Below are 57,671 nucleotides of genomic sequence, written 5' to 3' on the forward strand. Positions count from 1 at the left end.
GATATCCGCCACACCGGATTGACCAGCAACCCGATCATGCGTCACCATCACCACACGGCCCGCGACCAGACAACACGGTCCCATACCCGTGGCAAACCGGTGGTCCCATCACCCTGGCAAGCGACAGTAACACGATCCTGCGAGGTCACGAAATGCTGAACAGGACAAGCCTGTGTTGCGCCATGCGGGGTGAGTCTGCGGCGTTCAGGTCTCATCGCAGGGAATGATGTGCCCGCAGCCGGGCATCACAGGATGGACGAGATCGTCGGTGGTCGGAGCCAGTTGCCGGGCCAGCGTCGGCGCGTCACCCACTGGATGGGCACCGACGGCCATGGTCGGCACGGTCAGCCGGGTGGTCGCCACCGTTGTCTCGGATCTGTTTGGCGCGGGTAGGCGTGCACGGTGGTAGGACAACGCACATCGAAGCGCCGCTGGGTCGGCGTAGGCATCGAGGGTCGACCCACGCCGCAGTCGGCTCACCGAGCGCGTCCGACAACCCTTCGTCGTCTGCAGCCTGAATCGTGTCATGGGCGGATTCGCTGCGTCATGGCCATCGATGGCTCACGCGCTGGCTGGAGGATACGCGGGTCATGTGCACTCCCGTGGCCTGCGGATCTTTATGTTTTTCGGTGCTGGTGCGTGTACTGGTCATGACCGTGCTTTCCGGGATCCACGCCCTATGGAGCGAAACCCCGCTATCGTTCGTCCTCGTCGCGGAGCCGGGCATCTGGTTGAGTGCTGTCGGTTGCGTGCAGCACATCGAGATTCCAACGACCTTGCCGGAAGCGCCTATCGGGGGCTGCGTGGTCCTTGTTGCCCGCCGAGTTGCCTCGATGTCGGGGTGCATCGTTGAGGTGGGCGCTGCAGCGGGTGCGCTGCGCTGCTCACCAGCATTGCCATCAGTGTTGTCACCAGTGGGGGAGCTGTCCTCGGTATGACGAATGACCGGCTGACGAAACCGAATCGTGAGCGCTTCGAGGCACTGTATCGACTTCACCGCGGCTCGGTACGGCGGCATCTGCTGATCGCGTTGTGCGGGGACGGTGCCCGCGCCGACGACTTTGAGCATGAGGTGTTCTTGCGGGTGTTCAAGACCTACGGCCCGGCTCTGGAACGCAAGACCGAGGATCAGCAGAGGGCCCTCCTGATCAAGGTCGCCAAGAACTGCGTGGTCGAGATGTGGCGCAAGGACAGCAAATTGGTCTTCCGCGACGCCTATATCGAATCCGATGTCCCACTGGGGAAGCTGCCGGCCAGCGACAGCGAGGAATTCGACCAGGTACTCGACCGGGACCTGGTGCAGCGCTTCATCGCGGTGGCGTCCAGGAAGCTCACGGTGGGGGAGTTCCGGGTGGCGTTTTTGGGCTGGTTCATGGACGAATCCGACGCGGCGATCGCGAAGGCGTTGGGTACGTCGGTGAAAACCGTGCGGGCACACAGGTGTTCGGCGCGCACGAAGATCAGGACCTTCGCCAACCGCGACGGGCATGAGATCACCTTCGCCGATGCTGAGGCGGCGGAGCAGAAGAACACCACCCCCGGTGTAGGAGAAGTGACGGTATGAACGACGGCCGGGAGAACGTGAACACGGTCGAGTCGATCACCATCGGCGACGCTTTCGAAGAATTGGGGGACTTCTTCGTCGAGGCAGCCGGTGACGGCGACGGCGATGCCGGGTGGGCGCGGCTGCAGCGCGCCTTGGACGCAGACGAGGACCGACCCACAGACGAGTCCATCGAGCGGATCGCCGCGATGGTCGAGGCCATCTCCAGGATCATGCGCACGCTCTCGATTCGGGCGAATGCTTTGGGCTGGGGTGTGATACTGGCCGATGCCTTGCTGTTCGCGATGAACCCATACGTTGCGGCGGTAGCGCTCGGCCTGGAGGCCGGCGGGTGGGCAGTCCTGTCCGCGTGGCAGCGGGCGCGGTTGCGGGCCCAAGCGGGGGCGCGCGCAGCCGACTGTGAACAGAAGTCTGCCCCGCCGTTGGACCGGAAGACTCCTCTCGGCCAGACCTTGCCGGTGCTGCGGGTGAACGGGCTATTGAACGATGCCGCCGCCGACACTGAGCAGCCGCACACCGACGCAGCCCACGCGAAGCGATGTGGTGTGCCCGGTGGCGTGGTCGACCTCAGCGGCGCCGACCTGCGGGATGTGGACCTGGCGGGGGTGAACCTGATCGGCGCGCAACTGGCCTGCTGCAACCTCGAGGGCATGCCGCTGCGCGGGGCGAACTTCTTCGGCACCAACCTCATGCGGGCGCAACTGTTCAGCACAGACCTCTCCCGCGCCGAACTCACCGACGCCGACCTGACCGCCGCGGACCTGACCAACGCCGCGTTGATCGGCGCCCGCCTGTCTGGTGCGCACCTGCCGTACACGCGGATGATCGGTGCGAACCTCACGGGCGCGAACCTCTCGGGCGCGGACCTGTCGCGCGCGGACCTGTCCGGTGCTGTCCTGTCTGGGGCGGACCTGTCCTGGGCGCATCTGCCGAAGGCGAATCTGTCCGGTGCGATCCTGTCGAAGGTGGTGTTCTACGGTGCGGAACTGTCCGGCGCCCGGTTACCGGACGCCAATCTGCGTGGTGCCTATCTTTCTCGTGCCCACCTCGCGCGCGCGGACCTGTCTGGAGCGAATCTGTGCGGCGCCAACCTCAACTACTCGATCCTCGTCGACGCCGACCTCACCGGCGCACGCCTACCCGACCTGACCGAGATCATCGAAGTCACGTGGTCGGTGAAGACACAGTGGGGCGCCTACCAGCACGACGTCTTCCAACGATCGATCCCCCTCGGAGGAGGCCGCTACCAGCTCAACCCCTCCAGCGGCACCCACGACGACATAGTCATGCCAACCGCCATGGTGTAGGGCTGGCCGCGGCAGCCAACGGTGACCGATCCACGGCATCGCTTCGCAACCGACGAGTTGTGGGCCAATCGCGTCACCGATCACCACGCACCAATGGCCCAATCACACAGTGCCTCAATGGGTTCGGTAGATTCCGGCGCCTCGACCGTGAACCGGTCAGTGGTGTGCAGCGCCGGTGCACGCGGCTTCAGCTCCGCATGAGTGAGGTAGCGGTGAAGGCGTCGGTCCGCCACCGTGGCACGAGGAGCCCGGGCGAGGCGAGGACAGGATCGAGTCGGATCACCAGTCTGTGTCCAGGATGTCGCCAGTCGTTTCGAACCAGCCACTACGTCCCGACACCGGCAACGCCGACCAGCTCGACCGCGGCAACGGCCATCCGGCTGGGCGGCGATGAGCGGCAAACCCATCGACATCTTTCAGTTCTGCTCCACCGCCGCCGTGTTCGGCGGTCCGACTCATCGACATCAACGTCGTCTCAGGCCGAAGAGACCGGTTCACGGTCTGTTCAGGAAGGAACCCGACATGCAGCTCAGCGACATCATCATCAACAAGGACGGCGACCTCGTCACCATCGCCGACCTGCTGGCCTCCATCGACATGCACGACGGCTGGCGCGTCGACCAGCCCGCCGGGCCCGACTCCCACCACCTCCGCAGTGACGGCATTGCCCCCACGGGCGAGCCCCAGCTCGACGAATCTGCCGTCGGCTCTGTCAACCACGACAAGATCAACGCCATCACCGCGACATTGGGCCAAGTGCAGGAGAAGATTCAGACTGTCCTCGAGCACCTAGACACAGACCCCTACGCGGGCCGCCACCGCAAGCCCTAGCCGATGGAATGACTCGACCTTGACCTCGTTGAGGCTATCGCGGTGGCGATCGCGACCGTGATCGGTGCGGTGGGTGGCAGGAGCGTTCTTCGACCCAACGTCAGTCGGTGCTGGGTACGCCGCGGACCTGCCTGAATCTGGTAGGGGTCCGCTGATCTGGTGGCTGCCTGTGCTTGCCCAGCGATCTACGCTGTCCTGGCCAGGATGTCGAATCGTGTTCGGAAGTGGTCGGCGTCGTCGCCGCGGGTCTGTTGTGCGGCGATGTATACGGGCCGCAGTTCATTGACCAGTCGCGGTGATGTCACCGGGCCGTCGAGCATGGTGAGCGCGGCGAGTCCTTCGTTGATGGCGGTGGTGGTATCGCCGAGGCGCGCGAGGGAGGCGGCGTAGTAGGCGCGGTAGGAAGCTTCGTCGCGGGGTGGGTGGGTGCCGCGTGTGACGCTGTCGTGGTAGATGGTGACGGCCTTGTCATGCTGGCCGAGGTAGCGGCGGGCGTGGGCTTCGATGGTGCGGATCTCGGCTTCGGTGATGTAGTACAGCCGGACGGGGTCGTTGGAGTCGTCGAGACCGCGGTCGACTTGGCGCCAGGCGGCGGCGAGAGCCCGTTCGCATTGGCTGCGGTCGCCGACGGCAGCGTAGGCGACGCCTTCGCGGGCGGCGAGCAGGGCTTGCAGGCGGGCGGAGGGGTCGTGGCGGCTGCGGGCGCTGGCGCGCAGGCTCAGTTGGAGGGCTTCACGCATCCGGCCACCAGTCCATGCCTGCTGCCGCAGGGCGTCGATGATATCGGCGGCCAATGAGTCGTCGCCGCCGCGTTCTGCGAGGATCAGCGCGTCCTTATAGCAGTCGCTGGCGGTGGTCTGGTCGCCGCCGTCGTAGGCGAGCCAACCGCTGACCAAGCCGAGATTGCCTGCGACAGCGGCTAGTTCGGTGCCGGTGCGAGGATCGTAGTCGGCGTGGTCGAGCAGCCGTTTGGCGATGGTGAACTGGTCGAGCGCGGTCTGGACGAGTCCGCCGCTGCCGAAGTCGTTGTCGTGTGCCCACAGCCGATCGGCGATTGCGGCGAAATAGTGCACGTGGTCGGATCCCACGAGCTGGCCGGTGGCAGCGTGGGAGGTCGCTGCGGCCGGGGTGGTGGTGAGGGCGGCGGCGAGGATGAATGCGCTGGCCTGCCCGAACTGCCTACGGTCCACGTCGGCTCCTTCGCTGTCGGTGAATTCGATGTTCCCAACGTCGGGCGTTTCGAGCAAGGCGGGCAGTAACGCGAGCCGCGGGATGCCCAGGGCATCGGCGGTGCGGCCCATCTGGTAGATGTCGCAGATGGTAGCGACTTCGTCGCGTTCGACCCGCCCGGCGTGGGTGCGGTCCCAGTGCATGAGCTCGCCGAACCCGGCCTGGGTCATACCCGCCGCCTTGCGCACGAGCATGAACGCGCGCCCGGGACGCCGAGCGGCCAGGTGGGCGCGGAACTGTGGTGTGTTCCACGCGAAGGTCGAATCCTCGGCCATGTCTACCCCTTGACCTGCGCCGATTTGCGTCAATACGGACACACTGTAGGCCGCCGGGTGTGGTGTCGACCGCAGATTCTGCACATCCGGTGGTCCGATCGACGCTGTCGCCCAACAGCATTCGCCGCGTCAGGCTGAATCCAGCACCAGGCGCCGGGCATGTGCCCTGAACCTCACTCCTGTCTCACCGGATCAATGAGGCTGCGGCGAAGCAGGCGCCCGGTCGGTGAGCCCCCGGCGCCTGGTGCCTTCCAACCAGGAATGGAAGGTGGTCGGAGATGACACGCACGGTCGGATGCGTCGTTGTGGGCGGCGGGATCGCGGGGCTGATGACCTCTGTTCGGCTGGCTGCTGCGGGCTGGCAGGTGGTGTTGCTGGAACGTGGCTTGCTCGGCTCCGGAGCGACGACGAGCAATCACGGCATGATCCACTCCGGCGCGCTCTACGCGCGCTGGCATCCGGAGATCGTCACCGCCTGCCAACAGGCGCAAGCCGCCTACCGGTCGTCGTTCCCCGAATGCCTGATCACCACCGAATCCTGTTGGTATGTCGCGACCTCGGAGACCCTGCGCGCCTACGAATCCCTGTGGCGACACCACGACATCGTCTACCACGGCGTGGATGCTCGACAGCTGCGCGAGCTCATCGGTGAGCAGGGTCGCGATGTGCGGGGATGCGCGGTCGGGGAGCTGATCATCGACACCCGCGCTTTGCTGGCAGAGCTCACTGCACGGTGTGCAGCCCTGGGCGTGGAGATCGCGGTGGACACGGGCGCGCAGCGCATCGAGATCGAGGACGGCGGCGTCCGGGCCGTTGACACCGCGCAGGGACGCATCAGCACATCGAATGTCGTGGTGTGCGCGGGGATCGGCACCAAACAACTGCTGGAAGGGTCCGGGTCGGTGATCGGTGGGCAGTTGAGTTCGCGGCTGGAGATGATGATGGCCTATCCGGGGCAGCTGCCGCGCCCGATCATCGGACTAGAGTTCGGCTGGCCAGCGCTGGCCCCCGCCGCGGCGGCAGGGACCGTGCTCGCCTCTCGATACGGCGCAGTGCAGCGATGGGTGGACCGACCCGGTCGATGGCCCGTTCCGGCCGGGGAGGCCGCCGCCTTGAACAGTGAACTATCGGGGTGGCTGGTCCCCGGTGTGATCGACCACGACGGCGGCGTGGCCTGGGTGTGCTCGAAGACCGAACACGCTGGCGCACAACAGGATCAGTGGGGCACGGCACCGAACTACGCCGTCATCGACCACTCGGCAGCCGAAGGCATCACCGGGTTGTGGACAGTCCTGCCCGGCAAGATGACCCTGGCGCTGCACGCCTCCCGCGAGCTGGTGGCCAGGATGACCGGCAGATCACAGCCTTTGGCGTTTCCCACGCGGCACCCGGCAGCCGATGACGTGGCCGCCGAGTTGGTCGCGGCATCTCCATGGGCCGCACACGGGGAGGTGCAGCTGCGATGATCCCTCCCTTCACCGCAGCCGTGCCGTACGGGGAAATCGCACATGTGCTGGCGGCGGTCGAGCAGATCCTGCGCTCAGGCAGGCTGGTCCTCGGCGAGCACACCGAAGCGTTCGAAGCCGCGGTCGCCGAAATGGCTGACGCCCGATATGCGGTCGCGGTCAACTCCGGGTCCACCGCGTTAGAGATCATCTTCCGCGCCTTGGAGGTCCGCAACCGCGTCGTGCTGGTCCCGGCGAACACGAACTACGCCACCGCCGCCGCCGCGATACACGCTGGAGCGCAGCTACAGCTGTACGACTCGGGTTTGTACCCAGACATCGCCGACATCCAGCAGCGGCTCACCCCAGACACCGCGGCGGTGGTGGTCGTCCACATCGGCGGCTACATGTCCCCGGACCTGCCGCGTCTGGCTCGGATGTGCGAGCGGGCCGGGGTGGCGTTGATCGAGGACGCCGCGCACGCACACGGCTCGAATCTGGCCGGGACACCGGCGGGTGGTTTCGGCTATGCGGCCGCGTGGTCGTTTTTCGCAACCAAGGTGGTCAGTACCGGTGGTGAGGGAGGCGCGATCACCACCGACGACCCGGACCTCAACCGGGTTGCCCGCATGTGCCGCAACCAGGGCAAGAACCGCGACGGCCAGCATGTCATGGCGGGCAACAGTTGGCGGATGACCGAGATCGGCGCCGCGATCGGTTCAGCACAGCTCGCTCACCTGCACCGCGACACCATCGGCCGCCGCACCGTCATCGACCGCTACACCACAGGTTTGGGCGGCCATGGGCTCACGTTTCCTGCCATCAGCGGCCGCTCTCAGGTCAGTGGCCACAAATGTGTGGCCGTGCTCGACTCCGGAGTCCACCGGGCCGCGCTGCGCGGCGTGGTCGCTGAACACGGGGTGGAGCTGGCGCGCGGGGTGTACGAGGCACCGCTGCACCGCCAGCCGATATTGGCCGGCCTGAACGTCGGCGACGGATTTCCGGCCGCTGATGATTTCGCCGGCCGCCACATCTGCCTGCCGCTGTGGCGGGCCATGGACCACGCCACGGTCGAACAGATCATCGGCGCCGTCGCCACCAGTATCGACACCATCTGCAAGAGGTGAAAACCATTGGCCAACATCGTCATAGCGGGAGCGTCCGGGTTCATCGGCGTCAACTTGCTGCGCCGCATCCACCACGACCCCGCGTTCGAGCACTTCGAGCAGCTGGTGCTGGTGGATCCGCTGCAGTATGGGGTGCAGAAGATCCCGTCGCGGATCCTCGCCGATGAACGCGTGCGCTTCGAGCGGATCTCCATCTACGCACCCGGGGTGGCAGCCCGGCTCATCGGTGCCGGGGATCTGGTGATCCATTCGGCCGCGGAGGTCAATACCGCCGACAGCCCGCAAGACGGCGTCGGGGACGACCCGATCGGCTACCTGCGGGCACTGTCCGACGCCGGGATCGGACGGCTGCTTTTCATGTCCAGCGCCGACGTCTACGGCATCAACGACTCCGACGATCTGCGCGAAACCGACCCGGTGAGCCCCACCACCATCTACGCCGCCGCCAAAGCCGCGTTCGAGGCATACCTGTCGGCATTCCATGCCAGCGAGGGACTTCCGGTGGTCGTGTTCCGACCGGTCACGATCTACGGTCCCGACCAATACCCGGGCTGGCTGGTGCCGGTCGTGATCACCCGCGCCCTGGCTGGACGGCGGGTAACCCTTCTCGGCGACGGCAGCGCGCGCCGCGACTGGATCCACGTCGACGACGTCTGCGAACTCCTGGCCGCCGCATCCCTCACCGACCGCGACAACGTGCACGGCGAAGTCTTCAATATCGGCACCGGCACCGAGGACACCGTGCTCGGCCTGACCCGCTACATCCTCGACACGATCGACCATCCCGACTGCGGCCTCGACCTCGCCCCGGCGCGCCCCGCTGATCCGCGCCGGCAGGTCACTACCGCGGCCAAGGCCCGCGACACCTTCGGCTGGGCGCCCAGGATCGGGTTGCGCGAGGGCCTGGACCGCACCATCGCCGCCTACCGGCAGCCCGCCTCAAGTGAGGTGTGAGTCCGATGTATGTACTCGGCATTCACGGAACCTTCGGCCGCGCCGATCACGACGCCGCCGCCGTACTCGTCCACGACGACCGAATCATCGCCGCGGCCGAGGAAGAACGATTCATCCGCTACAAGCACGCCGTCGGACTCATGCCCGACCACGCGATCCGGTACGTGTTGGGCGAGGCGGGGATCGGCATGCACGAGGTGGATGTGATCGCATTCCCGCGCGCCACCTGGCGCGACTTCGGTCCTCGGTTCGAGGCGTATCTGTGGTACCAGTTCGGGCACGTTCCCGTCATCGAGTACGTCGATCATCACCTGGCGCATGCGGCCTCGGCGTATCTGGTGTCGGGTTTCGACGATTCCCTGGTGGTCACGGCCGACCAGGCCGGTGACGGTATCTGCGCGGCGGTGTTCCGCGGCAGTGCCGGCACACTCACCCCGGTCGAGTCGGTGGCGTTTCCCGACTCGATCGGCCTGTTCGCTGCCGCCCTCACGCAGTACCTCGGGTATCGCAGTCAGCACGACGAGTACAAGGTGATGGGCCTGGCCGCCCACGGCGTCCCGTATCGTCGGCAGCCGCTGCTTGCGATTGATGCCGGGCGCCCGCACCTGAACACCACGCTGCTGCACCGCGAGGTCTTCCACCGGCATCCGCTGTTCCACACCGACCAGCTGCCCATGATCGCCGAGGACACCCTGCCCGGCTTCCCGCCCCGGCGACTGCCCGGCGGCCCGCTGCACCGCGAGCACGCCAACGTCGCTGCCACCGCCCAAGCCGCCATTGAAGCCGCAGTGCGGGGGCTGGTCGAACGCCACCGCCAACCCGGCGACACGCGCTTGTGCGTGGCCGGCGGGGTCATGGAAAACTCCGTCGCCGTCGGCAAACTCCTCACTCACGGCGGGTTCATCGACGTCTATGCCGCTCCCGCGTGCGGAGACGCCGGAACCGCCCTGGGTGCGGCGCTGGTCGTCGCCGTCGCCCACGGCTACCGTCCGGCCCGCCTGGACGACACACGTCTCGGTCCGGCCTACAGCGATGACGCGATCGAGTCGGTGCTGCGCGAATGCGGGATCACCTACCAGGTGACCGAGGACCCCGCTGCCAGCGCGGCGGAGTTGCTGGCCGCGGGGCGGATCGTCGCGTGGTTCTGCGGCCGCATGGAATTCGGGCCCCGCGCGCTCGGTGCCCGGTCACTGCTGGCCGACCCGTCGTCGGCGGCGATGCGGGAACGGGTCAACCGCATCAAGCGACGCGAAGAGTTCCGGCCTTTCGGGCCATCGGTTCTCGCCGAGCATATTCCGGACCTTTTCGGCCGCACCGATATTCGGGCACCGTTCATGTCATTCACGCTGCCAACCGCCAACGGTGACCCGATCGTGGCGGCCATGCACGTCGACGGCACCAGCCGACCCCAGACCGTGCCGCCAGGCCCCGGTGCATATCGGCGGCTGATCGAACAATTTCATCAACTCACCGGGGTACCCGCAGTGCTGAACACCAGCCTGAACTCCGGATGGGAGCCGATCGTCGCCGACCCCGCCCACGCCCTGGCCTTCTTCGGTTCCTCTCCGGCCGATGCCCTGGTGATCGGCACACACGTCGTCACCAAGAGCGGCCGCTGAGCGCATGGACGACTCGCTCGCCCTGCTGGACGACCAGATCGCCATCCACAAGCGTTATTCGCAGCACCCCTACGACCTGGACGCCGATGTGGCCGGCGCGCTCGCGCTCACCGGAGACGAGCAGATCCTCGACGTGGGTTGCGGGACCGGAGAATTCCTGCGCCACCTGCTCCACCACGGCCATCGAGGACCGCTCATAGGCATCGACCTCCGGCCCGCGGCGGTCGAAGCCACCAACCGCACTCCCGGGTTGCGCGCCTGCAGAGCCAACGTGGACCAGTTGCCGTTCACTGCGTCGATGTTCGACCGCGCCACCGCCAAGCATGTCCTCTACTACCTGCCCGACCCGGCCCGCTCGCTGCGCGAACTGCGCAGGGTGACCCGGCCTGGTGGGCGGGTCTGCGTGAGCATCAACCACACCCAGACCGCACCCCGAATCCACGCGCTCGTCGCCGCTCACGCGGCCCGGTCCGGATTTGCCCCACAGCCGGCTTCAGCGGTGTGGGCCGCGCAGCCGGGCATGCCGGATTCGGTCACCGTGGCCACCGTCGCGCCACTGATGCGGGCCACGTTCGGCAATGTGACCATCCGCCGCCGCGACAACGCCCTGCTGTTTCCGAGCGTGGCGTCGCTGCTGCGGTATGCCGAAGTGATCGTGCGGTTCTCCTGCGGCGTGCCGCCGCAGAATTCGCACCACGACGCGATCCTCGCCCAGGTACGCGACGAGGTCCGGGCGTGGTTCGCCGCCAACAACAGCCGACCGTGGCGCGACGCGAAGGGCTACACCGTCTTCACCAGCACCCGATAGCCAACGCTCAGGGGCTTTCTCAGCTTCGTGGCGAATCCGCACCCACTCGACTCCAGTCGAACCCGAGTTCGCCCTTGTCCGCGATGATCCGCTCCCACCAGTCGCGGTTGTCGCGATACCAGCCGACGGTCTCGGCGATCTCCGGTTCGAACCGCCGCACTGGCCGCCACCCCAGCTCGGCTTCGAGCTTCTCCGGATTGATCACGTAGCGGCGGTCGTGATTCGGGCGATCCTCGATGTGCTGGATCCATTCGGCTGGGTCCAGCCCCAGCTCGGTCACCACCATGCGGGCGATATCGAGGTTGGTCACCTCGTGACGCGCCGAGATATCGAAGATCGGCAGCAGCCCGGGATCGGTCGCTGCCGTCTTCGGGATCGGCCCGAGCTCCGCGTGCAGCACCCGGTGCACCGCATCGCAGTGGTCCAGGACATGCAACCAGTCACGGCTCTGCAATCCGTCGCCGTAGACGGGGATCTTGCGGCCCCGCAGCACGTTCGTCACGGCCAGCGGGATCAGTTTCTCCGGCAGCTGATAGGGGCCGAAGTTGTTGGCGCAGTGGGTCAAGCGGATGTTCATCTCGGGGTAGGTCGCCATGTAGGCGCGCACCATCTGATCCCCGGCGGCCTTGGCCGCCGAGTACGGTGTCTTCGCATTCAGCGGGCTGCGCTCGGTGAACCACTTCTCACCCGGCGGCAGCTCCCCGTACACCTCGATCGTCGACACGTGCACGTGCGAACGGACCGGGACCAGGCGGCTGGCTTCGGCCATCACCTGCGCACCCAGCGCGTTGGACCGCATGAACGCCGATGGGCCCAGGATCGCGCGGTCGTTGTGGGACTCGGCAGCGAAGTTGACCACATAGTCCGGCCGATACCGCCGATAGATCGCCTCCATCACCTCCAGGTCGGCGATGTCGGCTTTCTCGAAGGTGATGCGGTCGATCACCGGGTCCAGGTTGGCCATGTTCCCGGCGAACCCGATGTAGTCCACCGCCACCACCTGCGCATCCGGTTCCCGCTCCAGTAGGAAATGCACGTAGTTCGCGCCGATGAAACCCGCGGCGCCGGTCACGAGGTAGACGGCCATGACTGGCGAGCCTAGCCGACCCCGCGCACACGCGGAGCCTTCCCTCGTCAGGCAACGGCCGCACTCCGGCGCTGACCTCAGGTGGCTTCCGACACAGCATGAGAGAAGTCCGCGCCAGTGCTCGTCTGCGTGGTGGGTGGAACGCACCATGCTGGAGAAGGTGACCGTGCCGAACGACGCCCCTTCGCATGCACTGGAAGCGAGGGCGATATCCATGCTGCGGCGAGATGCTCACCACGTGCGTGGTACGAACAGGGGCGTTGTCACTTGCGCGCGCGCCGAGCGCGCTGCGCGCGAACTCTGGCATGAGGGCGGCGCGGAGCTTCGAGCAGACATAGACGACCACAGCGCGGCGGCCGATTCGATTTCGCCCAGCTGGCGGCTATGGCCACAGTCCTATGCTGGCCGCCAACGCTCTGCAGCCTGCACTGAGCGAGGCAACCGCGAAACACAGCTTGATCTACCGCCAGCGGCAGACGCTCGATGAATACCTCGACGCCGAGCGCGCGTCCTGCTTGTGCGCGTATCGGACGGCCCGCGCGGCGCGCCCGCCATGTTTGGTCGCAAGTCCGGATCCCGCTGGCTGCTGAGCCGAGGCACGCGACGGAAGGTAGTAGAGGTCCCCAATCGCGACAGGCACAGTTGAAGCGAAGCGCGCCATGGATGTGTGCGCGAGCGGGGGAACTGGCCCCCGCCTCGTGCGCGCCGCCGCGCACACTGCGCATGCCAGGCACCCATGGTGCGCGCGACGCGCGCGACCACCGAGCCCGACTGCTGAATCGTGCTGCTCTTCCAACGTGAGCAGGGCGTCCTACATCGAAGGCTGCGCTGGGTAGCCCCCGCAGGAACTACAGAACCGCGCACCGCGAGAGAAACTGGACGACTGTCAGTCGGCGATCAAACCAGCCAGCGCGCCAACGACTTGGCGCATGGTCGGCTCCGTCACGACACCCAGGCGTTCGGTGAACCACGGGACATACAGCGGAGTGATGCGGTAGACGACCGCGGACAAGCCGGAAAGCGGGTCGTCGTCGGACAGCTCCACCGCCAAACCGGGCATGCGAGGCGCGGCCTCGATCGGCACCGCCAGCACGGTCGGCAGCACCGAGTTGATTCCGGTGCGCTGCACCACCAGCACCCGATCACCACTGAGCGCCGAGGGCTTCTCACGGCCAGAGATCGTCGGCAGATAGCGCCACAGCTCCCCGCGGGCGGGCGGGGCTGCGGTCACCAGGAGGACCCGCTGGCGCGGATCGCGTCGTTCATCGCCGCGCGCTCAGCCTCGGCCTCGGCGAAATACTCGACGGTGGCGCGCCCCTGGCTGTGTTCGTAGTTGGCCGCGATACGGGCCGAGTTGCGCATCACTTTATCCAGCAGCGCGGACTCCGCCCACGCGGACAACGTCATCCCATCGGCGGCAGCGGCCTGCTTGGCCTGCTCCAGCACCGCAGAGTCCAAGCTCAGGGACGTATTAGACTTCATAATAGGAATCGTAACAGTCCCGGCCGGTCTGGGATAGGCGCTGTCGCGGCCGTCGTCGGCGCTTCCGGAGGCTGCCGAACGCAACAAGGAACTGCTGATCAGCGTAGGACCACCGCGTTGCCCGTAGTGGGGCCACCGACAGCAACGCGGAAGTGGAAACAGGTTATTCGCGTTGTCGATTGGCCGACGCCGCGTTTCCGAACGACTGATATGCGGCATGTCAGTGCCTTGCTTGCCGCTACGGGACGTCGTACGGCTTGGTTCCTTTTGCCCACCGACGTGCTGCGCCAGGCCGGATTTGAACACGTACGCCGTATGACTTGCCAGCGCTACCACCCAGGAGGGTACTGTCGGGTCCACCTACGAGAAGCGCGGAGGCGACGAGGGACTGACCGGTGGTCGCCAGGCGATCGACGAGCGGCCGGACCTGCCGAACTGCATCAGCGTGCAGGTAGCTGACCATCATTCCGTCAATCAGAACTTGGACGGCGTCGTCCCGGTCAGACCGCACAACCGCTGGTATGTGCTTGTCGAAAGGATGACGCCACGGTCGGGGTGTGCGCGCGACCCGGGCAAGAACAGTCTGATACCTGCTTGTACCTGCTATCGGATAGATCGTGGCCGAACCCCTGCCGACGTTCATGTACCCGTGATTCCAGGTGCCTGCGCAATACGCAGCGAGGGCGTCTTCGAGTTCAACGTGCGACAATTCAACCCGTAATAGTTCGTGAGGCCCCGCCTCGGCCAACGTCTGTGTGGCTGTGATCTCGAGTTCCTTGATCTTGCCGTCGGCCAATGCGAAATTGAAGCGGGTAGGACCGTTGAACCCGCACCCACCGACGTTGGCCACGATGCTGATGCGCTCGCCCTCGCCATCGACGCGGGTCGGGGTCCAAGTTTGCTCAACCCCTATTACCTCGCACTCAAGCCAATTGCGGAGCGTGCAGCGAGAGCCCAAGTCGTCGACCACACCGTCGGCGACGAACTGGGCAAGAAATGCGTCAGCGTCTCCGGAGTTGACGGCGGCGACAGCCTTGTCGATGGGGGATGGCAGCACGACTGCGGACATGACTCAAGTCTCGCAATAGCTCATGGCCTCCACACCATCAACACCACCGGTTGGTCCCACAATGAGGCGGCAAGCGACAACCGACAATGTACGCAACCGCCAAGAACAGCTGGGAACTACCGCCAACGACACCTGGGAACGGCACAGAGCTGATCACTCGCCCGCCAGCCGCCACCACAGCTGGGAGCCGCACGGGGAGGCGATACCAGATGGCAGTTCGGCTTTCGTTGGAAGAGGCGGCACTGAGCACGGCGACCACACAGTGGCGCGGTCCGGTCGCGCACCGGAGCCGGTCGCTGAGGCCGCCCGCGCCACTGAGGCCGACGTCCCGAATCAGGTGGTTCCTGCATTGGTCGGGCTGGACGCAATGGCAACAACGGTGGCCACACTCGGCGCGACACCCACCGCTGCCGGTGCCCGGAGTAGCGAGGGTATCAGGTGTAACGGCGAAGGCGTGGTTCTGGCGCAGATGCTCGGGGTTCGAGGTGGTCTATTCGCTGAATGGTGCCGATTGGACCATGAGGTCGAACATTCCGAACCGATGCAGTAGAGCGGTGCGGCCGTCGGGGACAGCGGCTGCCTCGCGGGCGACCACGTCAATGACAAGACGCTTGAAGTCCAGGCGCGGGTGGTGAGCGATGACTTCGGTGACCCACTGCGGGTCGAGTTCGTGTAGGCGGTTGCCGAACAGATCCACTCCCGCGCCAGCAGACAGCGCGCCGGCGAGGTCGGAAAGGTCGGAGTCGACGCCGAGGGTCATGTGTGAGGCGATGCCGTCGCGGATGAGGGCGACGCGATCGGCGGGCTCGCCGAGTGCGCTGAGGATGCGGGTGGCGTGCTCGGCGCCGCGGACTGCGAAGCAGCGGTTGGGTTGTGGGTGTTCCAGTTCGATGTCGTGCAGCATCGCCGCGGTGAAGAACAGTTCGTCATCCAGTTGTGCACCGTGTGCGTGGGCTAGGGCCTTGCCGAAAGCCCACACGCGGTAGGAGTGTTCGATCATGGTCGGGCTCAGCACACCGTGGGCTTCTCGTTGGGCGGCTAACGCCATCGCCGTATCAGGCGGCCGCAGCGCCGCCTCATCGAGCCGGGCTTTTGCTGCTCCGGTGCCGAAGAACGCCGCGACGCGCCCGCCCAGCACTGTCGGCATCGCGAACAGCAGCAGCCCGAGCAATTGATTCATTTGCCGCCGGGTCAAGTTTCCGCCGCTGGTGGCTGCCCAGTGCCAGTCGAATCCCTGTGGTGGTGCCATCGCACACCTCGATTTCCTTGCAGCAGCGGGACCAGAAATTCGCACGGACAAGCGGTGCGTCACCAAGTCGCTGAAATGTAACTTTCCTCTGTAACCAGGATTAATAGGTGTGCAGCTGTCGTCAATAGCAGCAGCCGCCCCATTTTGTATGTGCGTAAGTGCGCAGACACCCACACTGGGTGCATCATTACGCCCAAGATGCGAGCCGGGATAGCCGCAGGATGGCGACCGCGGGAGAACCTTCAGCGCGTCCCCATCTGCGGCGTCACGTCATTTTTCGGCCACAGCATGTCATCGCACCGGGTGTAGCACTCCATTTCTTCATCCAATACGGTCGGTAACAGCAGTCATAGACGAAACGCTTCGAGCGTACACAGTTGCAGTGGAGTAAAAATATTGGATTCCGGGTAGTTCGGCGCGGCGACGGCCGTCCTGCGGTCGCGGCGGGCGCAGTCATTCAGCCGGAGCGCTTCATTCGGTTATCATTTGGAATTCCGAAATTCTATCCTCGGTTAGTGCCCGTTGCCCGCACGCGGTTGGGCACTAATGGTATTAAGTGGCGAATTGTCGGAGGCTGGTGCGATCCTCGACAGAACAGATTTGTATCGGGAGGTGAGCATGAGCAGCGCTGTCACCACGGTGGCGCAGGAAGCCTCGACCCGAGTGTCAGTGCCGCGGTCGCTGTGGGCGCGTGAAGAGCTGGCACGCTTCGACGCATATCTGGCAGGTCGAGACGACCTGTCACAGCGCTCCCGGGAGACCTACCGCGAGCGTGTCGCGGATCTGCTGACGTGGCTGGAGACTCGCAGCGAGCGCCAGGAGGCATTGTGTGATCCGACCGTTCGGGATCGAGTGGTGCTGGCGTATCAGGATCATCTGATAGGCGAGCGGCGGGTGAAGCCGTCGACGGTCAACCTGGCCCATGCAGCGATCAACACGTTCTACCGGTGGCGCGGCGTGGGACCGACCACGCTCGCACGGATCAAACACCCACCGCGCACACCACATACGCTCACCGCGGCACAGCTGAGCACTCTCCTGCGTGCTGCTGCCGCACACAGCCACCGCGATCACGCCATCATCGGACTTCTACTCAACAACGGCCTGTCGATGTCCGAAATTCGCTTGCTGAACGTGGAATGGTTGACACTGCGCGCGGACACCGGGCATCTCAAGGTACGTGGCCCTTCGGGGAACTCTCGCACCGTCGTCTTAGGGGCCAGTACCCGACGGCTGCTCGAGCTGTGGCTTGTCGAACGGCGCGCATTACTCGGTGCACTACGCCCGCGCGCGATGTCGCGCACCGTGCGCGCACCGGAACCCGGCAGGCACCGAGCCCGACGCCGCTGTCCTTCGCGCAGGATGTGCTTCAATGCCTGCGTGAAGATGCGCGGCGCTGACACCGTGCCCGCTGGTTCGGCGGGCTATGACGCAGGCAAGAAGATCAAGGGCCGCAAACGCCACATCGCCACCGACACCTGCGGGCTGCTGCTGGCGGTCGTGGTGATTGCCGCGTCGATCCAGGACCGCGACGCCGCCCACCGACTGTTGGCCGCCGTGCGGGCCTGCCTCGCCACCGTTTCGCTGGTCTTCGCTGACGGCGGCCGCTCAGTGAGATCGGTGGTGTTCGCGACCCGCGCCGAGGGCACGTTGTTGTCGGCACGGCGCCAACCGCACGAGCCGCGGCGCAGTCGGGGTAGTAGACCGAGGACGTCGACGGCGGCTGCGATGGTGCCGGTGCGCTGCGCCGTGGGAGTGTCGATGCCTCCGGGATCGCCGCGGTGGTCGTGGTCGCGGAGAGGGGTGGGGAGGGAGGCGGGTCGATGTCGGTGCCGCAAGCCACGGTCGGGAGCGTGATTGCTGCGAGAGCGGCGATGGTCAGGACGGGTCGCCGTGGGATGGTCATTGTTGCCTGATTTCGAAATGGGGGAGTGGTCGCACGCCGCGGTCAGTGGGGCGGTGCGGTGTGCTCGGTCCAGCTCGACCCGTTCCACCAGCGCAGCATGGCTGGCTCGGCGGGGTCGGGATACCAGTTCGCGGGCGGGGCCGGTGGTGGCGAAGCCGCCGCGCTGACCGCGGGATCGACGTTGAGCGTCTTGCGTGCCGCAGTGGCTTCGGCAGGCGGGCAGGCGTTCGGCTCACCGGCGAGCGCTTGAGCCAGCGCAGCGCGCAGCGGCGCGAAGCGCGCGGCCTGCTGTTTGGTCACCACGACGGTGTTGGCATCCGCCGCGGCGGCGGTGACACCGCGGGCCGGTTGCTCTTCGCTGGTGACGACGAACCGCAGATACCCGTTGACCAACGTGGAGGGCTGCTTCCATTCGACGTGCTCGACCCGATCGAGCGGGATCCGTTTCGACTCGTAGGCGTTGACTGTGGCCGCCAGCCGCGCGAGCGCGCCGCTGCGTTCGATGTCGATCCACCATCCATCGAAGGTCACCGTGCCGTTGTGGCCCTTGGCGCTGATCGGCTGCGTCAGCGCCACCGGCTGGAGTCGGCGAGGCGCGATCGGTGGCTGTTCCAGCCGAACCTCCGGCTTCGATGTCACCGGGCTCTGCGGGCGTGCGGTTTTGTCGGCTGCTGCGACGACCTTGGTGTCGTAGATGCCCGTGCCGGGCAGACGAAGCGTGCGCCGAACTTTGCCGTCCGCCCCGAGACCTACCCGTACCGGACCGGCGCCGGCGCTGACACCGAGGCCCTTCTTCGACGCGGTGATCCGCACCGGGCCGAACTTCTTGGACTTGCGGAACTGCACCATACTGGCTTATCGGTGCAGGTGAAGAGGCTGATACGCCCGAGGTGCAAAAGCATCGTGCCGGTCCGGTTGGTGAGCCGGATTCGGGTCTGGGCCGACCCCCTATCACCACGATCTCAGGCGTTGCAGAGCCAGCCCGCCTCACACCGCACGGGATTCGTGTCGTGCGGCTGCCGCGCTCGATCAGACCCTGTCCCCCTGGTGGGGACTCACCTGGGTGACAGGTGCTTCCACGGTCACCCACTGCCGGCGTTCGGTGTCCCAGCCCAAGACCTTTCCGTGCAGCCCTGGCTCGGTGGGGTCGAGGTCCAGCAGCGCCAGGCGCGCCTCGTCGGGAAGGTCGGCGGTGACCAGGATCGCGGCCGTGTCCACGTTCTCGAGGTCGAGCACGGTGACCACCTCCAGGTCGCCGTGGGATCGTCGTGCCCGCCGAAACCAGCGTTGGCGCAGCTGGGCCGGAAGTGCTGCCGCGCCGTCGGCGGCGCGCTGAGCGAGTGCTTCGAGGAATGCCTTACCGAACACTGTCGCCGCGGGCGCCACCGCGCCGAACGTAGCAGCTGAGAATTGCAGCAGATCATGCGTGATTGAGCCGGGTTCGACCGGCGGCAGGCCACCACCCCGCGACGGTTAGAACAGGCCGACCGGCAATGTCCAGTCCTCGGTCAGGCCGATCTCCGGGGCCACCCGACCGTGACGCTGTTCTTCGCCGCGGGCGATCATGACCGCGGTGGCAGCTGTCATTCGACGGGTGCCGCTCAACGCTGGGCATCCCGACCAACCCAGTGTCAGCGGTCTGACTGTGCTCGCAGTCGGGGCTGGTTGGCCTGCGCTCGGTGCTGTGCGCCTGATTCCAGGAGTCCGACGCGCGCTCCGGTGATGTGGGCGTCGCGGCGGATTGCGGTGAGCAGATGATGGCCCAGGGGTACCGGTAGTGCGGTGCCGTGCAGGATCGCGCCCAGCAGCCGGTGCTGGACGGCGGGTTGAACGCCGCCGCGGAGAGGCTGATACTTGCGGCGCTGGTGGTCCCAGTCGCCGTGGACGCCGATCTGGCCGGGCAGGGTGTGAAGGCCACGTCGTCGGCCCACGAGCTGGATGTTCGGCGGATCCAGGTGTGGATGCGGTCGCGGATGGTGGTGAGGTCCTCGTCGACCCAGTCGCGGATCATCAGGCGTCCGCTGGAGGAGACGGTGATGGCGTGGAAGCGTCCGGGCGGGTAGTCGGCCGGGTCGTGGTTGAGGTGCGCGGCGACTTGCTCGCGGGGTGTGCTGATCAGCAGTGTCATCGGGTCGTCGTTTTGGCCGAGGTCGTGCGAGAGCGGGCCGGGCAGGACACCGACACTCCGTGCCGTCAGTACTTCGTCGGCGCATCGAGACGTGAGATTTCCACTCGGTATGCTGCAGGTTTCAACTGCAGGTCGCCGCCAGACCCCTGTGTCGGACCGATCGCGCCGGCGGGGGCTTCGATTGTGAACGGCTGCTGATTAACATACTCCGGCCATGCTCGACCGGATTCGAAGAAATTCGGTGATTGGGTCGCCGGCAGCTCCTGAATAATTTCATCACAGAAGGATCGATATGATCCTCGGAACTCGCCACGGCGCCAGCGATCCAGTAAAGCTGCAGTGAACACGCCGTGCCCATCGTTTTCCAGCGAAACCTGATTGTCTTGACAGGCGGCCATCAAGATGATGCTCGCATTGACCGCAATTTCGTTGCTTCTGGGCGTTGAGGACCGAATACGATGGTAGAGGTCGCGATGCTCCTTGAGCACGTCAGCTTGCAAAGCTGGGGGAGCTTGGCGTGCCTTCAGCTTCCGTTGTTGACGATAAGTAGCTCGATCCCTCGAACCTAGGCGCGCAGCGACCTTCGTGTACGCGTCGGCAGCAAAGCCGGACTCGGTGAGAACCGACTTATAGTATTCACGCGCAACTGTACCGCTGTGGCAGCTGTCCGAGATTAAAAGGACCCGCACCCCGTTTCGGAAATCCGAGAACGCCATATTTAGCTCGTCATCGAGAATTTCTCGATCGTAGAGCAGCCAAGTCTCATCCAGTTGGTCGGCCTCGTCTCCGGTTATGTCCTCAAATTGACCACCGTGGCCCGCGTATGTCAGCACGAAGATGTCGCCGGGTTCCAAGGTCTGTGCAGCCCCTGCGATCGCGTCGAATATCGCGGAGGTGGTTGCCTCCGCCGAGAGCAGGGTGCGACTCCGATAACCGAGATCAGCAGTCAGGTCAGCCATTGTGTTGGCGTCGTTTTCAGCAGCGTACAACCTTCCATTCCAGCCCGCATACGCCGACGGATCCAGAAGGTCCAATCCGATGTGGAGCGCAAAGGCACTACTCATGGTTTATTCTCCATTTGTTCTACGGCTGGTCTCCATACCCGCGAGCAATGGCAGTACCCGGTGTATATTCTTCTTGATGGGGGGGCAAGCATGATCCCCATTGAGTCGCATTCTTTCGGCCGGACACGCATTTCCTTGACACGCCGGGCGGAATGAGCAGGAATAGCAGGTTCGATCGGATTCTGCGCCAGTCTTCGTCCACAACGACATCCGCTCTTGGTTGAGCGCTATGTCGCCATGCTCGGACAGTGCTCCGACAAGGTTTCGGGGGTCCTTTAAAGCGACGGTACATTTGTATACCGACCCGTCCGAGCCTATTACGAATGATTTCGGGTCTGCAGCATAACAAACGCTACCAAAAGGCTGCATCGCCTGCCGCCATGCCTCCATTTGAAATCCATTTTCAGCAGCAGTCTGCATGAATTCCAATTCGAAGTTCTCTGCCGCCCGCTTATCGCAGATTTCGATCTCGTCATCATGAGGGCCGCCCCAACGGCCTACCGGATGAAACCATATGGTAAAGCGCCTATCGTTACCGAACCGCTCGCCCATGTAGCGGAGAAACTGAGGAATATGGGCCACGAGAGCAGGAGTGAAGTTCACCCGAATGCGAACGGAAAAGTCATCCTTCCGCTCAGATAAGTGCATGAGGTTTTCCACGATAGTATCAAATGTTGGACGGCCGTTCTGGAGCACTCTCAACTTATTGTGCGTTTCCGCTGTTCCGTCCAAAGTTATCTGGTATCGCCTGATGTTCAGTCCCAAACATAAGTCCGCAGTTTCCCTGGTTAGAAGAAATCCATTAGTGGTCATGGTAGCGGAATAGTTGATGCCGTTATCAGAGCAAACTTCAATTATTTCCTTGGAGATGCGCTCTACAACTGGAAGTGCGCTCAGCGGCTCGCCGCCGAACCAGTCGATACGAAGACGTTGAAGCTGTGCAGCTCGCTTCGCCACCAGCCCGACTACGCCTCGCATGACAACATCGGACATTCGCCCTTTCGCGAAATCCTCATAGCAGTACAAGCACCGAAAGATGCATTTTTCTGTGGGCATCAGTATGAGGTTCAGCGAGTGCTCGGTGAGCTGGTATTGTTCTTGCAGCTGCTCGACAGCGGCCAACTCGTCGATCGCCGCATCGATGAGAATTCCAAGACCCGCGAGTTCCCTTGCGCCGGGGGTACCTTGAGGCACAGAACTGCGCGAAAGCATATCCTCCACAATTCCCGCAGCCGGTTGCGTCAGCCGGACGAAACCGCTACTGAAACTGTTGTAGATCAAAATATCGCCCATTCCCGGGTCCGATCCGGACCAAGCCACGATATTGTATCGGGAAGGCTTGTATTCGAAAGAGGGTATCGCCGTATTCATATGAACCTCCGGCAGGCGATTTCATTAGCTTCTGCAACGGTAATTAATCCAATTTTGGGCTTCTCGTTAAGTGAGTTGATATCCACTCCCTGTCCATCTTTCCGCCGCGCCACCGCCGCCGCAGTTACAGTTGTCCATGAATCCTGAGGAGCTAGCTTCATCGATCGCTTCGCGGATCAATGCGTCGCTGCCCGTGGCAATCGCCATATCTAGTTTGGCTTCTTCCCAGTTGAGTGAGTTGATATCCACTCCCTGTCCATCTTTCCGCCGCCGCCGCCACCGCCGCCGCAGTTACAGTTGTCCATGAATCCTGAGGAGCTAGCTTCATCGATCGCTTCGCGGATCAATGCGTCGCTGCCCGTGGCAATCGCCATATCTAGTTTGGCTTCCCAAAGGATCGCCATCTGGCGGGCGATTTCTATTTTTGCGTCCCGGACTGTGGCCGCCTGCCCGCGTAGCGCTCGTGCCGTCGCCTCACGAGCAGTTGTATCTCGGGTGCCGCCGCCATCGCGGGTAGGCTGTTGGTTGCGATCACCGTCATCGTCCCATATGGCGCTACCGGTATTGGGCATCCGTGAGTTCCCTCCTGCCGATTTCGATGACTGCGATTTCTGGAACTTGCATTCTTTTGACTATCTCGGTTCGGCAACGATCACGTGCGCGCCGCCGCCGCGTCCGCCGCCTCCGCCGTCGCCGTCGTCGCCGTCGGCATCAAGAAGTTGTCGCATTATTGGGCGGAAGGCGAGTTCGTTTCCACGCAAATCAATAGTTGCAACCTCGACTAGCGCAGCTTGTTGGAGTACCCTATCGATTCGGTCCACTGTTTCCGCCGGCAATTCGATTCCCTCGACAACTATCTGAAAAGTTGTACGCGACACTTCGCTCATTTCCTTTCTCGATTCACCTGTTGGCGCCGGAGTCTTTAGTGGATGGCGGGGTGGTAGTTGAATAGTGATGGGCAAACTGCACAAGCCTCGCGGCCCCTCTGCGAGAACCATTGGCATGTGGGACGAATCGCGCAGTGGGGCAGGCTAGCTATGTCCGCATTTGTGCCTTCTGTGTCTTGCGCGGATAGAGCCAGTTCGACGACCTGACATTTCGACTGAGACCAGTACTTGCAGATTGATCTTGCACACGTGTGCGCAAATCGGAATCGCTCTTCTGCGGTGCGTCCGCAGGATGCAAGCTCTAGGAACCGTTGATCCACTGGCAGGGCCGGATTCAGATAGCCCACACGACCACTGCGGTCGATAATGCCGATCAGTGTCGCCCCAACGGCGGCCGTATAACTCGGACAATTCTTTGGACCAGAGTCCGCACGCTCGGTCGTCATTGTCACCGACCTTTCTTGTCTAGTACATGACATGAGAAACGGAGGGCCGGGTCCGTGGGCCGCTGGGTCAGCCAACGGCCCACGTGGAGCCGGGAGGCACCCTATGGGGATTTTTGGATGCCGAACACAACCTCGATATTGCCGATCCGTGATCGCGTTGATCGGCTCTCGACCGCATTCAACGCAGCGCGCGTGATAATTTCGGCGCACCGTTCCAGCTGGACCGCGCCGCCGCCGCCACCGCCACCCCCGCCGCCTCCGCCGCCTCCTCCGCCTCCTCCGCCTCCTCCGCCTCCACCGCCGCCTCCACCACCACCACCGCGTCCTTCGTCGTCTCGACCGCGTGTCGGAGACATCAGATTCGCCTTAATCCAAAATCCGGCCATGAGGGCTCCTCCGCCTCCTCCGCCTCCTCCGCCTCCTCCGCCGCCTCCGCCGCCTCCGCCACCACCGCCACCACCGCCACCACCGTCGTCGACACCGCGGGATAGGGCCGATGTAAGGGAGAATATAAAGTCATTGAGTGTGATGTCATTCTCATTACCTCTCCGGTCATCATCGTCGTCGTATGTCATCGTCCGTCTCCGTTCTATACGTTGGGTTTGTCATTTACTTCTATTATCAGACGCGCAGCACCGACGTGAGCACCAAGTCTGCTAGCTTGCCCTTCCACCGTCGTTTCAACAGATTCGACAGTCTCTCCCAAGACCTCGCTCGCCCAATCGCGATCAGGCTTGTTAGGATCTGCTGCCCTTATCGCATCTTTGAGGCGCGATAGTTCGGTGCCGACCTGCCGACTGGGCATGTCCGGAATGTCTGGAAATACGCGGATCTGCGGCTGAGTCGTCCCTAGGCGGATGTCCAGATGAATCCCGATTTGAAGATTATCTACTCGGTCAATCTCGCGCACCGCGCATACAAGAAGGCTGATTAGGTCGGTAAGATCCATGGATTCTCCCACGTGGCACCTGCACCGCCCCTATGAGTTCGACAATCTGTGGACGAGGTTCTTCGAAATGGCGAATCTAGTGTGCTTCACGCGACCGGCTAAAAGGGCCGGACTCGACCCCTCTGATGGAGCAGCGGGCCGTCGGGTAATGGATCTGTGTTCGGGTTCTCGATAGGTTGGAGAGTTACCTACACAACCTCTATCTTAGCGCTCTACGCTCGGGTCGTCGCGAGTAGTGGAGTACTCGAATCGGACCGCGGGTACTACTCGAAGTCGGATGCACCCCCTAGCTTGTCTGGCGTTAACGCCGGGCAGCTTTCAGCAGGATCAGCGGGTTGCAGACGGCAGTGAGCAAATTATGCCACCAGCTCGGTGCCGTCGTCCGCGGATTCAGGAACAATGGCACAAATAGTCACTCCGGGCCTGGCGCCGGTTTGGAAGCGGTTCTCCATACCGTGGTGTTGCTCCAGGGCGCTTTAGACCCATCCGAAGGAGCGATATGGACACAATTTCTGGTCCCCCGGATGTCAGACGATACCGAGTCGAATGTGTCCGTCGGTGCTCGACTCTGAGAGCGATGGTGCTCGAAATGGTCACGTCCCTGGCGCGGCGCACTCGACGCCGGTTCAGCCCAGCTTCGTGCTTCTGCCGCCTCAATCCACCCGCGGAACGTTGTCGGTGGCCGATCAGCTGGGAATTAGCCGGAGGCTCCGCTGTCGGCGGTGGTCCAGATGGTGCTCCAGATGTGGTTGTCATCGCTGATGACGAACAGTCCAGGTTGCCTAGCGCTCGTGAGACCACGGCGAACTGTTGGTTCCCGCGGTCGAACACCGCGTGTCCGGAAAGCGGGCACCAGTCAGAGTTCCAGCTCATCGTTCCGACTCCCTAGCTGCTCTAGTTCCACTAACCCTTTGGTGACAATCCCGCTCGGGAAGGTATGGCATCGCCGATTGAGTATTGCCGCCCAATCGCTGCGGACTGGTAGCCACGCCGATCGACGCACGTATTTGCGTCCACAAAATGGACGCTCCGATTGATGCATGACCATCAACCCGGCGGACGACTTGATTCCTATGCGTCAACCATGTCTTGACGCCTAGGCATCACTGCCGCCGGGCCCCTTCGTTGTGGTCGCTCTTATACTGCAACGGCAGTCAGGTGAGTGAGCGGCGGTAGTCGCCGCAGTGGCGGCCGCGCAAGCTCCGAATACGGTGCGCGCCTACGTTCGGACTGGCATCGCTTCGAAATTCTGCGGCGCACGAGGTTTCGCGGCACTTCCCGTGGAGCCGGTGCACCTGGCGGTGTATCTGGCCGTCACCGCCGCCACCCGCACCGAGCGTGGGGAGCGGGCCTACGCGCTGTGGCGACATTGCGCTGGGTGGCCGCGATCAATCGCCGCCACGCCGAGGCCGGGTACCCGCACCCCGGGTCGCCGCTGCTGGTCCGCCAGACGATCACCGGGATCGATAAGCCGACTACGCAAAGGTGGGCGCGCGCCCGCCGCGCCAGGCCGCGCCGCTGGTCCTTGAGGACATGCTCGCTGTGATCACCCACTTGCACACCAGCCCGGGCACCTTGCACGCGCGGGTGCCCGCGCTGCGGGACTCCGCGCTGCTGTTGCTGGGCTACGCCGGCGCGTTCCGCCGCGGCGAGCTGGCCGAGCTGCGGGTGTCGGACGTGCGCCGCCGCCACGGACCCGGCCGCTGCCCCGGCAGCTCGCCGCTGACCTGCCCGCCGTGCGCGCACCTGCGCTGGCTGCGGGTACTCGCCGCCCACGACGACGGCGGGCGCCCGGCGATCATCCGGATGCTGCGCGAGCCCGACCCCGCCCTCGAGCACGTATGCGACGGACGCTGGCCGGTCGTCGAGGACCGGGAGGTGCCGCTGTTCCGGTGGGTGCGCGGCACCGGGCTACTCGCCGAGACGCACCTGTCCGGGGGACGCGATCAACCTCATGGTGCGCCGCCGCGCCGCCGAGGCCGGGCTGGTCGCCGACATCGGCGTCTACGGCGGGCACTCCACTCGCGCCGGGCACGTGACCGAAGGATTCCGGCGCGGGCTGGACGCGAGCACCGTCATGCGCGGCACCAGGCACAAGAGCACACGCACCCTCGAGGGCTACCGCCGCGAGGCCGACCCGCTGGCCGGGAACTCGGTCACCCGGATCGGGCTGTAAATGAGCGCGGCGAAGCAACGCCCGTTCCGGCGTGCGCGCGATCTGGCGCTGTTCACCGACTGGTGCGCTGGGGTCGAAGTCCCCGCTCGGCCCGCCGACCCAGCTACCCTCGCCCAGTTCCTCGCCGAACACTCCGATGCCGTCTCGACCCAACGCCGCCGCATCGCCGCGATTAACCATGACCACCGCACCACCGGCGATCCCGAACCCGGACGGGCTGCGGCGGTGCGCGCCGCGCTCGACGCTGCCCGCGCCGCCCGCTCGGCGCAACTGCGGGCAGTCGTCGACGACCTGCTGCCCGCCCTGCCGAGGTGGGGGTGGACGGCCGCGCTGCTCGGGCGCGCGACGCGCTGCTGCTCACCCTCGCTGCCGGCGGGTTGCCGTTCGCCGCGATCGGACGCCTCACCCAAGCCGACCTCGACGTCACCGACGACGGGTACGTATCGGCGGCGCCCCGGTGCTCGAGTTGCCCGCCGCCGGCGACCCCGCGCGCTGCCCGGTCGCGGTCACGCGGCGGTGGATCAGCGTTCTGGTGGTCGCCGAAACCGCTGCGGGAAAACCGAAACTGCAACACCATCTCACCCACGAGACGCTGCCCGAGGCCGACCTGCATCCCGACCACGGGCACCACCCGCTGCTCCTGCCGTTCGACCGGCACGGCTACACCCCACTCGCGCTGACCCGACTGTCCGCGGAGTCCGCGCGCGCACTCGTTCTCGCCCACCTCACCGGCCGCGCCCCGGTGCACCGGCCGCCCCGTGTCCGGCGCGCACCACTGACACCGGCCGCCCCGGCGCCGGTCGATCATCGCGAGATCGTCTTATCCGACGACTACTACGATCACGGGATCGCCGCCCGCGCCCGCGGGCAGCAGCTCCTCGACGACATCCCCGACCTGCTGGACGATGTCATGACACGCACCGACCAGATCCTCGCTGACCTCCTCGACCTGTTCGGGCCCGAAACGCACTGAAACCGAACGCAATCGAGGTACCGATCGAGGTACAGGCCACGAACTGTCACGTGACGCTCACTGGGTACAGGGCGTGTCGTTGTAGCGCGAACTGCGGATTGGGCGTAGTGCACATTTTTACCCGAGCCGTGTTCGACGGCGGCAGCTCACACACGCAGTAGCAGGTTGTCCGGATGGCTTTCGAGGATCTCGACGTCATCTACCTCGGGTCCGGTCACTGCTCAAGTATCGGGTCGCATGATCGTCCGGACATGCGCACCTGCGCCACGCCGCGATCCACGCGGTCGCTGGGGGCCTCGCCTCCGCACCGATCAGTCGGCGTAGACGGTGATCGAATGGGCAGGGCCGCCAATTTGGGTCCAGGTGGTGCCGTGCCCGGTCCACCGGTCAACGGCGTCCTTGCCCGGCCTCAGTCCGTAGATCCCGTCGTCGCCGACCACGAACTGGGCGCCGGGACCGCCGAGCTGTGTCCACTCACCAGGGCTACGGTCGTATCGGTAGACGCCTGTGGGATTTGTTGCCAGAAGCCTCCTGCTGAAACCGCTGCTAATAAGCCGGTCTGCAAGAGCGCCGATCTTGAACCAGTCGTCGGTGTCGTAGTTCTGGTACACGGCATCCTTGTGCGGCGTGAGGCCGTAGATATCGAAGCCGTACACGAATTGGGCGCCGGGGCCGCCGATGCGCGTCCATTCCTCAGGTGTTCCTCGGTATCGGTACACATCGCCCGCGGGGTCGATACCCAGCAGCCCCCAGCCGCCGCCATACAGCTGGCGTGCTGGGCCGCCAACTTTGGTCCAAGCAGTGCCGGATCCGGTGTATTCGTACACGGCCGTCCGGTCCGGATTCAGTCCATAGACACCACCCCCGGTGACAACGAACTGCGCGGCGGGCCCGCCGATACGCTCCCACTCGTTGGGTGTACCGGTGTATCGGTAGAGGTCACCGGCGGAGTCCGTTCCTACCAGGCCAAAGCTGCCGCCGTAGAGCTTGCTCTTGGCGTCGCCGATCTCGAACCAGTTGTCCCCGCCGCTGTACTGGTACACGGCTTTCCTATCCGGCGTAAGTGCGCACAGAGGCATGGCTTGCCCTCCTTCTGGGCGGATCGCGGAACAGTTACGAACTCGCACCTATTGGGATCTGCATAGGGGGTATTCGTGTGGACGTGCCCGCCGGATCGGTCGCGCCCTTCCAGCACGAGAGATGGCTCTGTCACCACCTGGCTCTGTCAGTAGGTCGACGCATACTTCCCTGATAGCCACCGCTGCACAACTACGCGCCGCAGCCGCTGCGCTCGGCGTCACCCTCTACCGCCCGGTGCCGGGAGGCTCGCCTACTGGGCGTTCCGAGCGCCGGAGCGGATCCTTTCCGCGGCCGCCGACCATCTCTACGCCGCTGGCCTCAGCGACGAGATCGACATCGCGGTGTCGGCACCCTGCTATGCCGGGTCGTCGCGCGCGGTCGTGGAGATCTGGGGCAGTATCCAAAGACATCCGTTCACCTTCAGCGACCGGTCCGGATCGATCGACGTGCCAGCCAGCAAGTGCGCACCCCGAGGATAGGAGCCAGCCCATGAGTTCGGATACGACAGCGTCGCGGCAACTGCGCGACGACATCCAGGCCCTCAGCGAAAAAGTCGCCGTGACGGTGGGTTCGGATCATCCGGCAGTCTCGACACTGATGCGAGCAGCCGATGAGCTGGCAGTCACAGCGCTGGACAACCAGCCACGCACCTACGGTGATCTGACCGACCGGGAGTGAGCAAACGGCGCGCACGTAGCGCGACGGTGAGCGGGTATCGGAACAGGCCGACCGGCAATGTCCAGTCCTCGGTCGGTCCTATCTCCCGGAGCAACCACGCTGCGCCGCGCGCAACGAACGCGCCGCACCAGACCGATGATGACGGCCGCGGACCTGATCCAGAACGCATTGGTCACCCACACCGCGTGGCAGGCAGCCACAAGTCACTGCGCGAAATCGACCGAGCCACATCGCTGTCCACCTCAGCGGCAACCATCAGCACTAGCCGGTTCTATCCGGCCCAGGGTCGTCGCCGGGCAGGCCCGGCGCGCCAGGCCCAGGCCGAAGGCGCTGGTACCAGTGGGTTTTGGTTGGATGCTGCCGGAGTCCGCTCGTGAGTACCTGGAGATCAGCCTATTGTGGTTCGATGAATTGAACTTCTTTTCCGTAGAAGTATCTGGAATGTGTTTCCTTGACGCTCTCCAGTGAATCGGCAGAAAGAACTGCAATCTCGAATTTATCTTCGGCGAATTTGCCTTCCGACTCGAGGAGTAGGCGATGGTCCAGGGCCGCCCGGTCGCCCTCGCTTCCGTCGTATTCGACGATCTGATACTCACCCGACTGCCTCTTGTAGAGGACGAGAAATCCTGACATTTCGTTTATGCTTCCTTTCGCCGTCTGTTGGCGATAAATTCTTCCATCAACTTCATCTGTTGGATTAAATGCTGGTCATTCTTATCATTGGCTGCGTCGTCAATCTGTCGATTTTGAGTCTCCGCTTGTCGGTCAACTCGGCATTTCTCCAGCTTTGCAGTATATGTATTCCACTGAACGACATCGCCTTCGGGTAGCTGCTCCAAGACGTTCATCAACGCAACTTCGAGTTGTTCGGTAGCGCGGTCCTGCGCCATGCGAGACCTTCTGAGCACTCGCTTGCGTTCTTCGATGGTCCGGAACGATGCGGACAGCCTCAATGCGCCTTCGACTTCACTTCGCTCCTCGGAGTTGGCCGGAAGCGTTCCGTATCGTATCTCTCTACCAAGGTTGTCGGCGAGAGTTTCATAGAGGTTGGCCCAGGAACTCTGAAGTGCAGTGCGGATCTGTATCTCGACCCTGCCAGCAGGAAATCTAGCGCGCAGGTGTAGCGCCCTATACCCGGAACGCGGAGAAGTTCGGGTGTCACTGACCACTGCGTCGAAGCCTTGATTCAATTCACGGGCAATAATAGCCGCCAAATCATCTTGGTCATCCAAGTCCATCGCCGCCTCGACACGAACCCCGGCCAAGTCGACAATACTAGGGAGCTGCAAGTGTGGGCTCGCTATAAGCTTCTGACGTAGTGTGTGGATTGTTTTTGGACGTGAATTAACCTTCGCGATTTGGTCACCGAGGACAGAGGAGAGATCAATTTGCTTGATGAGTTCTCGAACGGAGCTAGCTAGGTCGCCATACCACCTAACTACTTCATTGTAGGACACATCAGAATCGACTTGCTCACGCTGGTCCCGGATCGCATTTCCGAATTTCTTTAGCTTGCTGGATGTCCACGGAGGCTTGTCAGTGATCTTCACGCGGAAACTGTAGCCTTCTGGGTGCTTGCACAGCTTCTGAGAGGGCCCGCCGCGCGAGTGTGAGCCCTGGACGCACCTCACAGGATTGGATCGCCGCGCCGGACTGTCGGGCACCGCTCACGCTATGACCGGGTGCGCTGATGGGCGGCCATCTATCGGCGCACCACGGCCAAGGCGTGGTGTAGACGGTGTCGAACCGCCGGAACCGCTGGCCGCCGAGGCTGCGGGCGTCCGCGCGGAACTGGTCGAACTCCGACCGCGGCATGCCGACAGATCCGAGGCATTCGCCTCGACCGACGCCAGCTGCGCCGCGGGCTCGGCCACTGCGGCGAGCAACCCGCTCAGATCGGTGGCTACACACAAGCCGCAGTGCCCTGTGAGGTCTTCAGGGTCGGGGTGCGGCAGCTCCCCACGATCATCGGCGGCTCCAGGATCGCGGGGCGCCTGGACGATCCGCTATCGGCCCTGGGAGCCCCCGGATGCGGGCAACAGCTAGCTGTTGCGGGTCGGCTTCCTTTTGGGCTTGACGAGCTCGGCCCCGGCTCACCGGGCAGGCCGTGAAGCACCTGCCCCGGGGGCGCTGCCGCCGGGCAGGGGGAATCATGTGCTTGGTTCGGCGGCAGCGCGCGTATCCAACGTCGGGGTACCGGCCACCGGAGTGGTAACCAAAACATCTGCACCCAATTGGTATTCGTCGCCGCAGGCCCGACCGTTACATTCCGACACACCGAAAACACTGTGGGCTTTTCGGCTCCGTGGGACTTCGCCTCGGCTCATCACCCGCCACCAGCCGGTGTCGGAAACGCGCGTCCACGACGGTGAGTTCCGAAGGAGGGCTGCCGGAACGGTGGATGCCACCTTCACCCCGGTGGGACGCTCGTAGATGACGATCGAGTCTGCTTCGATCAGCCAGCGCCCACCAGCGATCGGCACGTTGGATGTCTCCACGTAGATCTCGGATGCGACGCTGGGGCAGATGGCGTCGGATGTCGTGTGCGCGGGTTTGCCGAGGGTGCTGGCCGAGGATCGTGCCCACTGCGCGGACGGCGATCCGGTGTGTTCATGGCTGCCGGTCTCGGGCACGACGCGCACACCGCGCGCGGATTTGCCCGGAGCGGTGGGCGCCACCGCGACGGCACTGGGTGTGGTCACGGTGGGCGGGCATTTTGCCCTGCGGGCGCTCTCGCGTCGGGGTCCGCTGGACGCCGCAGTGTCTGTGCAGGGGTCGGGGTGCCTTCCTATCTCGGCTCGGTGAAGCACAGTGGCTGCGCCGGTCGCCCGCGGCTGCCCGGCCGCGATGCGGAGTTGAGGGTGAGCACGTTCGCGTCCGGTGTGCTGGTGGAGCCAGTGCCTCCAAGTTGCGCGGTGTTGGTGATGGCGAGCGAGGCGTTCGATGCGCCGGTGGTGGAGGCCATGCGCGTGGGCGATGTCATCGAGGCTGGTTGTTCCAGGTTGTAGCCGCCCGTGGGTATGGGTGATCAGTCCGGCGGTGGTGAGGAGGGCCAAGGCGTTGTATCCGGCGCTCGAGCTGATGCAAGCCGCGGCGAACACATCGGCTGGAGTGGTAAGCCCCTCGCGGGTGGCGAGTTCATACACATGTCGGCAGTGCAGGCCGAGGACCGACCAAGCGGGATGGACGGGTTCAACCCAAGTGCGGCCGATTTGGCCGTCGTTGGGGCGAATGGGGCGGCCGCCGTGGTGCGGCGTGACCAAGGCGTAGCGGTCGGCGAGCAGTCCTTGGCCTGGGCGGATACGGAAGATTGGTGCGCCGGGTAGTTCGCGCAGTTCCCGCAGGACGCCCCAGACGGTGGATTCGGGTAGATGACCCGCCGCCACCGACAGAGACCGGCCACCGAACTCGACGACGGGCACACTACGCGCGACCTGGCCCCCCACCGCCGACGCCCACGCCAATGCCTGCAACACCGCCAGCACCGCCCACCGCCGCCGGGACCGCGGCCACTGCGTGTGCGCCCACAAGGTAGCCGCCGCCAGCCACCGCTGATGCGGGTGGGCCGACGGCCGGGGCCCGGGTGACCCCCCTGTGTCTTTTGTCTTGTGCGCTATAGACAGGAATTCGGGGACAGTGCGCTCGGCCCACCGACAAGCCGAGACCCAGTCGCGGCGCATCGCGGCGTCCGCGCCACGTCCGTAGCGGCGGTAGGCGTCGGCGAACCCGCGCCAGCTGCCGCCAGCGGCAGGTAGTTGCGCGCGCACATCGAGGTAGCAGTAACCGCGCACAAGGGCGGCGGCGAGCACGGATTGGCGTGCTGCGGAGCGATCCAACCGGCCCGCGCGCGTCATCCAGCGGCCATCAGCGGGCGCGACGCCGTCACGCGCGAAGGCTTCGACGGTCGCGGAAATCGGACCCTGGCGGTGGTATTCCGCGCGCAACCGCGCTCGCTCGCCGTCGCCCTCCCACAGCTGCACACCGCGCGCGATTGCGTCGGCTGTGCGCGGCGCGCGCGGTGTCGTGCATGCTGTGCGCGCGGTGGTCGTGGCGTGCGCGGTCCCGGCCACCAGTTGTTGCAAGTGGGGGAGGAAGCCGGGCGCGGATCTGGTAGCGAGGGTGTCGAGGGCGTCGTCGATGCTGCCGTCGAGGCGGCGGTATCCGCCTTGTTTGCAGCGTGATCCGGGAGGGGTGATGCAGCCGCTGTCCGCGTTGAGCATCGGTGTGATGTCCAGGGCGGGCAGCCGCTCGGCCAGCAGGCGGACGACGGATTCGGCCTCGGCGAGATCGAGGGTGACCCCGAGCGGCAGCGGGATGAGAATGTGACGGCCGCCGCTGGTGGAGCGGTCGGTGATCGCTCGGCCGCCGGCTTCCCGAATCCAAGCCAGGCACCGGTGGACGTCGCGGTCAACCGCGGCGATGCGGTCGCGGGTGCTGTCGAAATCGAGCGCCAGCAGGCGGGTCCGGCCGTCGCGATAGATCGGAATCGCTGCGGGCTGGTCGGGCAGTTTCCGGGTCAGTGTTTGGGCGCAGTCGTTGTAGCCGTCCAGGCTCGGGTTCCATAGGCGCATCGAGCGACGCGCGGCCAGCAGCGGCGCCAGCCGCAGGAACACCGCACGCGCCATCGCGTCATCCGCATGATCCTGACCTGTTGCGTGCGAACACGTTTGAGGAAGAGAGGGAAGCTCGACCCTGGCGTGACGTGCGTGGTCGCCGCGGCGGTCGGCAGCGGTTGATGACGCACGCAGGTGTGAGCTACCCTTGGCAGTGCTTAGCATCAGCAGCCTTCAGGGTTGTCTTGTTGGTAGTGCCCTCAGCCGCTAACTGAGGGCACTACGCGTTTTCGGGGGCTGTGGACCGAGCGGCGAAGCCAGCCCACAGCGGCACGTCTCTGTAGTGGCGTCCTTTCTGACCGGAACTAGTGCGTCTGCAGGCGGGGTGCGACACCAGCAGTGTCCGCAGGCACCACGCAAGCAAACAATGGGCTAGGCGGCCACCCCCTGGTCGGCGGTGGTGGGGTCGAAGCCCAGGGATTCGGCACGGGCGATGATGCGGTCGACTGTGGAGCGCGCCCACGGCGTCGAGGTGATTGCGCTCATCTCGGTGGCGATCCGGTTGGCATTGAACCCTTGCGCGGCCAACTGCAGAATGGCCACGATCTGCGGGGCAGGCTTCTGCACGAGTTTGCGCAGCACCAGCTGCTCGGCGATCTCACCGCACGGGTCGACCACCACCGTGGTCATAGTGTCGCCATCAGCTCTCGCTGTGGCTTCAGCGGGCGGGTGAGATTTTGCCTGCGCATCGAGATCGTCTCGCGTGGCAACAGCGGTTTCCACGGTCCGGGGTAACGGTGCGGAAACCGCCGATGTGGACGCAGCGGCCGCGATGGTGGTCGCCGAGGTGTCATACACCGGACGCGGCGTCACCGGCGACAGCACCGGCCGACCCGTCGATGCAATCGCGCGCTGCGCAGAGCTTGCGCCGCTGGCGTCCGATGCAGGAGATTCGTGCGCGGCGGTTTCGGTGCGGCGGGCGGCGATCGCGGAGATCATTTCGGCGTTGCGGGCAGTGAGCCAGGCGTGCAACCACATCAACACCACCACCATGATCGGGGCGACAGAATATTCCGCGGCGCGGCCGAGATCACCGGCGGCCAGGTGCGGGCCACTGTTGAGCCCGACCGTGGACGTCAACAGCACGGCCTCGAACAGCAGGATCTTGGTGCGTTGCACCGTGATGCCCAGCCGCGCGGCGGTGGCGGCCTGAGCCATGATCTCAAGGATCGGCACCGAGATCATCGCCTCGATACCGAAACTCAGCGCCCACAGCAGCCACCAGCTCACCTCCCCGCTCGCGCCGTCAGGGGTCAGGTTGCGGCCGACGTTGACCGCCGACCACAGCAACCCGATGGCCATGACCGCCCGCAGCCGCCACGACGAGCGGGTCGCACGGCGGTGCAGCATCCCCTCCAACGCATCAGGATTGGTTTCGCGGCGCCGCTGCGCGCGAGCGCGCCGGTGCCAGCGTTGCTCGGCGGCGTCCTCACGCTCGATCGCAGCCGAGGTGCGGCGGTCACGCGCTGCATCGGCCAGCTCGGCACGGAATACGCGTTTGCGCTGGCGGCGCTGCTTGGCACGCATCCACACATGCAGTCGGCGTTCGGCGGCGATCTCCCGTTCACTGTGCACGTCATACAGCGCGCTGTGCCCCTGCCACGGCAACTGCTTCTCGGCCAGGGCGACACGCTGCGCCAGATCCGTTGCCACCATCCGGCCGCTACGACGCGACCACCACCGTCCGGATTCGACCATGAATTCGCCCGGCTGCCTTGGTGATTCCTCGGATGTGGGGACTGGGGTGTGAAGGCTGTTGGTCATCGTGCACCCTCCAGGGCAGGGATGTTCGCCGCGCCGATCCCGGCCTTGTCCAGGCTCGATGGTGTGGTGGCCAAGGGGTGGGGTTCGCCGGTGAGGTGGGCCACAGCGGCGGCGACTTCGTTGATGGTGGCGGTGGTGTAGATGCCGGTGGTCCCGCTGCCGTTGTGGCTGTGGCGGGCGAACTCGCTCGCTACCGCCGGGCCGTAGTGGCGTTCGACCCACGTCGTGGTGGTGTGGCGCAGCCAGTGAATGGAGATGCCGTGCGCGTGGACCCACGGCAGGTGGCGGCCGAGGCGTTCGAACAGGCCGTTGTAGCGGCGGCGGGTGATGGGCTTGCCGTTGCGTGCGCGCAGCAACTGCTCGTTCGGTGCCGCGCCGCGCTGTTCGCCGTGGCGGCACAACGCGCGCATCAGGGTCGGGGAGACCGGCTGCCACAGCTGGGTGCCGCCCTTCTCCCGCAGCAGGATCAGCGACTGCACGGGGTCAAGGTCCTGCGGCCGCAACCCCAGCGCGCCGCCGCGGCGGCATCCGGTTTCGGTGTGCAGCCGCAGCAACAAGCTGTCCAGCTCGGGGTCGTTGCCCGTGGTCGCCGCGACATGCACGATTTGCGCGAGCAGGTCGCTGTGCAACGCACGCCGGTTCGAGCGGGTGCGTGTGGGTTTCTTCAGCCGGGCGGCGGGGTTGTCGCGCGGGTCGATGACCCGGTTGTCCTCGGCATGCGTGTACAGCCGCCGCAAGGCGTCGATGACATGACGCACCACATCGCGGCCGCCGCGGTCGCTGCGGCGGAGCACCCGCTGCGCGCGGATCGCCTCGCACAATCCCTGTAGATCCGCGGTGGTCGGCTCGTCCAAGCGCCGCTGCGCCCATCCGGGCTGCGCGAGGATCTTGTTCCAATACGTTCGGTAGTGCGCCCGGGTGCGCCCGTCCGGCATCGCCGCCAGCACTGTGGCGATGTATTCGGCGAATGTCGGTACCGCCCGGAAACAACCGGTCCCCGCTGACAGGTCGGCGACGGTGAGCCCGAGACGTTCCATCATCATCTGGACCGTGGCGATGTCGGCCGCGGAGCGCGCGCTCATGCGCCCGCTCCCTCGGCGAAGCGGCGCGCGAGTATCTCATCGAGCACACGCGCCGGGTACACCACCAGCAGAGCCTGCTCGGTGTCGGCGGCCAGCAGGACCCGGTCGTGGATGCGGATGCCCGCCCCGCGACGGACCGGCGCCGGCAGCGACAGGTGCCCGTACTTGGTCACACCGCGGCGACCGTAGCCGGGGCGGGTGATCACGATCAGCCCGCCGCTGATGCGCCACGACAGCAGGTCCCCGGGCCGCCAATCCAACGCCGTCAACACGGCCTTGTCGACCACGCGACCGTTGGAATCGACCGGGCGGATGCTGTGCACCGCCGTGCGCTGCGGGGGTTGCTCGACATTGCCCAGAGGCAAGCCCGGCACACCGGACACTGCTCGATCGCCCACGGCGCGGTCGAGCGCGGAGAAGGACGGAAGCAGCGGCAGAAGTGTGCTCTCGGTCACATTCTCACCCCCGCTCGGGGGTGAAACCGCAGTTCACGGATGCTTCCGCGGGATGAGTGTCCGGGCAGCGCCCGGACACGTTTTCTGTCGCAGAAATGAGTCGTTTTCTGTGTCCGGAGGGGGACTTGAACCCCCACGCCCGATAAAGGGCACTAGCACCTCAAGCTAGCGCGTCTGCCATTCCGCCACCCGGACCGGTGTGCTCAGCAAGATTATCGGATCACCGGGCGTGGACCAAATCGCGGCCTGACCTGGGGATTGTTGGAGGGTTGCCGAGGGGTGGATCGGCGCGGGCCGAGCCGGGTTTCGCCTGGCGCGGCCCGCGTGGTGGATCAGTGGAGTTCTTCGAATGTGCGTTCGAAGGCCAGGGGGCCGTGGCCGTCGGCTACCTGGCGGTCCAGGAGGTTCTTCAGAGGGGCGACGAAGTCGAGGGTGACGCCCGCGTCGCGGCTGGCGCGGTTGATCGCGTCGAGGGCCGCCTTGTGGAAGGCGATGGGCTGGATGAAGACGCCGGTGTAGTCGGCGGCGTCGATGGCTTGGCCCTGCAGGGGGAGTGTCTGGGTCATCGCGGTGAGCCATGCGGCGGCTCGTTGGGCGAATTCGGCGGCGGGCACGCCGACCGAACGCATCATGGCCGCGCCGTGCAGGAAGCCGCCGAACATGGCGTACATGGCGGCGAGCAGGGCGAAGTCGTAGGTCGACGCGAAGCCGGCGTCGTCGCCGAAGTACTCGGCAGAAGCGAGCAATTCGAGGGTCTCGCGGTGAGTGTCGAAGACGGTCTGCGAGCCGCTGTAGAGGATGGAGGCGCCAGGCTGGCCGATCATGGGCGGCACCGCCATGATTCCGCCGTCGAGGTAGGCGATGTCGTGCTCGGCTGCCCAGCGGGCGAGTTCACGGGCCTCTTCCGGCGCGGTGGTGGTCAGGTTGATCAGCTGCCGGCCTGCCAGTTGGTCGGCCACCGGGTCGAGGGTGGCGTGTACCGAAGCGTGGTCGAACAGGACGGTGATGATCGGGCCGCCCACGCTGATTGCGTCTGAGACAGTCGCGGCGCCGAGAGCTCCGGCGGCGACGAGGTCGGCGTCCTTGCCGGGGGTGCGGTTCCAGACCGACGTCGTGCGGCCGGCCTTCAGCAAAGTCGCGGCGAGGGCCTGCCCCATCGCACCCAGTCCCAGGATGGCTACCGGGGTGTTCGTGGTTTCCGCCATTGCGGGTTTCAACTCCTTGGGTTCGAGAACGTCCTGGTCAGCGCGCCGCAACCAAGACTGCTCGATACCCGGTGACTCGACAAGTACCTACTATTTTGTCTGGTACTTACTAATTGGTGTGTGAACAGGTAGAGAGGATGCGCGATGGGCGCGAAGCGATCGGGACCGTACTTCTGCGGCATCGATGCCGCGATGGATGTGATCGGCGGCAAGTGGAAGGCGTTGATCCTGTGGGAGCTGGAGAACTTCGGTGTCCGGCGTTTCGGCGAACTGCGCAAGGGGCTGCCGGGGGTCTCGGAGAAGATGCTGATCCAGCAGCTGCGTGAGCTGGAGGAAGACGGCATCGTCGAAAGGACCGTGTACCGCGAGGTCCCGCCGCGTGTCGAGTACCGGCTGACCGGCCTCGGCGTCGCACTGAACGCGGCGCTCGAGCCGCTGGGCGCGTGGGGCCGCGACCGGATCGATCGGATCGGTGCGGAGCGGGTGCATCAGGCGCTCTGAAGTGAATCCTTCAAAAGTGAATGTTTCATCTTGGCAACATCATCCAGCGAAAGATCAAGCTACTAGTTGGTAACTTTAGTTAATTTTGTGCACACAGCCCGTAATTGACGGTTAACCGGGGCCGTCGTATGTTCCACGTCACAACTTTGCTCGATGTGGGTGGCGTGGCTGATGGCGGATGATGGGTACGACCTTCGGGTCTTGCTGACACGGGCATTTCGCCGGATTCAGGAGTTGGAGGCAGGGCCGGGGCGCGAACCGATCGCTGTCATCGGTATGGGCTGCCGCTTCCCCGGCGGTGCCGAAAGCCCGCAGCAGTACTGGGAACTGCTCTCCTCGGGGCGCGGCGCGATTGTCGAAGTGCCGGAAAACCGTTGGCCGGTAGCGGATTCGGCGCCGCGGAGGGCGCGGCGGCGGGCCGGTTTGCTCGCCGGGCCGATCGATGCCATGGACACGGAGTTCCTGGGTATCGCGCCGCGGGAAGCGGCATCGATGGATCCGCAGCAGCGCCTGGTCCTCGAAGTCGCTTGGGAGGCAATGGAAGACGCCGCGTTGGTGCCGGACGGGCCCGCGGCGGCACGCACCGGCGTCTTCCTCGGTGTGAGCTGGCAGGAGTACCAGCGCACGATCACGCCGGACTGGGTGAGCTCGGTGGACGCGCACACGCTGACGGGAACGATGTCGAGCATCGCGGCCGGGCGGGTGTCCTATGTGCTCGGGTTGCGTGGACCCGCGGTGGCGATCGACACCGCATGCTCGTCGTCGCTGGTGGCCGTGCACCAGGCGTGTCGCAGTCTGCGCGCGGGGGAGTGCGAGGTCGCGCTGGCGGGCGGGGTGAATCTGCTGCAGTCCGAACTCACCTCCGAGGCGCTGGCCCGGATGGGCGCGCTCTCACCGGACGGGCACTGTCGTCCCTTCGACGCGCGGGCGAACGGGTATGTGCGTGGCGAAGGCGCGGGTGTCGTTGTCCTGAAACCGCTGTCCAGGGCACTCGCCGACGGTGATCCCATCCGGGCGCTGATCCGAGGCTCTAGCGCGAACCACGACGGTCGTTCCATGGGACTGACCGCGCCGAACCCGACCGCGCAACGCGAGCTGCTGCGTGATGCGCTGGCCGACGCCGGATGCGAAGCCGACCAGGTCGGCTACGTCGAAACGCACGGTACCGGTACGCCGCTGGGCGATCCGATCGAGATCGAGGCGTTGTCCCAGGTCCTCGGCGCGCCGAGGGCGGACGGGTCGGTCTGCCTGCTTGGTTCGGTCAAGTCTCAGATCGGTCATCTGGAAGCCGCAGCGGGCATCGCCGGGCTGATCAAGGCGGTGCTGCAACTGGAGCACGAACGCATCCCGCGCCAGCACGATTTCGCCACGATGAACCCCAAGATCGCGCTCGACGGCACGGCGCTGGCGGTGCCGACCGACGATGTCGCGTGGCCACGCACCGACCGGCCGCGGCTGGCGGGAGTGAGCTCGTTCGGGTTCGCGGGCACCAATGCGCATGTGCTCTTGGAGCAGGCACCCGAACCGGCGCCGACCGTGGACCCGCAAGAGCCTGCGCTGCTTGCGATTTCAGCGCGGACCGCCTCCGCGCTCGACGCGCTCTCACGGCGCTACGTCGAGCATTTGGACACGACGCAGTCCTCGCTCGCCGACATCGCCGCCACTGCGACGCTCGGGCGCTCGCATTTTGTTCACCGACACGCGATCGTTGCACGGACGACCGCGAACGCGGCCCGGAAACTCGCAGGACCGTCTGGTCGGTCGACCGACCTCGAGCCGGGGAAGCCGCGGGTCGCGATGCTGTTCACGGGGCAGGGAGCGCAGTACGCGGGGATGGGTGCCGCGCTTGATCGCAGGTATCCGGCTTTCCGCGCGGCGTTGGACCGCTGTGACGACATCCTGGGACCGCTTCCTGGCGGGATGCGTTTGCGGTCGGTGCTGTTCGACGCGAACGACGAGATGCTGATCCGCACCGAGTACGCGCAGCCAGCGCTGTTCGCCATCGAATGGGCGTGTGCCGAACTGTGGGCAGCGTGCGGCGTTCGTCCCGATATCGTGCTCGGGCACAGTCTCGGTGAGCTGGTGGCGGCGACCGTGGCGGGGGTTCTCGATGTGGAGGCCGGGCTGCGGCTGGCAGCGGAGCGCGGTCGGCTGATGCAGAAGGTCGCGCAGCAGGGGGCGATGGCGGCGGTCTTCGGGAAACCCGAGGAGTTCGAAGCGCTGCTGGGCGAGCTGGCGGCGGAGGCGGCCGTGGCGGCGATCAACAGCCCGGGACAGTTCGTCGTCTCCGGAACGGCGGAGGCGGTGCGCCGGATCCTGGAAGACGCTGACCAGCGGTCGATACGCTCGGTGATGTTGCCCGGCGGCACGGCATTCCACTCGCCGCTGCTGGATCCGATGCTGGACGAGTTCGAAGCGCGGGTCGCCGAGCTGGTTCGCGTGCCGCGAGCAGCGGCGATTCCGCTGGTGTCGAACGTGACCGGCACGCGGATCGACTCCAGGTTGGACGCCGCGTACTGGCGTGCGCATGCCCGCGGGACGGTACGGTTCGCCGACGGCGTGCGGACGGTCGCCGACTTCGGCGTGAACGCGTATCTCGAAGTGGGACCGCATCCGGTGCTGCTGGACTTCGGCCGGCAGGCCGACCCGGACGCTCTGTGGGTGCCGAGTATGCGCCGGACGTCCACCGACGACGAGGTGTTGCTCACCGGGATCGGTCAAATGTATTGCTCGGGTGCGGACATCGCCTGGACGTCGGTGATTCCGCCGCAAGCGCGGCGGCGCAACGGGCTGCCCACCTACCCCTTCGAACGAGAGCGGGTGACTGTGCCGATCGCGGGCGCATCCTCGAACACCGGATATCTCGCCGAGCATCGGTTCCAGGACCGGGCCGTGGTGCCCGCCGCGTATCTCGCCCTGCGAGCGTTGCGCGCGGTCGGTGGCGTGGAGGGTGAACTCGTCGACTTCGTCGCGGCCCGGCCGGTGCCGCTGGAGGAATTGACCGACCCCGTCGTGTCCGGTGCGGATGGCCGCGCCGATGTTCGGTTCCAGGTCGACAACGGCGCTCGCACAGCGGCTTCCGGATCGGTGCAGGCCGCCACCTCGAATCGACCACGTGACTCCAGCGAACTTGCTGTGGCACGCCGCGCGGCGTCCACCGACTGGGAGGTCGCGGATTTCTATCGCCGCTGCGCGGACGCGGGGTTGAGCTTCGGTCCGCGGTTCCGCTGGATCACCCGGCTGCAAGTCACCGACAACAGCGTGCTCGCCGAACTGACCCGCCCAGCGGAATTGGCCGGCGAACCGGACGCCGCGCTGGCGTGCCTGCTCGACGCCGCGGTGCAGACCGGTCTCGCGCTGACCGCCCGGCAGACTCATGCGGCGCAGTTGCCGGTCGGCATCGGCAGATTGCGTTTGCCCGGCCGGGAAGCGGCGGCGAAAGCGTGGGCACTGGCCGAACGCACCGACCGCACAGTCCGCGTCACCGTTTTCGATACCGCGGGCGCGGTGGTTTGCGAGATCGACGACGTGTGGTTCGCCGATTCCGGCGCGGCAGAATGGCCGGATCGAGACCTCGTGTCCGGCCTGGCGCACCGTCCGGTCTGGGAGCCTGCCGCGACCTCGGCGAGTGGCCGCGGCCCCGGTGCGGCGCTGGTGATCGGCGTCGGGCGGCAGGCGGACCGGCTCGCCGCCGCGTTGCGCGTAGCGGGCGCCGACGCGGTGGCGGTGGAGCGCACGACCGATCCCGCCGCCTGGCCCGACGGCGACCGGGCGGTGATCTACCTCGCCGACACCGAGGCCGACGACAGCGCGGAGGCCGCTCGAACGGAGACCGATTTCGTCCTCGGCGTGGTCCAGGCGATGGCGCGGACGGCCTCCGCCGGTCCGTTGTACTTGGTGACGATGGGAGTCGCCGGCGCGCTTCCCGGCGAACGTGTGCGGCCCGCAGCGGCCACGCTGTGGGGACTGGGCGCGGTGGTGCGCACCGAACTGCCCGAACTGCGCTGCCGCCTGATCGATCTGCCGGTCGGCGCACGCTGCGACGACCGCCGACTGGTCGACGAGATCTGTTCCACTACTTCGGACCCCGCCGTCGCGCTGCGTGGACGCCATCGCTATGTGATGCGGACGGAGTCGTTCGACGACGGCGGGAGAGTGCCGCGAATCGAGCGCGATGCGGCGTATCTGATCACCGGCGGGCGCGGAGCGTTGGGGTTGACGGCCGCGCGGACGCTGGCCGAGTCCGGTGCGGGCACCGTGGTGCTGGTCGGTCGCAGCGCCCCGGACGCCCGGGCCGAGAGCGAGATGGCGCGGATCGCCGCCTTGGGTACCCGCGTGGAGACTGCGTCTGTAGACGTCGCAGATCGAAACGCCTTGTCCGACTTGCTTGCTCGCTTCGGTGGTGAGCTTCCCCGGTTGGCTGGAGTCGTGCACTGCGCGGGCGTTCTGGACGACGCGATGCTGATCGAGCAGACCTCGGCGCACGTCGACCGCGTGTTCGCTGGAAAAGTCGCGGGTGCCTGGCACTTGCACGAGCTGACCGCGGAGAGCCCGCTCGAGCTGTTCGTGTTGTTCTCGTCGGTCAGCGCCACTGTCGGCACGGCTGGACAGGGCAACTACGCCGCGGCGAACGCGTATCTCGATGCCCTCGCGCGCCTGCGGCTCGCCGACGGGCTGCCTGCCGTCAGTATCGCGTGGGGCCCCTGGGCGGGCACCGGCATGGCCGGAGGGCTGAGCGACGCGGCCCGCCGGGCTTGGGCACGCCACGGCGTCGCCGAACTGGCCGCCGAGGATGGCGCTCGGGTGCTGCGCTCGCTGTTGTCGGCGGAGGGGGTCGTCGCGGTATTTCCCCCTGCCGCAGACGCTTCGGTGCGGCAGGAGGCGGTGGCCGACGCCGACGATCAGGATATGGACGCCCCGCGCGAGGCGGCGGATCTGGTCGAGCTGGTCCGCGCCCACGCCATGACCGCGCTCGGTCGCAGCGCGCCTGTTGCCGACCGCACGCCGCTGCGTGAACTCGGGCTGGATTCGATGATGGCCGTCGAGCTGCGCAACGCGCTCTCCGCCGACCTGGGGGTGCGGCTTCCAGCGACCCTGCTGTTCGATCATCCGACCGTGGCCGCGGTGTCCGAGGAAATCGCCCGGCTGAGCGCGCGCAGCGCCGCCGCCCCGCGCCGCATGGCGCGGGAGCAGGCCGAACAGCGACCGATCACACGCACCTCCGAGCAGCTCACGCCCACCGTGTACCCAACTGAACCGCCGGTTACACCTACTACGTCCGACGTGTCGCAGCTCACAAGTGCTGAATCCGATGCCGCCGCCGACGATTACGCCGACGCGATCGCGATCATCGGCATGGGCTGCCGCTATCCCGGTGGCGTTGGCGGACCAGCGGACCTGTGGCATCTACTCACGACGGAGACCGACGCGGTGACGGAGGTGCCCGCGCACCGCTGGGACGTGGACGCCTATTTCGATCCCGACCCGGACGCCGAAGGCAAGACATACACGCGCTGGGGCGGTTTCGTCGATGCTGTCGAGGAGTTCGACGCCGGATTCTTCGACATCTCCGTCGGCGAGGCGCGCATGCTGGATCCTCAGCAGCGGTTGCTGCTGGAAACGTCCTGGGAAGCATTGGAAAACGCCGGATATCCGGCGAGCCGGTTGGAGGGCAGCCGGACCGGGGTCTTCGTCGGTTTGATGTCCAACGACTACGCCGAGCGGATGGCGCGGGCGGATGTGGCGCCCAATGCCTGGTTCGGCACGGGCAATCTCTCCAGCGTCGCCTCTGGGCGGCTCTCATATTTCTTCGGCGCCAACGGACCGAGTCTGACCGTCGATACGGCGTGCTCGTCGTCGCTGGTGACAGTCCATACGGCGGTGCGTAGCCTGCGCAGCGGCGAATGCGACCTCGCGCTGGCCGGCGGCGCCACCGTTGTGCTCACTCCGTCGCTCGACATCTACTTCGCCCGGGCGCGTGGACTGGCCGCCGACGGGCGATGCAAGAGCTTCGACGCGCGGGCCGATGGTGTGGTCTGGAGCGACGGCGCGGGAGTGCTCGTGCTCAAACGGCTGGCGGATGCCCGGCGGGACGGCGATCGGGTGCTCGCGCTGGTGCGCGGGTCGGCGGTCAACTCCGACGGGCGCAGCCAGGGACTCAGCGCGCCGAATGGTCCGGCGCAGGAGCGGGTCATCCGAGCGGCGCTCGCCGACGCCGCGGTCGAGGCCGCCGAGATCGACTACGTCGAGACCCACGGCACCGGAACCGCTCTCGGCGACCCGATCGAAGTGAACGCGCTCGCCTCGGTGCTGGCCGACGACCGCACCGAGGCCGCACCGCTGTGGATCGGTTCGGTGAAATCGAACCTCGGGCACACCCAGGCTGCGGCCGGTATCGCCAACATCATCAAAGTGATCGAGTCGATGCGGCACGAACGCATCCCCGCCTCGCTGCACTTCCGGTCGGGTAATCCGCATATCGACTGGGATTCCGTCGCCGTCCGCGTGGTGGCCGAGGAGCGGCCGTGGCGGCGTTCGCGGCGACCGCGCCGGGCGGGTGTGAGCGCGTTCGGGATCAGCGGCACCAACGCGCACGTAGTGATCGAGGAGGCGCCGCCGACGCCGGAAACCGGTCCGGTCGACGACTCCGGACCTCACCTGCTGGTCCTGTCCGCTAAGAGCACCGACGCGCTGCGCGAACTGGCCGGCAGGTACCGGGACTTCCTGGCTACGCATCCCGAGACCGGGCTGGTGGATGTATGCGCCGCGGCCGCGTTGGGCCGGACGCATTTCGGCGAGCGGGTGGCGATCACGTTCGATACCGCGGCACAGCTGCGCGCGGCGCTCGACAATGTCGCTTCCGGGATCACCGCGAGTGGATCGGTCGCTGATCTGGCCGAGTCGAGCGAGGCGGACGACCTGGCCCGCCGGTATGTGAGCGGAGACGAGATCGACTGGAAACCGGTGTACTCCGCTCGCCCGCGGCGCCATGTCGACTTGCCGACCTACCCGTTCCAACGCAAGAGGCATTGGCTCGAACTCGAGTCACGGCCGGATACCACGCCGACGTCGCGTGTCCTGCGGGTCACTCCGGAGATGTTCGGGGGTCACCGGCTGCGCGGCGTGCCGACCGTGCCCGCGGCATGGCTGTGCACCCAGTTGAGCGGCATTGCCGCCCAGCTGCCCGGTGCATGGGCGGTCACGGGGCTGCGGCTGGTGACGCCGCTGGAGGTCACCGCCGAAACGACGGTTCGGGTGACGCTCGACCCCGGCTCGGACGGATACGACGTGCGCATCATGGGCGCCGACGGAACTTCGGTCGCGGACGCGAAACTCGCTGTCGCCGAGCAGAGTTCCTTTGACGATGCAGCCGACGGCGCGGCGTCGGCCGATGCGCGGGTATGGCCTGCCTACTACGAGAAGCTGGCGCGACTGGGGCTGGATTTGGGCGCGGACTACCGCTGCGCGACCGAGTTCCGGCGGATCAGCGACACCGAAGCCGAGGCAGTGTTCCGACTGCCCGAGCACGACGCGGAGACGCTCGATCCGATCCTGCTCGACGCCTGCTTGCACACCGTCGTGCTGACCGGCGCGTCGGCGTATGCGCTGTTCTTACCATCCGCTATAAATCGTGCTCAATTGTTCGGCAGGCCGACTGTCGGGGATACGACCGTCAGATGCCGAGTGCGGGTAACCGAGAGCGGCGGGCGGGTCGTCATCGGTGACGCCACACTCCGCAGTGCGTCCGGTCGACTGCTCGCACGCCTCACCGGAGTATGCCTGTTCGCCACGAACACCACCGATGCGGCGCCGAAAGCCGATGTCGCCGAGTCGTCCAGGATTGCGCGGCTGCTGCATCACGTCGATTGGGTGCCCGCGGAGAACGCACCGGTGCGGGGCGAGAGCGCGGGTCGCTGGTTGATCTTCAGTGACGGGGCGGTCGGTGACGCCGTCGCCGCTGGACTGGCTGCGCGCGCTGCCCAGACCGTGGTCGTACGCCCCGAGGACATCGACGGCCGATCGGCTCCAATCGACACGAGTTCTGCGCACGGCGTCGTTTTCGCATGGACCGCAACCACGTCGCAGACGCGCATCGACGCTGCCCTGCGGCTGGCCCGCGCGCTGGACGCGTCCGGGCGTCCGCCCGAGGCACTGTGGCTGCTCACGGTTAACGCCCAGCGCGTCGTCGCCGCCGACCGGCCTGATCCCGATCAGGCTCTGCTGTGGGGGTTCGGGCGCACGCTGGCGACCGAACACCCGGAGTTCGGGTGCCGGTTGCTCGACGTGCCCGAGGAATCCGCGGACGGCGCGCTGATCGCCGAGGGGATGCTCGGCGGACGGGAGGCTGGTGAGTTCGCGATCCGCGACGGCCGTTGGCTGGTCGCGCGCCTCGCGGCAGGCGCCGCGCCCACCGAGGACTACCGTTTGGTCGCACACCGTTCCGGCGAGTTCGACAAGCTGGGACTGGAATCCGGCGCTCGACGGGCACCCGGAACCGGCGAGATCGAAATCGCTGTCGCCGCCACCGGTATCAACGCGCACGACATCTGGGTTGCCTCCGGCTTACACCCGGACGCCGCCGCAGCGCTGGGTCTGGAATGCGCGGGACATGTCGTTGCTGTCGGTGCGGGGGTCGCGGATTTCGCGGTCGGCGACCGGGTTGTCGCTCTGGCAGGCAAAAGTTTCGCCCGCTATGTGACGGTGGATGATCGTCTGGTCGCTGCGTTGCCCGATCGGCTGTCCTTCGCCGAAGGCGCGACGATCCCGTTCTCGTTCACCGCTGCCTGGCACGCGCTGTTCGACGTCGGTGCGCTGCGGGCCGGTGACCGAGTTCTCGTGCACGCGCCCGCCGACGGGATCGGTATGGCCGCGGTCCAGCTGGCCGCGCATGCGGGCGCACAGGTGTTCACGACGGCGGCGCTGCGGCGCTGGGCCGGCAGCGTGGGTGTGCGGGTCGCCCAGATCGACGCGTGGCGCGACCATGAGCTGGCCGAACGCGTCCGCGAGGCGACCGCAGGTCGGGGGCTGGATGTCGTCGTGCACGCTCTCGCCGGGGACCTCGCCGCGCGTGGTACCGAAATCCTCGGTCCGGGCGGCCGGTTCGTGGATGTGATCGATCCGGTGCAGACCCGTGTAAGCGGGCGTCACGATTTCGATCACCGCGAATTCGATCCGGCTGCCGTCGACCGGCAGCGCCTCGGCGTGATCCTGCGGGCCGTGATGGCGTTGTTCGAGCAGGGGTCGTTGCAAGCTCTGCCGCACGCGGTGCGTGGGATCGATGAGGCCGCCCAGGCATTTCGCGCCATGTCGCAGCGCGAACATCCCGGTCGCGTCGTGCTGCTCGGCCGGGATGCCACGCCGGTGGCGCGCGGCGACCGGCTCACCGACGGCACCTACCTGGTCACGGGCGGATTCGGTGGTCTCGGCGCGGCGGCCGCTCGCTGGCTGGCGGCCCGTGGGGCTGGGCATCTGGTGCTGGTCGGCAGACGAGCGCCGGACCCAGCAGGTGCGCGACTGCTGGAATCTTTGCGCGCGAGCGGTGTTCGCGTGGCGGCGCACCAGGTGGACGTGAGCGAGCGTGCGGCCGTCGCCGCGCTGCTGCGGAGCATCGAGGAGGCCGGGTTCCCGCCGCTGCGCGGCGTGGTCCACTGCGCGGGCGTGCTCGACGACGGCGTGGTGACCGAACAGTCGTGGTCGAGATTCGAGACCGTGCTCGGGCCCAAATACCATGCGGCGCGGCACCTCGACGAGCTGACTCGCGACCAGCCGATCGACCTGTTCGTCACCTATTCGTCGGTGGCGGGCGTGCTCGGCACGCCCGGTCAGGCGAACTACGCGGCGGCCAACGCGGCGTTGGATGCGTTGGCTTGGCGGCGGCGGGCCGAAGGACTGCCCGCGTTGAGCATCGCGTGGGGGCCCTTCGCCGACGTGGGCATGGCCGCCGACCGTGCGGATGTCACCGCCCGGCTCACCCGGCGCGGGCTGCCGCCGCTCTACGCGGGCGACGCGGACGCGGCGCTGGATCACCTCGTTCGGCTGGACAGCGCCACACCCGGCGTCTTCGATTTCGTGCCGCAGCGGTGGTATGCGGGCGGTACGTCCACGACGACGGCCCCAGCGACCGCCATTGCCCGAGAGGTTTCAACGGCGCCGACAGTGCCGCAACGAAAAGCGGCGAACGATTCCGCCGCGTGGGAGACGATCGTGCAGCGCGTCGCAATGCGTGTTCTCGATCGCGCGAGTGAGCTCGATCCCGATCTGCCGCTGCACGATACGGGCGTCGACTCGCTCACCGGGATGGAGTTGCGTGCCGCGCTGACCGCCGAAATCGGGATGCCGTTGCCGGCCGGGCTCGTTTTCGACTATCCGACCGTGCGCGACATCGCTCGGTTCTTGCAGCGCAAGGGTGCACCGGCGCCGACAGGGGTCGACGAGCCGACTGGACCGGGTGACGTTCGGCGGATCGAGTCGGCCGCGCTGGAACCCTCGGACTCGGCTCCGCTGGAACGCCCGGTGTCAGCTGCGGTGGAACACCGGCGGTCGGCCACGCTGGAGCCACCGATGTCGGCCCGGCCGGAATCGCTGACCTCGGCCGCGCCGGAACGACAAATGTCCGCCGCGGCGGAAACGCCGATCTCAGCTACGGCACCACCACTGTCAGCCGGCGCGCAAAACCCACTGTGGGCCACGACGGAACCATTGATCTCAGCCGCTCCGGAGCGACCAGCGTCGGCGGCTCCGGAACGGGCGATGTCCGCCACTACGGAACGAACAATGTCCGCCACCGGGGAACCGCCGATGTCGTCCACCACGGAACGGCCGATGTCTACCACGGCGGAACGATCCGTCTCGGCCACGGCGACGCCATCAGCGTGGTACGGATCGGAAAACTCGGCACCACAGGGCGATTCTGCGTCGGATGCGACCGGCCGCGTGCCCCGGACCGAGGCCGCGTCCGAGAACGGCGACCGGCTCGAGACCGATGACGACCCGATCGTGATCGTCGGTATGAGCTGCCGGTTCCCCGGCGGCGTCCGCACACCGGAGGAATTCTGGGATCTGCTGTGGCAGGGCCGCGACGCGATCACCGAAGTGCCGCCGCAGCGCTGGGACATCGACGCCTATTACGATCCGGACCCTGCTGTGCTCGGCACGATGTACACCCGCTGGGGTGGGTTCGTCGACGGCGCCGACGAGTTCGATCCGGCGTTCTTCGGTATCGGCGCGGCGGAGGCGCGGGCAATGGATCCGCAGCAACGCCTGCTGCTGGAGACCAGCTGGGAGGCGCTGGAGCGTTCCGGCCGCGCACCGGGCGGTCTTGCGGGCAGCCGCACTGGAGTTTTCGTCGGCCTGTGCTTCAGCGAGTACCCCGGAACACCCATCCAGGCCGCGAACCCGACTGCGATCGGCGCGTACTCGGTGATCGGTTCGGCGCCGAGCGTCGCCGCCGGGCGGCTGGCCTACGCGCTCGGGCTGCAGGGTCCGGCGGTAACGCTGGACACTGCGTGCTCCTCGTCGCTGGTGGCGCTGCAGTCGGCCTGGGACGGATTGCGTGCGGGCCGTTGCGATCTGGCGCTGGTGGGCGGCGTCAATCTGCAATTGGCGCCCGAGACCACCATCGGTTTCTGCCGCCTCGCGTCGCTGTCGCCCGATGGCCGGTCGCGGGCGTTCGACGCCGACGCCAACGGGTACGTGCGTGCCGACGGTTGTGGCGTGCTGGTGCTCACCCGGCTGTCGGAGGCCCGCCGCAATGGTGACCGGGTGCTCGCGGTGGTCCGCGGGGTCGCGGTGAATCACGACGGGCGATCTAATGGTCTCACCGCGCCCAACGGTCCCGCACAGCAACGCGTCATCGCCGACGCGCTGGCCCGGGCGGGCGTCCAGCCGGACGCGGTGGACTATGTCGAGACGCACGGCACCGGCACGCCGCTCGGCGACCCTATCGAGGCGACGGCGTTGGCCGAGGTGTACGGCGCGGGCCGCACCCAGCCGCTGCTGATCGGCTCGGTCAAGACCAATATCGGGCACACCGAAGGGGCCGCGGGGGTCGCGGGTGTCATCAAGGCCGTGCTCATGTTGCAGCACGGCCAGATCCCGCCGAGCTTGCACTTCCATACGCCGAATCCGCTGATCGACTGGGCGGACGTGCCGCTCGAGGTGGTGCGCGAGGCCCGGGAGTGGCCGCGAAGCGGAAACGAGCCGACGATAGGTGTCAGCTCGTTCGGCATGAGCGGCACGAACGCGCACGTCATCCTGGCGCAAGGCGATCCGGCGCCGCTGCGGCAACCGGGCATGCCGAATGCGCAGGTGCTCGTCCTCTCGGCCCGCAACGAAGCCGCGCTGACCGCTGTGGCGCTCCAGTGGGCAGACGAAACACACTCGGCCCAAGCCGATTTCGGAAATCTCGCCTACACCGCTGCCACCGCGCGCACGCATTTCGAAGAGCGGCTGGCAGTGGTCGCCGACAGCGGTGCGGACGCGGCGCAGAGTCTGCGGGACGGAAAGGCGATCCGCGGGCGAGTGGAGCGGGCCGCGACCGCGAAGGTGGCGTTGCTCTTCACCGGGCAAGGGTCGCAGTACCCGGGCATGGCGCGGGAGCTGTTCGATTCCGAACCGATCTTCCGTGACGCGCTGCGGCAGTGCGACGCGGTGCTGGGGCCGATCGAGGACGGCATCGGCCTCTTGGACGCCTTGTACGGCGACCACGATGCGGGCCTGTTGCGGCGCACGGTGTTCACCCAGCCCGCGCTGTTCGCCGTCGAATGGGCGCTGTGGGAGCTGTGGCGAGCGTGGGGGATCACCCCTGCCGCGGTGCTCGGGCACAGCGTCGGCGAGTACGTCGCCGCCTGCGCGGCGGGCGCCATGACGATGGAGGATGCGCTGCGGCTGATCGCCGTGCGCGGCAGGTTGATGCAGCGCCTTCCGGACGGTGGCGGGATGCTGGCCGTCGACGCCTCCGCCGACCAGATCGCATCGCTGGTGGCACGGTATGCGCCCGCGGTATCGGTCGCCGGATACAACGGGCCGGCTCAGGTGGTCGTCGCTGGACCGAGTTCCGCACTCGATCTCTTCCGGGATGATCTTTCTACCAATGGAATTCGTGCCACACCTCTCACGGTCTCGCATGCGTTCCATTCCCCGGCGATGGACCCGATCCTGGATGATCTCGCCGCCGCGGCGGCGCGCGCGGCCTTGACCGATCCGGCGATCCCGCTGATCTCGAACCTCACCGGTGCGCCGCTACGGGCGGGCGAGTTGACCCCGGACTACTGGGCTCGTCAGGCGCGTCAGCCGGTGCGGTTCGCCCAGGGCATGCAAGCCATGGCCGGACTCGGGATCGGCACATTCCTCGAGATCGGTCCGCAGCCGACCTTGTCCACGCTCGGTGATCGTGTGCTGGGCGACTCGGCGCGGTTCGTCGCGTCGCTGCGCCGCGGGCGCGGTGATCGCGAAACGATGATGACGGCGCTCGCACACCTGTATGTCGGTGGCGTGCCGGTGAACTGGGAGCAGGTCCACCGGTCGCACGGCCGCCGCAGGGTGTTGGCGCCGACGTACCCCTTCCAGCGGCAGCGGTATTGGGTCGAGTCCCCGACCGACGCCGCGGCGCGTCCGGCGGCGAGTATTCCCGCACGCCCGGGCGTTCCCGTGCGGACCGATCTACCCGGCGCGGCCGTCGATTTCGACCTGACGCTCCGACCGGACGCCCCGCGCTACCTGGCCGACCATGTCGTCGATCGGGATGTCGTCGTGCCGGGCGCCTGGTTCGTCTCGACCATCGCCGCCACCGCGCGCGAGGTGGGCGCCGGTGAGGTGGTCGCGATCGATGACCTCGTGATCACCAGCGGCCTCACCCTGACCGGACCCCAGCCGGTGCGGGTGCGGTTCGAACCGAGCACCGACGGTTTCGCCGTGCTGGTGACGGCCGAGACCGCCGAGGGACCGCGCATCCACGCCCGGGCCCGTGTACTCGTCGGACAGCACCGGCTACCGGACGGTGCGAGCCAGGCGGAGATTCTCCGACACTGTCCGGAACATCTTGCCGGAGCGGACTTCTACGCACTGCTGGCGAATGCCGGCCTGCCCTACGGCCCGGCGTTCCGCCGCGTCGTGGATGTTCACGTGGGTGAGCGGGAAGCGCTGGTGACGCTGTCGGATCCCGACACCGACGCCGGTCCCGGCACGGTGCATCCCGTCTTGCTGGACGCGGCGTTCCAAGCGACATATGCGGCGATGTCGCCGCGGGCCGGGGACCACACCTGGGTGCCGTTCGCCGTGGACCGCGTGCTGGTCCCGGCGGGTGCGGGCACCGTTCGATTCGGCCATGTGCGCGTCGTCGAGCAGACGCCACAGCTGTGTGTCGCCGATGTTCGACTGCTCGATGAGGAGGGTTGTCCGGTGCTGGTCGCGGAGGGATTGCGAGTGATGCGGACACCCACGCCGGAGCCGGCCCGGAAGCCGTCCGGTCATACTGCGCATGATCGGTCCGCCTCGGATAGCTATCGAATCGACTGGCGGGAAGACGAATCGGCACTGCCCGGCGGTGCGAACGGGCGCTGGTTGGTCGTCGGGTCGGGTGGCTTTGCCGACGCGCTCGCCGAGGCACTGCGGGCGCGCGGCGCGGAGTGCGTGCTGGCCCGGCCTGGGCGCGGTTTCGCATTCCGCGGCGAGGACGAGTTCGAGGTCGATCTGGGTGTGCCCGCGGCGGTACGTGCCCTGCTCGGCGCCGTGAGCGACGGCCGTACACCGTTGCGCGGGATCGTCTCCGCGGTCGCGCTGCCGACTGCTGACGCACCCGCGCCCGCGCATGCGGAAAGTCTCGTGGTGGGCGCACTGCATCTCGTGCAGGCCGCCGCGCTCGCGGGGGAGCCCGCGGTGTGGCTGCTCACCCGTGACGGCCAGCGGGTCGATCCGTCCGATCGGGTTGCGCCGGAGCAGTCCGCGCTGTGGGGTTTTGCGCGCAGCGCGCAGCTCGAGCAACGCGAAATGCGCTGTTGCGTCATTGATCTGGATCGGCAGGCCGCAGCAGACGCGGTGGTCGACGTCCTCGTCGCGCCTTCGGGGCCAAGACAGCTGGCGCTGCGCGGGGAACGCTGGCGTGTGCCGCGGCTCGTTCCGCTGGAACCACTGCCCAGGGTCGCGGCGACGCCGGACGCTGGAGGGACGGTGCTGATCACCGGCGGTCTGGGCGGCGTGGGGCTGCTGGTGGCCCGCTGGTTGGTCGACCGAGGGTGGCGCGAGCTGGTGCTCGCGGGACGTTCGGCGCCCGACGAGCAGGCGGAGGCGATGATCGCCGAACTGCGCGGACGCGGAGCTCGGATCAGCGTGCGGTCGCTCGACGTCGCTGATCGTGACGCCGTGGCCGCCACATTGGATTGGATCGACCGCGACTTGCCGCCGCTGGCCGGGGTGGCGCATCTGGCCGGTGTGCTCGATGACGGGGTGATCGCCGAACAGACGGCGGCGCGCGTCGGGCGCGTACTCGCGCCGAAAACGTTCGGCGCTTGGCACCTGCACGAGCTGACCGCGTCCCACTCGTTGCGGTTCTTCCTGCTGTTCTCCTCGGCCGCGGGCGTGGTCGGCTTACCCGGTCAATCCAGCTACGGCGCCGCCAACGCCTTCCTCGATGGCCTGGCCGAGCTGCGGCGCACGCTGGGAGCGCCTGCACTGTCGATCGCGTGGGGTCCGTGGGCGGACACCGGGATGATGGAGCGGTTGACCAGCGGCGAGGTGGATCGGCTGGCGCGGCGTGGCTACGGCCTGTTGCGCCCGGAGCAAGCCCTCGAAACGCTGTCTCGTCTCTTCGATTCCGCGACGGCAGGCGCGGTCACCACGCTTCCGCTCTTGCCGTCCGCGGCTGGTGCGGACGCGCCGGACGTGCTGCCGGAAGCTGGATCCCCCGTTCCCGCTATTGAAAACCGCTCGGCTTCCGCCGATGTCGACGGCCGCGCCCTCGAGATGGAGGCACTGGTGCGGCGCTGCCTCGGGCTCGGTCCGGACGCCGATCTCGATCGCCCGCTGCACGAACTCGGTTTGGACTCGGTCGCGGCCCTGGAGATCCGCGACGAACTGTCGCGCTCGAGCGGGCATCGGCTGCCCGCGACGCTCGCCTTCGAGTACCCGACGCCGCGGGCGGTCCTCGATCTGCTGGTGCAGCTGGGGACGACACGGACGTCCGCTCCGCCATCGACCGAGGTGCATGGCGATTCGCCTCTGCGCACGGCGGCGCGGACTTCCGGTCCCGCGGTGCACAGCTCCGCAACTTCGGCGACCGGCGCCGACCACGCACTCGGCAATGGGACGAGTGCGACATCAAACAGGTCGCTCACACCGGTGCACTATGGCGCGACGAACGACCGGCTGAACCATCGCGGGCACGACCCCGCAACGAACGGCGTGCCCGATCACCGCGGGAAGGAGCCCGCGTCGAACGGCAGGGCCGATCACCGCGGAAACGAGCCCGCGTCGAACGGCAGGGCCGATCACCGCGAGAACGAGCCCGCGACGAACGGTGCGGCTGATCACCGCGGAGTTGTGAACGACGGAAGCGAACAGCGAACGCCAGAGCCGACGAACCAGCAGCGCCCTGTGGTCACCGAACGAGCATCGGCCGACTCATCGATGATGGCGCCGGGTGCGATGGCCGGTTCGAGCTCCGGTTACCGCGCCGATGCGGTGGGGGATATCGCGATCGTGGGTGTGAGCGGCCGCTACCCGGGTGCGGACGGACTCGACGAGTACTGGCGGGTGCTGGTCGAAGGGCGTGACTGCATCACCGAGATCCCCGTGGAACGCTGGGATCATTCCCGGTACTTCGTCCCCGATCGGCACAACCCGTTCACCTCCTACACCAAGTGGGGCGGGTTCCTCGACGACGTCGACTGTTTCGATCCGCTGTTCTTCGCCATCTCACCGCGCGAGGCCGAAGTGCTGGACCCGCAGGAACGACTGTTCCTGCAAACCGCCTGGGCGGCATTGGAAGACGCCGGGCACACCCGCGCCGACCTGGCCCGTGGCGGTCTGCGGCCCGAGGAAGCCGGCGTGTTCGTCGGCGTCATGTGGGGCACCTATCAGATGTTCGGCGCCGAGGAGTCCCGGCTCGGGCGCGGCACGCTGCCCGGGTCGACGTTCTGGAGCATCCCGAATCGGGTGTCGCACGCGCTCGATTTCCAGGGACCGAGCATCGCGGTGGACACGGCGTGCTCGTCGTCGCTCACCGCTTTGCATCTGGCCTGCCAGAGCTTGCGCACCGGCGAATGCCGCCTGGCTGTGGTCGGCGGGGTCAACCTGTCGCTGCACCCGTACAAGTTCGTCGCGCTGAGTCAGGGACAATTCGCCTCCACCGATGGTCGCTGCCGTTCCTTCGGCGCGGGCGGGGACGGATACGTGGCCGGTGAGGGTGTGGGGGCGATGGTGCTACGGCCGCTGGCCGACGCCGAAGCAGACGGCGACACCATCTACGGCGTCATCAAAGGCACCGCGGTGAACCACGGCGGCCGGGTGAACGGCTTCACGGTGCCGAACCCGGCCGTGCAGGCGGCGGTGATCCGTTCCGCACTGCGCGTCGGCGGCGTCGACCCGGCTTCGGTGTCCTACATCGAGGCGCACGGCACCGGCACGGCTTTGGGTGATCCCATCGAAATCGCTGGTCTTGCCAAGGTGTTCGGTGATGCCGGAGTGGCCGAGCTGCCGATCGGTTCGGTGAAGTCCAACGTCGGCCATCTCGAGGCGGCGGCCGGTGTCGCGGCTTTGACCAAGGTGCTGTTGCAACTGCGTCACGAGACCATCGTGCCGTCGCTGCACGCCACACCGCCGAATCCGAATATCGACTTCGCGGCTACACCGTTCCGGATCCCGACCAGCCCGCGGCCGTGGCCGTCGGGGGATCCGTCCCGGCCGCGGCGGGCGACGGTCAGCTCGTTCGGTGCGGGCGGTGCCAACGCCAACGTGGTGATCGAAGAGTACGTCGATCGGCGACCGGAGACCAGGTTCAGCGGCGGACAGGTGGTTCCGGTGTCGGCGCGCGACTCCGACCGGCTCGTGGATTACGTTGCCGCACTGGACCGTTTCCTCGCCGGGCAGCAACCGAACCTCGCCGATCTGGCCTACACCATGCAGGTCGGCCGGCAGCCGGGCCGTGCTCGCGCCGCGTTCGTGGCCCGTGACATCGACCAGTTGCGCGCCGCCGTTCGCGCCTGGGTCGATGACGCGCCCGGCGCGCGGGACTGCCGGGACGCGGCCGAGGATTCGCGGATCGCGCGCTGGCTCGGCGGCGGCGACATCGACTGGGCCACCGTGCGCGATCCCGGGCCCCGCCGCCGCATTCCCGCGCCGACCTATCCGTTCG

40 protein-coding genes and 1 tRNA gene (1 of these 41 running past the window's edge) are annotated in these 57,671 nt (G+C 66.6%); 15 read left to right on the forward strand and 26 right to left on the reverse strand.

Going from position 1 to position 57,671, the window contains the following annotated elements:
* Positions 1-204: 204 nt before the first annotated feature.
* Positions 205-363 (reverse strand): hypothetical protein, encoded by a 159-nt coding sequence (locus IU459_RS23095; RefSeq protein WP_195131657.1) that lies wholly within the window; start codon positions 361-363, stop codon positions 205-207.
* A 571-nt stretch (positions 364-934) separates the two neighbouring features.
* Here IU459_RS23095 and IU459_RS23100 point away from each other — a divergent pair.
* The 3 genes from IU459_RS23100 (at position 935) to IU459_RS23110 (ending at position 3,702) form a co-directional block, all read left to right on the forward strand.
* The gene (locus IU459_RS23100; protein ID WP_195131658.1) at positions 935-1,564 is read left to right on the forward strand and encodes an RNA polymerase sigma factor; all 630 of its coding nucleotides are present in this window, start codon (positions 935-937) and stop codon (positions 1,562-1,564) included.
* Positions 1,561-2,871 carry a pentapeptide repeat-containing protein gene (locus tag IU459_RS23105; RefSeq protein ID WP_195131659.1) on the forward strand — a complete coding sequence of 437 codons (1,311 nt, stop codon included), beginning with the start codon at positions 1,561-1,563 and terminating at the stop codon, positions 2,869-2,871. Before IU459_RS23100 ends, IU459_RS23105 begins: the two co-directional genes overlap by 4 nt.
* 390 nt (positions 2,872-3,261) lie before the next feature.
* Positions 3,262-3,702, forward strand: a complete 441-nt coding sequence (locus IU459_RS23110) for a hypothetical protein (protein ID WP_195131660.1) — start codon at positions 3,262-3,264, stop codon at positions 3,700-3,702.
* 185 nt (positions 3,703-3,887) lie between these two features.
* Here IU459_RS23110 and IU459_RS23115 read toward each other — a convergent pair whose 3' ends face one another.
* On the reverse strand, positions 3,888-5,207 hold the full coding sequence (locus tag IU459_RS23115) for a hypothetical protein (protein WP_195131661.1): 1,320 nt from the start codon (positions 5,205-5,207) through the stop codon (positions 3,888-3,890).
* Between the two features lie 278 nt (positions 5,208-5,485).
* On the opposite strand from IU459_RS23115, the gene IU459_RS23120 reads away from it, so the two are divergent.
* The 5 genes from IU459_RS23120 to IU459_RS23140 are packed head-to-tail and all read left to right on the forward strand — an operon-like array spanning position 5,486 to position 11,160.
* Positions 5,486-6,673 (forward strand): NAD(P)/FAD-dependent oxidoreductase, encoded by a 1,188-nt coding sequence (locus tag IU459_RS23120; RefSeq protein WP_195131662.1) that lies wholly within the window; start codon positions 5,486-5,488, stop codon positions 6,671-6,673.
* A complete protein-coding gene (locus IU459_RS23125; protein ID WP_195131663.1) occupies positions 6,670-7,779 on the forward strand; it encodes a DegT/DnrJ/EryC1/StrS family aminotransferase in 1,110 nt (369 codons plus the stop codon). Before IU459_RS23120 ends, IU459_RS23125 begins: the two co-directional genes overlap by 4 nt.
* 6 nt (positions 7,780-7,785) lie before the next feature.
* Entirely contained in the window at positions 7,786-8,733 is a 948-nt protein-coding gene (locus IU459_RS23130) for an NAD-dependent epimerase/dehydratase family protein (RefSeq protein WP_195131664.1), read from the forward strand.
* Between the two features lie 5 nt (positions 8,734-8,738).
* Positions 8,739-10,352, forward strand: coding sequence for a carbamoyltransferase family protein (locus IU459_RS23135; RefSeq protein ID WP_195131665.1), 1,614 nt, complete (start codon positions 8,739-8,741; stop codon positions 10,350-10,352).
* Positions 10,353-10,356: 4 nt separating this feature from the next.
* Entirely contained in the window at positions 10,357-11,160 is an 804-nt protein-coding gene (locus tag IU459_RS23140; RefSeq protein WP_195131666.1) for a class I SAM-dependent methyltransferase, read from the forward strand.
* 19 nt (positions 11,161-11,179) lie between these two features.
* On the opposite strand, the gene IU459_RS23145 is transcribed toward IU459_RS23140, so the two are convergent.
* From IU459_RS23145 to IU459_RS23165, 5 genes are all read right to left on the reverse strand, one after another.
* On the reverse strand, positions 11,180-12,247 hold the full coding sequence (locus IU459_RS23145; protein WP_195131667.1) for a dTDP-glucose 4,6-dehydratase: 1,068 nt from the start codon (positions 12,245-12,247) through the stop codon (positions 11,180-11,182).
* A gap of 886 nt (positions 12,248-13,133) precedes the next feature.
* A complete protein-coding gene (locus tag IU459_RS23150; RefSeq protein WP_195131668.1) occupies positions 13,134-13,478 on the reverse strand; it encodes a hypothetical protein in 345 nt (114 codons plus the stop codon).
* On the reverse strand, positions 13,475-13,729 hold the full coding sequence (locus tag IU459_RS23155; protein ID WP_195131669.1) for a hypothetical protein: 255 nt from the start codon (positions 13,727-13,729) through the stop codon (positions 13,475-13,477). Before IU459_RS23155 ends, IU459_RS23150 begins: the two co-directional genes overlap by 4 nt.
* Positions 13,730-13,967: 238 nt before the next feature.
* On the reverse strand, positions 13,968-14,798 hold the full coding sequence (locus IU459_RS23160; protein WP_195131670.1) for a nuclear transport factor 2 family protein: 831 nt from the start codon (positions 14,796-14,798) through the stop codon (positions 13,968-13,970).
* A gap of 490 nt (positions 14,799-15,288) precedes the next feature.
* Entirely contained in the window at positions 15,289-16,047 is a 759-nt protein-coding gene (locus tag IU459_RS23165; protein ID WP_195131671.1) for an HD domain-containing protein, read from the reverse strand.
* Positions 16,048-16,569: 522 nt separating this feature from the next.
* Between IU459_RS23165 and IU459_RS40525 the strand changes: the two genes are divergently transcribed.
* Positions 16,570-17,904 carry a transposase gene (locus IU459_RS40525; RefSeq protein WP_195131672.1) on the forward strand — a complete coding sequence of 445 codons (1,335 nt, stop codon included), beginning with the start codon at positions 16,570-16,572 and terminating at the stop codon, positions 17,902-17,904.
* 91 nt (positions 17,905-17,995) lie between these two features.
* Here the strand turns inward: IU459_RS40525 and IU459_RS38665 are convergent, their stop codons facing one another.
* Together IU459_RS38665 and IU459_RS23185 are read right to left on the reverse strand one after the other, a co-directional pair.
* Complete coding sequence (locus tag IU459_RS38665; RefSeq protein ID WP_228838378.1) at positions 17,996-18,802, reverse strand: DUF4236 domain-containing protein; 807 nt, start codon at positions 18,800-18,802, stop codon at positions 17,996-17,998.
* Positions 18,803-18,982: 180 nt separating this feature from the next.
* Positions 18,983-19,339 carry a hypothetical protein gene (locus IU459_RS23185; protein ID WP_195131673.1) on the reverse strand — a complete coding sequence of 119 codons (357 nt, stop codon included), beginning with the start codon at positions 19,337-19,339 and terminating at the stop codon, positions 18,983-18,985.
* A 401-nt stretch (positions 19,340-19,740) separates the two neighbouring features.
* Here IU459_RS23185 and IU459_RS23190 point away from each other — a divergent pair, with 401 nt between their 5' ends.
* Positions 19,741-20,016: a hypothetical protein gene (locus tag IU459_RS23190; protein ID WP_195131674.1), complete on the forward strand. Its 276-nt coding sequence runs from the start codon at positions 19,741-19,743 to the stop codon at positions 20,014-20,016.
* A 130-nt stretch (positions 20,017-20,146) separates the two neighbouring features.
* On the opposite strand, the gene IU459_RS23195 is transcribed toward IU459_RS23190, so the two are convergent.
* From IU459_RS23195 to IU459_RS23225, 8 genes are all read right to left on the reverse strand, one after another.
* Positions 20,147-21,145, reverse strand: coding sequence for a caspase family protein (locus IU459_RS23195; protein WP_195131675.1), 999 nt, complete (start codon positions 21,143-21,145; stop codon positions 20,147-20,149).
* 3 nt (positions 21,146-21,148) lie between these two features.
* Positions 21,149-22,516, reverse strand: a complete 1,368-nt coding sequence (locus IU459_RS23200; RefSeq protein WP_195131676.1) for a radical SAM/SPASM domain-containing protein — start codon at positions 22,514-22,516, stop codon at positions 21,149-21,151.
* A gap of 209 nt (positions 22,517-22,725) precedes the next feature.
* Positions 22,726-23,088: a hypothetical protein gene (locus IU459_RS23205; protein WP_195131677.1), complete on the reverse strand. Its 363-nt coding sequence runs from the start codon at positions 23,086-23,088 to the stop codon at positions 22,726-22,728.
* 60 nt (positions 23,089-23,148) lie between these two features.
* Complete coding sequence (locus IU459_RS23210) at positions 23,149-23,403, reverse strand: hypothetical protein (protein WP_195131678.1); 255 nt, start codon at positions 23,401-23,403, stop codon at positions 23,149-23,151.
* A gap of 624 nt (positions 23,404-24,027) precedes the next feature.
* Positions 24,028-24,168 (reverse strand): hypothetical protein, encoded by a 141-nt coding sequence (locus IU459_RS23215; RefSeq protein ID WP_195131679.1) that lies wholly within the window; start codon positions 24,166-24,168, stop codon positions 24,028-24,030.
* A gap of 36 nt (positions 24,169-24,204) precedes the next feature.
* Positions 24,205-24,330 carry a hypothetical protein gene (locus tag IU459_RS39360; RefSeq protein WP_267469863.1) on the reverse strand — a complete coding sequence of 42 codons (126 nt, stop codon included), beginning with the start codon at positions 24,328-24,330 and terminating at the stop codon, positions 24,205-24,207.
* A gap of 108 nt (positions 24,331-24,438) precedes the next feature.
* Positions 24,439-24,798: a hypothetical protein gene (locus tag IU459_RS23220; RefSeq protein ID WP_195131680.1), complete on the reverse strand. Its 360-nt coding sequence runs from the start codon at positions 24,796-24,798 to the stop codon at positions 24,439-24,441.
* Positions 24,799-26,112: 1,314 nt separating this feature from the next.
* Entirely contained in the window at positions 26,113-26,637 is a 525-nt protein-coding gene (locus IU459_RS23225; protein WP_195131681.1) for a hypothetical protein, read from the reverse strand.
* Between the two features lie 115 nt (positions 26,638-26,752).
* On the opposite strand from IU459_RS23225, the gene IU459_RS23230 reads away from it, so the two are divergent.
* Both IU459_RS23230 and IU459_RS23235 read left to right on the forward strand, forming a co-directional pair.
* Positions 26,753-26,974, forward strand: a complete 222-nt coding sequence (locus tag IU459_RS23230; RefSeq protein ID WP_195131682.1) for a hypothetical protein — start codon at positions 26,753-26,755, stop codon at positions 26,972-26,974.
* A 457-nt stretch (positions 26,975-27,431) separates the two neighbouring features.
* On the forward strand, positions 27,432-27,947 hold the full coding sequence (locus IU459_RS23235; protein WP_195131683.1) for a hypothetical protein: 516 nt from the start codon (positions 27,432-27,434) through the stop codon (positions 27,945-27,947).
* A gap of 311 nt (positions 27,948-28,258) precedes the next feature.
* On the opposite strand, the gene IU459_RS23240 is transcribed toward IU459_RS23235, so the two are convergent.
* Positions 28,259-28,990: a tectonin domain-containing protein gene (locus tag IU459_RS23240; RefSeq protein WP_195131684.1), complete on the reverse strand. Its 732-nt coding sequence runs from the start codon at positions 28,988-28,990 to the stop codon at positions 28,259-28,261.
* Positions 28,991-29,516: 526 nt separating this feature from the next.
* On the opposite strand from IU459_RS23240, the gene IU459_RS23245 reads away from it, so the two are divergent.
* On the forward strand, positions 29,517-29,705 hold the full coding sequence (locus tag IU459_RS23245) for a hypothetical protein (RefSeq protein WP_195131685.1): 189 nt from the start codon (positions 29,517-29,519) through the stop codon (positions 29,703-29,705).
* A gap of 393 nt (positions 29,706-30,098) precedes the next feature.
* On the opposite strand, the gene IU459_RS23250 is transcribed toward IU459_RS23245, so the two are convergent.
* The 8 genes from IU459_RS23250 to IU459_RS23285 form a co-directional block, all read right to left on the reverse strand.
* Positions 30,099-30,338 carry a hypothetical protein gene (locus IU459_RS23250; RefSeq protein ID WP_195131686.1) on the reverse strand — a complete coding sequence of 80 codons (240 nt, stop codon included), beginning with the start codon at positions 30,336-30,338 and terminating at the stop codon, positions 30,099-30,101.
* A 5-nt stretch (positions 30,339-30,343) separates the two neighbouring features.
* The gene (locus IU459_RS23255; RefSeq protein WP_195131687.1) at positions 30,344-31,255 is read right to left on the reverse strand and encodes a hypothetical protein; all 912 of its coding nucleotides are present in this window, start codon (positions 31,253-31,255) and stop codon (positions 30,344-30,346) included.
* A 600-nt stretch (positions 31,256-31,855) separates the two neighbouring features.
* On the reverse strand, positions 31,856-34,330 hold the full coding sequence (locus IU459_RS23260; protein ID WP_195131688.1) for a hypothetical protein: 2,475 nt from the start codon (positions 34,328-34,330) through the stop codon (positions 31,856-31,858).
* Positions 34,331-34,690: 360 nt separating this feature from the next.
* Positions 34,691-36,082: a hypothetical protein gene (locus tag IU459_RS23265; protein ID WP_195131689.1), complete on the reverse strand. Its 1,392-nt coding sequence runs from the start codon at positions 36,080-36,082 to the stop codon at positions 34,691-34,693.
* Positions 36,079-37,164 carry a tyrosine-type recombinase/integrase gene (locus IU459_RS23270; protein WP_195131690.1) on the reverse strand — a complete coding sequence of 362 codons (1,086 nt, stop codon included), beginning with the start codon at positions 37,162-37,164 and terminating at the stop codon, positions 36,079-36,081. Before IU459_RS23270 ends, IU459_RS23265 begins: the two co-directional genes overlap by 4 nt.
* Positions 37,161-37,619 (reverse strand): hypothetical protein, encoded by a 459-nt coding sequence (locus IU459_RS23275; RefSeq protein ID WP_195131691.1) that lies wholly within the window; start codon positions 37,617-37,619, stop codon positions 37,161-37,163. Before IU459_RS23275 ends, IU459_RS23270 begins: the two co-directional genes overlap by 4 nt.
* A 110-nt stretch (positions 37,620-37,729) precedes the next feature.
* A tRNA-Leu gene (locus tag IU459_RS23280) sits at positions 37,730-37,814 on the reverse strand.
* A 137-nt stretch (positions 37,815-37,951) separates the two neighbouring features.
* Positions 37,952-38,824 (reverse strand): NAD(P)-dependent oxidoreductase, encoded by an 873-nt coding sequence (locus IU459_RS23285; protein ID WP_195131692.1) that lies wholly within the window; start codon positions 38,822-38,824, stop codon positions 37,952-37,954.
* Between the two features lie 144 nt (positions 38,825-38,968).
* On the opposite strand from IU459_RS23285, the gene IU459_RS23290 reads away from it, so the two are divergent.
* Together IU459_RS23290 and IU459_RS23295 are read left to right on the forward strand one after the other, a co-directional pair.
* Positions 38,969-39,325: a winged helix-turn-helix transcriptional regulator gene (locus tag IU459_RS23290; RefSeq protein ID WP_195131693.1), complete on the forward strand. Its 357-nt coding sequence runs from the start codon at positions 38,969-38,971 to the stop codon at positions 39,323-39,325.
* Between the two features lie 171 nt (positions 39,326-39,496).
* Positions 39,497-57,671: the 5' portion of a type I polyketide synthase gene (locus tag IU459_RS23295; protein ID WP_195131694.1), read on the forward strand. It continues 3,617 nt past the right edge of the window; only the first 18,175 of its 21,792 coding nucleotides appear in the window; the start codon lies at positions 39,497-39,499; the stop codon falls past the right edge of the window.

Origin of the sequence: Nocardia amamiensis (assembly GCF_015477605.1) — a bacterium.
GTDB lineage: Bacteria > Actinomycetota > Actinomycetes > Mycobacteriales > Mycobacteriaceae > Nocardia > Nocardia amamiensis_A.

Coding starts and splice junctions, on each gene's coding strand:
- IU459_RS23100 (WP_195131658.1), top strand. CDS start 935: ATGACGAATGACCGGCTGACGAAACCGAATCGTGAGCGCTTCGAGGCA.
- IU459_RS23105 (WP_195131659.1), top strand. CDS start 1,561: ATGAACGACGGCCGGGAGAACGTGAACACGGTCGAGTCGATCACCATC.
- IU459_RS23110 (WP_195131660.1), top strand. CDS start 3,262: ATGAGCGGCAAACCCATCGACATCTTTCAGTTCTGCTCCACCGCCGCC.
- IU459_RS23115 (WP_195131661.1), bottom strand. CDS start 5,207: ATGGCCGAGGATTCGACCTTCGCGTGGAACACACCACAGTTCCGCGCC.
- IU459_RS23120 (WP_195131662.1), top strand. CDS start 5,486: ATGACACGCACGGTCGGATGCGTCGTTGTGGGCGGCGGGATCGCGGGG.
- IU459_RS23125 (WP_195131663.1), top strand. CDS start 6,670: ATGATCCCTCCCTTCACCGCAGCCGTGCCGTACGGGGAAATCGCACAT.
- IU459_RS23135 (WP_195131665.1), top strand. CDS start 8,739: ATGTATGTACTCGGCATTCACGGAACCTTCGGCCGCGCCGATCACGAC.
- IU459_RS23140 (WP_195131666.1), top strand. CDS start 10,357: ATGGACGACTCGCTCGCCCTGCTGGACGACCAGATCGCCATCCACAAG.
- IU459_RS23145 (WP_195131667.1), bottom strand. CDS start 12,247: ATGGCCGTCTACCTCGTGACCGGCGCCGCGGGTTTCATCGGCGCGAAC.
- IU459_RS23155 (WP_195131669.1), bottom strand. CDS start 13,729: ATGAAGTCTAATACGTCCCTGAGCTTGGACTCTGCGGTGCTGGAGCAG.
- IU459_RS23160 (WP_195131670.1), bottom strand. CDS start 14,798: ATGTCCGCAGTCGTGCTGCCATCCCCCATCGACAAGGCTGTCGCCGCC.
- IU459_RS23165 (WP_195131671.1), bottom strand. CDS start 16,047: ATGGCACCACCACAGGGATTCGACTGGCACTGGGCAGCCACCAGCGGC.
- IU459_RS38665 (WP_228838378.1), bottom strand. CDS start 18,802: ATGGTGCAGTTCCGCAAGTCCAAGAAGTTCGGCCCGGTGCGGATCACC.
- IU459_RS23195 (WP_195131675.1), bottom strand. CDS start 21,145: ATGAGTAGTGCCTTTGCGCTCCACATCGGATTGGACCTTCTGGATCCG.
- IU459_RS23200 (WP_195131676.1), bottom strand. CDS start 22,516: ATGAATACGGCGATACCCTCTTTCGAATACAAGCCTTCCCGATACAAT.
- IU459_RS23205 (WP_195131677.1), bottom strand. CDS start 23,088: ATGCCCAATACCGGTAGCGCCATATGGGACGATGACGGTGATCGCAAC.
- IU459_RS23210 (WP_195131678.1), bottom strand. CDS start 23,403: ATGAGCGAAGTGTCGCGTACAACTTTTCAGATAGTTGTCGAGGGAATC.
- IU459_RS23220 (WP_195131680.1), bottom strand. CDS start 24,798: ATGGATCTTACCGACCTAATCAGCCTTCTTGTATGCGCGGTGCGCGAG.
- IU459_RS23230 (WP_195131682.1), top strand. CDS start 26,753: ATGGTGCGCCGCCGCGCCGCCGAGGCCGGGCTGGTCGCCGACATCGGC.
- IU459_RS23245 (WP_195131685.1), top strand. CDS start 29,517: ATGAGTTCGGATACGACAGCGTCGCGGCAACTGCGCGACGACATCCAG.
- IU459_RS23250 (WP_195131686.1), bottom strand. CDS start 30,338: ATGTCAGGATTTCTCGTCCTCTACAAGAGGCAGTCGGGTGAGTATCAG.
- IU459_RS23260 (WP_195131688.1), bottom strand. CDS start 34,330: ATGGCGCGTGCGGTGTTCCTGCGGCTGGCGCCGCTGCTGGCCGCGCGT.
- IU459_RS23265 (WP_195131689.1), bottom strand. CDS start 36,082: ATGACCAACAGCCTTCACACCCCAGTCCCCACATCCGAGGAATCACCA.
- IU459_RS23270 (WP_195131690.1), bottom strand. CDS start 37,164: ATGAGCGCGCGCTCCGCGGCCGACATCGCCACGGTCCAGATGATGATG.
- IU459_RS23285 (WP_195131692.1), bottom strand. CDS start 38,824: ATGGCGGAAACCACGAACACCCCGGTAGCCATCCTGGGACTGGGTGCG.
- IU459_RS23290 (WP_195131693.1), top strand. CDS start 38,969: ATGGGCGCGAAGCGATCGGGACCGTACTTCTGCGGCATCGATGCCGCG.